General features: G+C 60.6%; 52 protein-coding genes and 1 pseudogene (1 of these 53 cut by a window edge). 25 read left to right on the top strand and 28 right to left on the bottom strand.

Going from position 1 to position 57,671, the window contains the following annotated elements:
* Positions 1 to 140: 140 nt before the first annotated feature.
* Both IE127_RS06240 and IE127_RS06235 read left to right on the top strand, forming a co-directional pair.
* A complete protein-coding gene (locus IE127_RS06240; protein ID WP_189424350.1) occupies positions 141 to 1,190 on the top strand; it encodes a substrate-binding domain-containing protein in 1,050 nt (349 codons plus the stop codon).
* A gap of 136 nt (positions 1,191 to 1,326) precedes the next feature.
* Positions 1,327 to 2,064, top strand: coding sequence for a Crp/Fnr family transcriptional regulator (locus tag IE127_RS06235; protein WP_189424348.1), 738 nt, complete (start codon positions 1,327 to 1,329; stop codon positions 2,062 to 2,064).
* Here IE127_RS06235 and IE127_RS06230 read toward each other — a convergent pair.
* Genes IE127_RS06230 through cydD form a run of 3 tightly spaced genes read right to left on the bottom strand, consistent with a single transcriptional unit; the run spans position 2,021 to position 5,936 of the window.
* On the bottom strand, positions 2,021 to 2,539 hold the full coding sequence (locus tag IE127_RS06230; protein ID WP_189424346.1) for a hemerythrin domain-containing protein: 519 nt from the start codon (positions 2,537 to 2,539) through the stop codon (positions 2,021 to 2,023). The two genes, IE127_RS06235 and IE127_RS06230, sit on opposite strands and share 44 nt — an antisense overlap.
* The gene (cydC, locus tag IE127_RS06225; protein ID WP_189424344.1) at positions 2,539 to 4,197 is read right to left on the bottom strand and encodes a thiol reductant ABC exporter subunit CydC; all 1,659 of its coding nucleotides are present in this window, start codon (positions 4,195 to 4,197) and stop codon (positions 2,539 to 2,541) included. The genes IE127_RS06230 and cydC overlap by 1 nt, the downstream gene beginning before the upstream one ends.
* Positions 4,194 to 5,936 (bottom strand): thiol reductant ABC exporter subunit CydD, encoded by a 1,743-nt coding sequence (gene cydD, locus IE127_RS06220; protein WP_189424342.1) that lies wholly within the window; start codon positions 5,934 to 5,936, stop codon positions 4,194 to 4,196. Before cydD ends, cydC begins: the two co-directional genes overlap by 4 nt.
* A 148-nt stretch (positions 5,937 to 6,084) precedes the next feature.
* Between cydD and IE127_RS06215 the strand changes: the two genes are divergently transcribed.
* Genes IE127_RS06215 through cydX form a run of 3 tightly spaced genes read left to right on the top strand, consistent with a single transcriptional unit; the run spans position 6,085 to position 8,957 of the window.
* The gene (locus IE127_RS06215; RefSeq protein ID WP_189424341.1) at positions 6,085 to 7,677 is read left to right on the top strand and encodes a cytochrome ubiquinol oxidase subunit I; all 1,593 of its coding nucleotides are present in this window, start codon (positions 6,085 to 6,087) and stop codon (positions 7,675 to 7,677) included.
* Positions 7,678 to 7,688: 11 nt separating this feature from the next.
* On the top strand, positions 7,689 to 8,837 hold the full coding sequence (gene cydB / locus IE127_RS06210) for a cytochrome d ubiquinol oxidase subunit II (protein ID WP_189424340.1): 1,149 nt from the start codon (positions 7,689 to 7,691) through the stop codon (positions 8,835 to 8,837).
* Positions 8,838 to 8,849: 12 nt separating this feature from the next.
* Complete coding sequence (cydX, locus tag IE127_RS06205) at positions 8,850 to 8,957, top strand: cytochrome bd-I oxidase subunit CydX (RefSeq protein WP_189424339.1); 108 nt, start codon at positions 8,850 to 8,852, stop codon at positions 8,955 to 8,957.
* A gap of 53 nt (positions 8,958 to 9,010) precedes the next feature.
* Here the strand turns inward: cydX and IE127_RS06200 are convergent, their stop codons facing one another.
* The 6 genes from IE127_RS06200 to IE127_RS06175 are packed head-to-tail and all read right to left on the bottom strand — an operon-like array spanning position 9,011 to position 13,169.
* Positions 9,011 to 10,720 (bottom strand): SulP family inorganic anion transporter, encoded by a 1,710-nt coding sequence (locus IE127_RS06200; protein ID WP_189424338.1) that lies wholly within the window; start codon positions 10,718 to 10,720, stop codon positions 9,011 to 9,013.
* Positions 10,721 to 10,723: 3 nt separating this feature from the next.
* Positions 10,724 to 11,050 (bottom strand): protein tyrosine phosphatase family protein, encoded by a 327-nt coding sequence (locus IE127_RS06195; protein WP_189424337.1) that lies wholly within the window; start codon positions 11,048 to 11,050, stop codon positions 10,724 to 10,726.
* A gap of 26 nt (positions 11,051 to 11,076) precedes the next feature.
* Complete coding sequence (locus IE127_RS06190; RefSeq protein WP_189424336.1) at positions 11,077 to 11,511, bottom strand: DUF6691 family protein; 435 nt, start codon at positions 11,509 to 11,511, stop codon at positions 11,077 to 11,079.
* Positions 11,511 to 11,939, bottom strand: coding sequence for a YeeE/YedE family protein (locus IE127_RS06185; RefSeq protein ID WP_189424335.1), 429 nt, complete (start codon positions 11,937 to 11,939; stop codon positions 11,511 to 11,513). The genes IE127_RS06190 and IE127_RS06185 overlap by 1 nt, the downstream gene beginning before the upstream one ends.
* 25 nt (positions 11,940 to 11,964) lie before the next feature.
* Positions 11,965 to 12,297, bottom strand: a complete 333-nt coding sequence (locus tag IE127_RS06180; RefSeq protein WP_189424333.1) for an ArsR/SmtB family transcription factor — start codon at positions 12,295 to 12,297, stop codon at positions 11,965 to 11,967.
* The gene (locus IE127_RS06175; RefSeq protein ID WP_189424331.1) at positions 12,291 to 13,169 is read right to left on the bottom strand and encodes an MBL fold metallo-hydrolase; all 879 of its coding nucleotides are present in this window, start codon (positions 13,167 to 13,169) and stop codon (positions 12,291 to 12,293) included. The genes IE127_RS06180 and IE127_RS06175 overlap by 7 nt, the downstream gene beginning before the upstream one ends.
* 251 nt (positions 13,170 to 13,420) lie before the next feature.
* Between IE127_RS06175 and IE127_RS06170 the strand changes: the two genes are divergently transcribed.
* The 11 genes from IE127_RS06170 to IE127_RS06120 all read left to right on the top strand — a co-directional run bounded on the left by IE127_RS06170 (position 13,421) and on the right by IE127_RS06120 (position 25,809).
* The gene (locus IE127_RS06170; RefSeq protein WP_189424330.1) at positions 13,421 to 14,134 is read left to right on the top strand and encodes a GntR family transcriptional regulator; all 714 of its coding nucleotides are present in this window, start codon (positions 13,421 to 13,423) and stop codon (positions 14,132 to 14,134) included.
* 89 nt (positions 14,135 to 14,223) lie between these two features.
* Entirely contained in the window at positions 14,224 to 15,300 is a 1,077-nt protein-coding gene (locus IE127_RS06165) for a mannonate dehydratase (RefSeq protein WP_189424328.1), read from the top strand.
* Positions 15,301 to 15,317: 17 nt separating this feature from the next.
* Positions 15,318 to 16,529, top strand: a complete 1,212-nt coding sequence (manD, locus tag IE127_RS06160; protein ID WP_189424326.1) for a D-mannonate dehydratase ManD — start codon at positions 15,318 to 15,320, stop codon at positions 16,527 to 16,529.
* A gap of 10 nt (positions 16,530 to 16,539) precedes the next feature.
* Positions 16,540 to 17,697 carry a mandelate racemase/muconate lactonizing enzyme family protein gene (locus tag IE127_RS06155; RefSeq protein ID WP_189424324.1) on the top strand — a complete coding sequence of 386 codons (1,158 nt, stop codon included), beginning with the start codon at positions 16,540 to 16,542 and terminating at the stop codon, positions 17,695 to 17,697.
* A 74-nt stretch (positions 17,698 to 17,771) separates the two neighbouring features.
* Positions 17,772 to 18,716 (top strand): aldose epimerase family protein, encoded by a 945-nt coding sequence (locus tag IE127_RS06150; protein WP_189424322.1) that lies wholly within the window; start codon positions 17,772 to 17,774, stop codon positions 18,714 to 18,716.
* 345 nt (positions 18,717 to 19,061) lie between these two features.
* Positions 19,062 to 20,843 carry an ABC transporter substrate-binding protein gene (locus IE127_RS06145; protein WP_189424320.1) on the top strand — a complete coding sequence of 594 codons (1,782 nt, stop codon included), beginning with the start codon at positions 19,062 to 19,064 and terminating at the stop codon, positions 20,841 to 20,843.
* Between the two features lie 75 nt (positions 20,844 to 20,918).
* Positions 20,919 to 21,917 carry an ABC transporter permease gene (locus IE127_RS06140; RefSeq protein WP_189424318.1) on the top strand — a complete coding sequence of 333 codons (999 nt, stop codon included), beginning with the start codon at positions 20,919 to 20,921 and terminating at the stop codon, positions 21,915 to 21,917.
* 10 nt (positions 21,918 to 21,927) lie between these two features.
* Positions 21,928 to 22,836 carry an ABC transporter permease gene (locus tag IE127_RS06135; protein WP_189424316.1) on the top strand — a complete coding sequence of 303 codons (909 nt, stop codon included), beginning with the start codon at positions 21,928 to 21,930 and terminating at the stop codon, positions 22,834 to 22,836.
* A gap of 4 nt (positions 22,837 to 22,840) precedes the next feature.
* Entirely contained in the window at positions 22,841 to 23,881 is a 1,041-nt protein-coding gene (locus IE127_RS06130; protein WP_189424314.1) for an ABC transporter ATP-binding protein, read from the top strand.
* Entirely contained in the window at positions 23,878 to 24,885 is a 1,008-nt protein-coding gene (locus IE127_RS06125) for an ABC transporter ATP-binding protein (protein ID WP_189424312.1), read from the top strand. The genes IE127_RS06130 and IE127_RS06125 overlap by 4 nt, the downstream gene beginning before the upstream one ends.
* Positions 24,886 to 24,966: 81 nt before the next feature.
* A complete protein-coding gene (locus IE127_RS06120; protein WP_189424310.1) occupies positions 24,967 to 25,809 on the top strand; it encodes an NAD-dependent epimerase/dehydratase family protein in 843 nt (280 codons plus the stop codon).
* Between the two features lie 9 nt (positions 25,810 to 25,818).
* Here the strand turns inward: IE127_RS06120 and IE127_RS06115 are convergent, their stop codons facing one another.
* Both IE127_RS06115 and IE127_RS06110 read right to left on the bottom strand, forming a co-directional pair.
* Positions 25,819 to 26,646 (bottom strand): amidohydrolase family protein, encoded by an 828-nt coding sequence (locus IE127_RS06115; protein WP_189424309.1) that lies wholly within the window; start codon positions 26,644 to 26,646, stop codon positions 25,819 to 25,821.
* A gap of 13 nt (positions 26,647 to 26,659) precedes the next feature.
* Entirely contained in the window at positions 26,660 to 27,385 is a 726-nt protein-coding gene (locus IE127_RS06110) for an IclR family transcriptional regulator (RefSeq protein ID WP_280516638.1), read from the bottom strand.
* Positions 27,386 to 27,553: 168 nt separating this feature from the next.
* Here IE127_RS06110 and IE127_RS06105 point away from each other — a divergent pair, with 168 nt between their 5' ends.
* Positions 27,554 to 28,285, top strand: coding sequence for an SDR family oxidoreductase (locus IE127_RS06105; protein WP_189424308.1), 732 nt, complete (start codon positions 27,554 to 27,556; stop codon positions 28,283 to 28,285).
* 11 nt (positions 28,286 to 28,296) lie between these two features.
* Here the strand turns inward: IE127_RS06105 and IE127_RS06100 are convergent, their stop codons facing one another.
* On the bottom strand, positions 28,297 to 29,442 hold the full coding sequence (locus tag IE127_RS06100; protein WP_189424307.1) for an alpha-hydroxy acid oxidase: 1,146 nt from the start codon (positions 29,440 to 29,442) through the stop codon (positions 28,297 to 28,299).
* Positions 29,443 to 29,690: 248 nt separating this feature from the next.
* Here IE127_RS06100 and IE127_RS06095 point away from each other — a divergent pair, with 248 nt between their 5' ends.
* Complete coding sequence (locus IE127_RS06095) at positions 29,691 to 30,917, top strand: PRC-barrel domain-containing protein (RefSeq protein WP_189424306.1); 1,227 nt, start codon at positions 29,691 to 29,693, stop codon at positions 30,915 to 30,917.
* Between the two features lie 51 nt (positions 30,918 to 30,968).
* Here the strand turns inward: IE127_RS06095 and IE127_RS06090 are convergent, their stop codons facing one another.
* The 10 genes from IE127_RS06090 to IE127_RS06045 form a co-directional block, all read right to left on the bottom strand.
* On the bottom strand, positions 30,969 to 31,694 hold the full coding sequence (locus IE127_RS06090) for a FadR/GntR family transcriptional regulator (protein WP_189424305.1): 726 nt from the start codon (positions 31,692 to 31,694) through the stop codon (positions 30,969 to 30,971).
* 40 nt (positions 31,695 to 31,734) lie between these two features.
* Positions 31,735 to 32,937, bottom strand: a complete 1,203-nt coding sequence (locus IE127_RS06085; protein WP_189424304.1) for an aminotransferase class V-fold PLP-dependent enzyme — start codon at positions 32,935 to 32,937, stop codon at positions 31,735 to 31,737.
* A 3-nt stretch (positions 32,938 to 32,940) separates the two neighbouring features.
* On the bottom strand, positions 32,941 to 33,828 hold the full coding sequence (locus IE127_RS06080) for an ABC transporter permease (protein ID WP_189424303.1): 888 nt from the start codon (positions 33,826 to 33,828) through the stop codon (positions 32,941 to 32,943).
* Positions 33,825 to 34,754, bottom strand: coding sequence for an ABC transporter permease (locus IE127_RS06075; RefSeq protein WP_189424302.1), 930 nt, complete (start codon positions 34,752 to 34,754; stop codon positions 33,825 to 33,827). Before IE127_RS06075 ends, IE127_RS06080 begins: the two co-directional genes overlap by 4 nt.
* A gap of 10 nt (positions 34,755 to 34,764) precedes the next feature.
* The gene (locus tag IE127_RS06070) at positions 34,765 to 36,519 is read right to left on the bottom strand and encodes an ABC transporter ATP-binding protein (protein WP_189424300.1); all 1,755 of its coding nucleotides are present in this window, start codon (positions 36,517 to 36,519) and stop codon (positions 34,765 to 34,767) included.
* Between the two features lie 68 nt (positions 36,520 to 36,587).
* Positions 36,588 to 38,186, bottom strand: coding sequence for a peptide ABC transporter substrate-binding protein (locus IE127_RS06065; protein WP_189424299.1), 1,599 nt, complete (start codon positions 38,184 to 38,186; stop codon positions 36,588 to 36,590).
* Between the two features lie 220 nt (positions 38,187 to 38,406).
* On the bottom strand, positions 38,407 to 39,471 hold the full coding sequence (locus tag IE127_RS06060) for an NAD-dependent epimerase/dehydratase family protein (RefSeq protein ID WP_189424298.1): 1,065 nt from the start codon (positions 39,469 to 39,471) through the stop codon (positions 38,407 to 38,409).
* Positions 39,472 to 39,526: 55 nt separating this feature from the next.
* Positions 39,527 to 40,126 (bottom strand): exopolysaccharide biosynthesis protein, encoded by a 600-nt coding sequence (locus IE127_RS06055; RefSeq protein ID WP_189424297.1) that lies wholly within the window; start codon positions 40,124 to 40,126, stop codon positions 39,527 to 39,529.
* A complete protein-coding gene (locus tag IE127_RS06050) occupies positions 40,126 to 41,037 on the bottom strand; it encodes a cation diffusion facilitator family transporter (protein WP_189424296.1) in 912 nt (303 codons plus the stop codon). The genes IE127_RS06055 and IE127_RS06050 overlap by 1 nt, the downstream gene beginning before the upstream one ends.
* Complete coding sequence (locus tag IE127_RS06045) at positions 41,037 to 41,357, bottom strand: transporter substrate-binding domain-containing protein (protein WP_189424295.1); 321 nt, start codon at positions 41,355 to 41,357, stop codon at positions 41,037 to 41,039. The genes IE127_RS06050 and IE127_RS06045 overlap by 1 nt, the downstream gene beginning before the upstream one ends.
* Before the next feature lie 266 nt (positions 41,358 to 41,623).
* On the opposite strand from IE127_RS06045, the gene IE127_RS06040 reads away from it, so the two are divergent.
* Entirely contained in the window at positions 41,624 to 42,778 is a 1,155-nt protein-coding gene (locus IE127_RS06040) for a mandelate racemase/muconate lactonizing enzyme family protein (RefSeq protein ID WP_189424294.1), read from the top strand.
* 158 nt (positions 42,779 to 42,936) lie between these two features.
* The gene (locus IE127_RS06035; protein WP_189424293.1) at positions 42,937 to 43,368 is read left to right on the top strand and encodes a helix-turn-helix domain-containing protein; all 432 of its coding nucleotides are present in this window, start codon (positions 42,937 to 42,939) and stop codon (positions 43,366 to 43,368) included.
* 755 nt (positions 43,369 to 44,123) lie between these two features.
* Here the strand turns inward: IE127_RS06035 and IE127_RS06030 are convergent.
* A pseudogene (locus tag IE127_RS06030) lies at positions 44,124 to 44,420 on the bottom strand (helix-turn-helix domain-containing protein); the annotation flags it as partial.
* A gap of 345 nt (positions 44,421 to 44,765) precedes the next feature.
* Here IE127_RS06030 and IE127_RS06025 point away from each other — a divergent pair.
* Positions 44,766 to 46,613, top strand: coding sequence for a DUF4214 domain-containing protein (locus IE127_RS06025; protein ID WP_189424289.1), 1,848 nt, complete (start codon positions 44,766 to 44,768; stop codon positions 46,611 to 46,613).
* A 549-nt stretch (positions 46,614 to 47,162) separates the two neighbouring features.
* On the opposite strand, the gene IE127_RS19560 is transcribed toward IE127_RS06025, so the two are convergent.
* From IE127_RS19560 to IE127_RS06005, 5 genes are all read right to left on the bottom strand, one after another.
* The gene (locus IE127_RS19560; RefSeq protein ID WP_194599189.1) at positions 47,163 to 47,315 is read right to left on the bottom strand and encodes a hypothetical protein; all 153 of its coding nucleotides are present in this window, start codon (positions 47,313 to 47,315) and stop codon (positions 47,163 to 47,165) included.
* A 113-nt stretch (positions 47,316 to 47,428) separates the two neighbouring features.
* Positions 47,429 to 48,382 carry a DUF4214 domain-containing protein gene (locus IE127_RS06020; protein WP_189424287.1) on the bottom strand — a complete coding sequence of 318 codons (954 nt, stop codon included), beginning with the start codon at positions 48,380 to 48,382 and terminating at the stop codon, positions 47,429 to 47,431.
* A gap of 344 nt (positions 48,383 to 48,726) precedes the next feature.
* Positions 48,727 to 50,700: a calcium-binding protein gene (locus IE127_RS06015; protein WP_189424285.1), complete on the bottom strand. Its 1,974-nt coding sequence runs from the start codon at positions 50,698 to 50,700 to the stop codon at positions 48,727 to 48,729.
* Between the two features lie 192 nt (positions 50,701 to 50,892).
* Positions 50,893 to 52,113: a chromate efflux transporter gene (chrA, locus tag IE127_RS06010; RefSeq protein ID WP_189424283.1), complete on the bottom strand. Its 1,221-nt coding sequence runs from the start codon at positions 52,111 to 52,113 to the stop codon at positions 50,893 to 50,895.
* 108 nt (positions 52,114 to 52,221) lie between these two features.
* Positions 52,222 to 53,442, bottom strand: coding sequence for an ROK family transcriptional regulator (locus tag IE127_RS06005; protein WP_189424281.1), 1,221 nt, complete (start codon positions 53,440 to 53,442; stop codon positions 52,222 to 52,224).
* Positions 53,443 to 53,668: 226 nt separating this feature from the next.
* On the opposite strand from IE127_RS06005, the gene IE127_RS06000 reads away from it, so the two are divergent.
* The 4 genes from IE127_RS06000 to IE127_RS05985 form a co-directional block, all read left to right on the top strand.
* Positions 53,669 to 54,712: an HD domain-containing phosphohydrolase gene (locus IE127_RS06000; protein ID WP_189424279.1), complete on the top strand. Its 1,044-nt coding sequence runs from the start codon at positions 53,669 to 53,671 to the stop codon at positions 54,710 to 54,712.
* Between the two features lie 12 nt (positions 54,713 to 54,724).
* Entirely contained in the window at positions 54,725 to 55,225 is a 501-nt protein-coding gene (locus IE127_RS05995) for a putative pterin-binding protein (protein ID WP_189424277.1), read from the top strand.
* Positions 55,226 to 55,228: 3 nt separating this feature from the next.
* Positions 55,229 to 57,406, top strand: a complete 2,178-nt coding sequence (locus IE127_RS05990) for an ATP-binding protein (protein ID WP_189424276.1) — start codon at positions 55,229 to 55,231, stop codon at positions 57,404 to 57,406.
* 65 nt (positions 57,407 to 57,471) lie between these two features.
* Positions 57,472 to 57,671, top strand: the 5' portion of a protein-coding gene (locus IE127_RS05985) for an SMP-30/gluconolactonase/LRE family protein (protein ID WP_189424274.1). The gene runs 676 nt beyond the window's last position; only the first 200 of its 876 coding nucleotides appear in the window; the start codon lies at positions 57,472 to 57,474; its stop codon lies beyond the right edge, outside the window.

The following is a 57,671-nucleotide window of genomic DNA, read 5'->3' as shown; positions in this document are numbered from 1 at the left end:
CTCCCAAAGTCGCGTGTGCAGTGTTTCCGGTCAGTGTGCCGTAAACGTTTACGACGCTATTCTGGCGGGTGTAACTGTGTCAATGAAAAACGCGCACCGGCGCCTCTACGGCAGAAGGACACATAGCTAGCGGGTAAAGAATGCGCGGCATCAAGCACCTCGCCGAACATCTGGGCTTATCGATCGGAACTGTGTCGCGTGCCCTTAACGCCAAGCCGGACGTCAATCCGGAGACGCGAAAGCGGGTTCTCGCTGCCGCTTCGGCGCTCGGCTATGTCCCAAACCAGTCCGGGCGCAGCCTTCGACAGGGAGCGACAAACAGCGTTGGCTTCATGATCGAGGCCGGCGATCCTTCCGGTAACAGCGACACATTCTTCATGCCGGTGTTCGACGGAGTGCAGCAGGTGCTGAGCCGGCATCACCTCGATCTTGTGGTGTTGCCGTGCTCTGCCGGCGAAGATCCCGCGCAGTATCTCGCGCGTACGGTTGCCCGGCGCCAGGTCGATGCGCTGATCCTGTCGGCAACACGCCGGCAAGATGACAGGATCGCTCTTTTGTCGAAAGCTCGGCTGCCATTCATTGCTTTGGGACGATCGGAAACCGCGGGCAATTACCCCTGGATCGACCTCGATTTCGAAGGGGTTGCGACAAGATCGGTCGCGCGTTTGGTTGCAGCCGGGCACCGGCGGATAGCTGTGGCGCTACCGAGCAAGGACCTCAATCTCGGGTTCGTCTATCTCAAAGGCTACAGGGCAGCGCTCGAAAAGCACGACATCGCGTTCGACCCTTCGCTCGTCCTGCGCGCCGCCTCGTCGGAGCAGGGAGGATACCAGATCGGCCACGAGATCCTGTCGATGGCAAATCCGCCCACGGCCATTATCCTGCACTATGAATTGCTGGCGATCGGACTTTACAGCCGTCTGCACGATGCCGGTCTGGTGCCTGGCAATGACCTCTCGATCATCAGTTTCAGGGAATCGCCGATTTCACGGTTCCTGTCGCCGCGCCTCACCTGCTTCAGGCTCTCGCTCCGCGAGCTCGGCGTCGCACTTGGCGAGGCGCTGCTTGCCTCGATGCCGAAATATGCCGAGCATTATCCGCAAGGGGTAGTTCAGCGCGTCTGGCCCATGGAAATGGTCGTCGGTGAGAGCGACGGGCCGGCTGCAGCCGCCAGCGACTATAGGTCCTAGGCACCTGGACTGGAACTCCGGGTCCTCAAGGGTTTACAGTGCGTCCGGATGCATGCCGAACCAAGCCCAGGTATGGGGCCCGATATTGTGCCGATCCAGCCGAAGCGGCACATTGCGCGACCACGTGGTGAAGAACATGAGCAGACAGGACATCCACAATTCCGAGGTGCCGCGGCTATGCGCGAACTGCGAAGTTCGGCATCGCGGCATGTGCGGAGCCCTGAACGCCTCCGAACTTCTGGAGCTGTCCAAGCACACGCGCATGGTGCGGCATGATTCGGGCGAAGAACTGATCGGGGACGACACCGACATCGTCACCTACGGCAACGTGATGCGCGGTGTGGTGAAGCTAACCAAGACGCTGGAGGACGGCCGCCAGCAGGTTGTGGGACTGCAGTTCGCGCCGGACTTTCTCGGGCGGTTGTTCGGCAACCAGAACGCGGTCGGCGCCGAAGCCGCATCGAAGGTCGATGTCTGCAAAATCCCCAAAGCGGCAATCGAGCGCCTGGTTGCGGAGAATCCTGAGGTCGAGCACCGGCTGATGCAGCAGGCCTTGCGCGAACTCGATGAGGCCCGCGAGTGGATGGTGACGCTTGGACGCAAGACCGCATCGGAAAAGGTCGCGAGCTTTCTGTTGCTGATCGCGACCCATATCGATCCAGTCTCGCAGGCCGAACGCGAAGAAACAGGAAGCCGGGATGCGTCGTTCGAACTGCCGCTCGGGCGCGCCGATATCGCCGATTTTCTCGGCCTGACCATTGAGACGGTTTCGCGTCAGTTGACGAAGTTGCGCAAGGCGGGTGTGATTAGCATCGAAAAAGCCCGCTATGTCAGCATCCCCGACCTGACGCGCCTGGAACGGCTTTGCGGCTAACGAGAGGCTCTGGCCGCTGCTCACGCAGCAGCGGGACCAACACATCCTGCTCGAATGCCAGGTGGCGGCGCAAGCCGCTGATGAAGCCACGCAGCATGTAGCCGAGAGCGTCGGGTGTGGGAAACGCATCTCCACGCCCGTATGCGAGCAGGGCTTCGCTGAGTTCTTCGGCGTAGCATGTATCCTCAATGTGCTCGCATTTCAGCCGCTCGATCCAGTCGTCGACCCCGTCGATGACTTTCCAGCGCGTGCTGACATAAGGAAACAGGGCCTCTTCCTCCAGCGCCTGGGCACGATGCAGCAGCGGACCGATGGTGCGCGCCACATGAAGGCATCCCTGGTGCGGCGCATCTGGCAAAGCGTCGGCGAGAACCTCAAGCCTTTCGCACAGGAGTTGCTGATCGGCATGCATTGCGTCGAGCTGGGTGGCGAGGTTCGCCCCGTCGGTGCAGCATTGAACAAGCCGGGCGACCATCACGACACCTCACTCAGTTGTGCATCCCGCAGGACGAGACGGCGATAGCCCGCTGTTTCCGGGATGCTCGCATGCGTGACCATGATCACGCTGCGACCCTCGAGGATCTGCGGGAGTTGATGGAAGAGTTCGAGTTCTGTCGCGCGGTCGAGGCCAGCGGTCGGTTCATCGAGCAGCACGATCGAGGCCTGGCTGAGAAGAACGCGCGCAAGGCACAGTCGTCTCGCCTGACCGGCGGAAAGGCTTGTGGCGTCTTCACCGAGCAGGGTATCCAAGCCTTGCGGCAGCGCCCGGATGGTGGTGCCCAGCCGTGCTGCATCGAGCGCCTGCCAGAGCTCTTCGTCACCGGCTTCCGGCGCCGCAATGCGCAGATTGTTGCGCACCGTATCGAGAAACACCGGGCTTTGCTGGCTGAGCAGGCAAACGCTCTTGTAGAGGGTCTCGGTCGCGATCCACGTCGTCGGTTCGCCGCCGACAGAGACGGTGCCGCCTAGCGGATCGTTGAGGCGCAGAACGAGAGACAGGAGCGTTGATTTTCCGCATCCGCTTGGGCCGGAGATGGCAACGCGTTCTCCTGGAGCGACGGCAAGATCGGCGTGATCGAGCACCAGATTGCCGCCATAGCCGAAACTGACATTGTCGAAGACGAGGCTTGGCGAGGTCTCCGGCTCTCTTGGATTCCGGGGCTCCGTGCCATTTGGCGCAAGCGAAACCAGAGCTTGCAGCCTCTGCGCTGCGGCGACCCCCGTGCCGAGCTTTGCAGTGGCCCGTACAAGAGCATTCGAGGCTTCGAAGCTTGCAAGGATTGCCAGGAGCGCTCCTGCAAGGATCGGCCCCGAAACGTTCTCCTGGGCCAGTGCCTCAAGTCCGCAGAGCAATGTTGCGAACAGGGCAATGCCGGCTAGTGCGTGGACAGCGAACGTCGCCAACGCCACATGCGATCCGAGGAAACCACGGGCAGCGGCGGATTGACTGCAGGTTTCGATAAAGCGACCAAGCACTGGCCCTTGCTGGCCGAACCAGGTGATATCTTCGGCACCTTCCAGGGCTTCGAGCGTCTGGACCCGCATGGTCGACGCCGCCGCCACGGCGGTGCGCCCGAATTTGCGGGTCGCGGCAAAGAGGAGCGTCGGCACAAGGACGATCGCGCCGACGATTGCCCCGGCATAGATTGGTGCCGCCGCAGGCAGGATCATCGCCAAAACGATCGTGGTCGTCGTGCTGATGACGATTGCACCGATGGCCGGCCCGATCGCCGACAAGAGCAGCGTGTCGACCGCATCGACATCGCCTGTCAGCCGACCGAGAAGATCGCCGCTCGGCAATGCCTTTGCACCAAAGGGCAGCTTTGGAAACAGCGACGAGAACAGCCAACGGCGCAGATCGGACAGCAGCCGCAAGGTGGCGTTGTGTCCGACGAGCTTTTCGAAATACCGCGAAACGATGCGCGTAAAGGACAAGCCGCGCACCGCAGCCGATGGCGCGAACAGGTTGAAGGAGAGACCGAGCCCTGTGAGTGCCGTCGCCGTCAGGAACCAGCCGGAAACACCGAGCAGAGCGGCGCCGGCTGCGAGCGTGAGTATCGTCAATGCCAGGGACAGCAAGAACCCGCGCCAGTGCGGGCGCAACAGGGGCAGGAGCAGGCGGAGCGTTTTCATGCAGCACCTTTATGAGGCTTGCGTTGATTGACGGAGCCGACGGCGGCAAACAGACGCCCGGCGGCGAGACGCTCCGTGCGACCGATGCGCTTCGCGATCTCGGCATTGTGGGTCGTCAGGATCAGCGTCCGCTCGGCACAGAATGCCAGGATCTCATCGAGGCAACGCATTTCGGTCCCGGCATCGAGATGCGCGGTTGGCTCGTCCAGAAGCACGAGATCAGGATCGGTCAGGAACAGACGGGCAAGCCCGATGCGTTGCGCTTGACCACCGGACATGCCTGCGCCGCCTTCACCGACCATGGCATCGAGCCCTTCGGGCAGTTCCTTTGCGAACTCCATGATGCCGGCCTTCCACGCGGCTTCCAGTATATCTTCACGCCGGGCGGCGGGACGAGCGAACCGGATGTTGTCGGCGATGCTCGCCTTGAACAGGGAAGGACGCTGTCCGATGACGACTATGCGGCGCGCCCGTTCATTGTCGGGCAGATCCCGCACCGGGCAGCCATCGAGTTCAATATGTCCTGCAGTGGGGAGAAGTCCGGAAATGGCACGCAGCAGCGTGCTCTTGCCGATCCCGCTTTCTCCCATCACAGCGAGGTGCTCGCCGGGCCGCAGACTGAGCTCGAGCTGGTCGAGAATAGCGCTACCGGTCTCGTTGCGAATGGTCAGGTCTCGAACATCAACTGCCCCCGGCTGCCGAGTTGGAGTGGCGGTGGACAGAGCCCGCCGTGTCGTCTCTTCGGGCGCCGCGCCGAGCTGCTTGTCGATCTCCATAAGGGCAGATTTCGCTGCGGCGCGGTCATGGTAATGGGTCGCGAGCTGACGCAATGGCGCGTAGACTTCCGGCGCCATCAGCAGTGCAAAGAGCCCGGCAGAAAGCGTCATGCCGGGATTGACGCCGATGAAACCGAGATAGGTCAGCCCGACATAGAGCGCGACCCCGGCGACGCCAAGCGCTGCGAAAAACTCGAGAATGGCCGAGGACAGAAAGGCGATCGCAAGCACGCGGTTGGTGCGCTGGCGCAGTTCCTCGCTCGCGGCGTAGACCTCGTTCGTCGCGTGATCGGCGCGACCAAAGAGTTTGAGTGTCAGCAGGCCGCGAAGCCGGTCGGCGAAGTGACCGGAGAGGCGCAGAAACGCATCGGCTTGCCGATTTGTCGCCGCCTGGGCGCCCCAGCCTGCAAGTGCCATGAACACGGGAATTAGCGGCGCTGTGAACAGGAACAGCAGGCCGACGACCCAATCGGTCGGCATCACAGCGATGGCGAACGCCAGCGGCAGGATCGTGGCGGCGATCATCGCCGGCAGGTAGTTTGCAAAATAGGCTGTTAGCGCGTCCACCTGGTCGACGAGAGATCCGGTGACGGCGCCGGTTGCGGGTTTGCTGGCAAGGCTGGCCGGCCGATCGAGAAGGCGAGCGAACAGGCGTGTCCTAAAACGGCGCTTTATGCGCTCGGCGCCAATCGTGCCGGCATAGTCGCCCAGCGCTGCAATCGCGCCACGCAACATCCAAAGCCCTGCCGCCACGGCGATTAACGGCATCACGGCCTCGATCGGCTCTCCGCCCTCGATGGTGCGCCCGAGCACCTGAGCCAGACAATAAGCCTGAAAAACAAGTGCAATGCCTGCCCCGATGGGCGCAGCAAGTGCGATCGCCAGCGGCAGCCCGCCATTGCGCTGCAGCGATTTCATCTGGGTGCGCACCGCCTGATCGGGATTGCTGGTGGATTGGCGCATTGAGACTCTCCGGAACAATGGCTCCGGTTTTAGGGCGGTGAGGGCGCCCGGGCTTTGACATGGATCAAGGAATTGCTCGTCGCGTGGGGATAGGCCTCGCACAAGCCGGCATGGGCCTGGCTAGACCAACGACAAGGGGCAACGATACATGGTGGATCCACTCGTCGTAGACCTGTCGCGGCTGCAATTTGCGGCGACAGCGCTCTACCACTTCCTGTTCGTTCCGCTCACGCTGGGACTCTCGTTCATGATGGCAATCATGGAGAGCACCTATGTGATGACGGGGCGTGAAATCTGGCGAAAAATGACCCTGTTCTGGGGTACGCTTTTCGGCATCAACTTCGCCATGGGCGTTGCCACCGGCATCGTCATGGAATTCCAGTTCGGCATGAACTGGAGCTATTACAGCCACTATGTGGGCGATGTGTTCGGCGCACCGCTGGCAATCGAGGGGCTGATGGCCTTCTTCCTCGAAGCGACGTTCATCGGCCTGTTCTTTTTCGGCTGGGATCGCTTGTCGAAGGTCGGGCACCTCGTGGTCACCTGGCTTGTGGCGCTCGGCGCCAATTTCTCGGCGCTGTGGATTCTGATCGCCAATGCCTGGATGCAATATCCGGTGGGCGCCGAATTCAATCCCGACACGATGCGCATGGAAGTCACCGACTTCGCAGCCGTGATCTTTAATCCGGTTGCACAGGCGAAGTTCGTGCATACGGTGAGTGCCGGCTACGTCACGGGCGCCGTATTCGTGTTCGGTATCGGTGCGCTGTTCCTGCTTCAGGGCAAGCATATCGAGCTGGCAAAACGCTCGATGGTTGTCGCGGCAAGCTTCGGCCTTGCATCGGCTCTGTCGGTGGTCGTTCTGGGTGACGAGAGCGGCTACATCGCGACCGAGCACCAGATCATGAAAATCGCTGCCATGGAGGCGATGTACGACACCGAGCCGGCTCCGGCAGGGTTCAATCTCATCGGCTTTCCCGGCGACGAACCTGGCGAGGTGGTGGGTATCCACATCCCGTGGGTGCTCGGGCTGATCACCACGCGCTCGTTTGACACCGAGGTGCCCGGCATCAACGATCTTGTCGAGCACGCGCAAATGCGTATCCGCAACGGGCTGAATGCCTACAATGCTCTCGAGGTGCTCGAGACCGATAGGCAGAATGCAGAAGCGCGTCAGATCATCAGCGAGACCTGGCCGGACATGGGCTACGCGCTGCTGCTGAAGGCCTATCGCGACGATATCGAAAATGCCACGGACGAGGAAATCGCGGCCGCGGCTCAGGATACCGTGCCGGCCGTCTGGCCGTTGTTCTGGACGTTCCGGCTGATGGTCGCTGTCGGCTTCTTCTTTATCGCCTTCTTTGCCTACGGGTTCTGGAAGGCCTCGCGCGGGACGTTGCAGCACCATCGCTGGTTCCTCATTGCCGCGGTGGCAGCAATGCCGCTGCCATGGCTTGCCGCCGAAGCCGGCTGGATCATCGCCGAGTTCGGGCGCCAGCCCTGGGCCATCGAAGGCGTGTTGCCGACCTTCTACGCGGCATCGGGCCTTACGGTGCTCGATCTCAGCCTCAGCCTCGCATTCTATGTCACCGTCTACACGGTCCTCGCCGTCATCATGGTCATTCTCATGATCAAGGTGATCAAGGCGGGTCCGCGTGACTACCTGGCAATTCTCAACGGTGAAGACTCCACAAAGGACGACGAAACCCGAGAGACAAGCAGCCCGGCACCGGCCGAGTAAGGACGTTCACAATGGATTTCATCCCCATAGACTATGAGATGCTGCGCCTCATCTGGTGGGCGCTGCTTGGAACGCTGCTGATCGGTTTCGCGATCATGGGCGGCATGGACCTGGGCGTCGGCGCATTGTTGCCGGCGGTCGCCCGAAACGACGAGGAGCGGCGCGTGCTGCTTAACCTGATCGGGCCGACCTGGGAAGGCAACCAGGTCTGGCTGGTTCTCGGAGGCGGCGCAATCTTTGCTGCTTGGCCGCCGCTCTACGCGGTCTCGTTCTCGGGCTTTTACCTGGCGATGATCGTTATCCTGCTGGCTCTGATCCTGCGCCCGGTGGGCTTCAAGTTCAGGGGCAAGGTGCAAGATCCGCGCTGGCGCAGCGTCTGGGACTGGGCGCTGTTCATCGGCGGCTTCGTTCCCGCGCTGATCTTCGGTGTTGCCGTCGGCAATGTCCTGCTCGGTGCCCCGTTCGATCTCGATACGACCCTTCGGCCGAGCTATCTCGGGAACTTCTTCGGGCTGTTGACGCCTTTTGCCCTGCTCAGCGGCCTTGTCAGCCTGACGATGATCGTGACACTCGGCGCCTCGTACATCGCCATGCGGACCCGTGGGCTGATCGCCGAACGCGCCCGGCTTTACGGGCAATGGTCGGCACTTGCGGCCGTGGCGCTTTTTGCGCTGGCCGGGGTGTGGGTCGCCTTCGGTGGACTGGGCTACGCCATCACCAGCGATTACGCCGGCGCCGCTCCCTCTAATCCGCTGTCGAAGACCGTGGTTCAGCAGGGTGGGGCGTGGCTTGCCAACTACTCGACCTATCCGTTGACGCTGCTTGCTCCGATTGTCGGGTTTGCAGGAATGCTCGGTGCATGGGGACTGCTGCGTGCCGGCAGGAACCTGCCAACCTTCCTGTCGGCTGCTGTTGGCATCGCCGGCATCGTGGCGACGGCGGGTCTGTCGCTGTTCCCGTTCCTGCTGCCAAGCTCGGTCAACCCCGGTGCCAGCCTGACGGTATGGGATGCCTCCTCGAGCCACATGACGCTGTTCATCATGCTGGTCGCGACGGTGATCTTTCTGCCGATCATTCTTGCCTACACCAGCTGGGTGTACCGCGTGATGCGCGGGCCGGTGACGACCCAGAGCCTTTCCAAAAACCCGAACGCCTACTGAAGGAGCACACCAATGTGGTATTTTGCCTGGATCCTCGGCCTTGGGTTGGCGTGCAGCTTCGCCATCCTTAACGCCATGTGGTTCGAGATGCGCGAAGACAAGATCGAAGTGAAGCCATAAGCTTTGCCGGATCGCCAACGACGAAGGGCGGCCCCATGAGGGCCGCCCTTTTGTTATCGGGCTGGCCCGGACAATGTCGTTATCGCTTCATGCTGCGAGAGAAACACCCGACCAGTCAGCGCCTCTAAAAAGTGCGAGCGCTTGAGCCGGTCCATCACCGGTCCCTTGACCTCGGACAGGTGAAGGCTCACGCCCAAGGTCAGCAACCTGTCATTGATGGTCTCGAGGCTTTCGAGTGCCGACATGTCGATGGCGTTGACCGCCGGGCACATCAGCACGACGTGGCGTAGCTCAGGCTGCTGCGCCACAATCTCGTAGATTGCATCTTCAAGAAAGCGGGCATTGGCAAAGTAAAGGCTCTCGTCGACGCGCAGCGATACGATGCCCGGAGTAGTTTCCACCGTGTGTCGCTTGATGTTGCGGAAATGCTCGGTGCCCGAAACCCGTCCGACGATCGCCATATGCGGCTTCGAGGTGCGATAGAGAAAGATCAGGATCGAGGCGGCTACGCCGAGAGAAATGCCGATCTCGACCCCGACCAGGAGGGTGCCGACAAGGGTGAGCGCCACCGCAATGAAGTCGGCTCTCGAATATCGCCAGGTCTTGCCGAGGATGCTGAGATCGACCAGCGCCAGCACTGCAACGACAATGGTCGCGGCGAGCGTTGCCTTCGGCAACAGCGCAAGGAACGGCGTCAGTAGCAAGGTGGCGAGGGCGATGCCGATGGCGGTGAAGGCGCCCGCTGCCGGTGTTGCGGCACCCGCGTCGTGGTTGACGACGGATCGCGCAAAGCCGCCGGTGACCGGATATCCGGAGCCGATTGCTGCGGCGATATTTGCAGCGCCCAGCCCCAGCAATTCCTGATCAGGATCGATGCGCTCGCGCTTTCTTGCGGCCAGAGTCTGCGCCACCGATATGGACTCTACAAAGCCGACAATGGAGATGATGAAGGCCGGTACCAGCAGGTTGGCCATGAGCCCGAGATCGATGCCCGGGACGGCCAGCAGCGGCAGACCCTGCGGCACGTCGCCAACCACCGCAACGCCTCGGCTGGACAAGTCGAACGCGGCCGACGCCGCAATCGAGCCGAGAACGACGAGCACCGGACCGGCGCGCACGATCAGATTAGCGAGCCCTGAACGCAGGCCCAGGCGTGACAGCTGGCCCTTGAGGCTGGTCCTGATCCAGATCAGGGCAGCCAGCGAGGCGGCACCGACCGCGAGGGTGTAGGGATTGATGCTAGCGATGTTCGCTGCGAGGGACAGTACCAGTTCCGGGAGGGCATGCCCTTCGCTGCGAATTCCCAGCAGCCCGCCGAGCTGGCTCGTGGCGATGATCAGCCCGGAGGCCGTGATGAAGCCGGCAATGACGGGGTGCGACAGGAAGTTGGCGATGAAACCGAGCCGGAACAGACCCATCAGCAGCAGAATGCCGCCGGACAACAACGCCAGCATGATGGCCGCTGAGACATAATCCGCGCCCTCGAGCGATAGCCGCCCGAGTGCACTTGCGGTCATCAGCGAAACAACGGCGACAGGACCCACGGCCAGGGAGGTCGACGAGCCGAATATGGCGTAACCGACCAGCGGCAGGATCGACGCATAAAGACCTATTTCGGGCGGCAATCCAGCCAGCAACGCATAAGCCAGCGATTGCGGGATCAGCATGATGGTGACGATTACCGCGGCCATGAGGTCGCGGCCGAACGTCTCGGTGGAATAGTGCCGCCCCCATCTGAGGATGGGAATGTACCGCCCGAGCATGGCTTAGCGGTTTGCCGCAGCGTGGAGACTGCCGGCACGGGCGCCAGACCGGCAATAGCCGAGGATCGGGCCATCGATCTGCTTGCTCGCCTCTTCGAAGCGGATGATCTGGCCCTCGCCCAAAGGCCCCGCAACAGGGATGTGGAACGCATTCAGCCCAGCCGCGCGCGCAGCCTGCTCGATCTTTGAGAACGGAGGCTGATCTGCATCCTCGCCGTCGGGACGCGCGCAGATGATGCCGGCGAAGCCCGCCTGCTTGATCGCGGCGAGGTCCTCGGGCTGAATCTGGCCAGTGGTTGAGAACGAAGAGTCGATCTTTTTGATATTCATGTCTTCAGCTTTCTTTTGATGAGAGTTCACGCGGTGACGCGGGTGGCGGCGGCGCGGCGCAGGGTGCGGGCCAGAAGAATGCCGAGCATCATCGCCGCGACGAAAATCAGGGCGTCCGGCTCACCGAGTCCCAGCGCCGGGATCGACCCGCCGGGACAGAAGCCGGTGATCCCCCAGCCGATCCCGAAAAGTGCGGACCCTCCCAACAGGTTTGCATCGATGCGGTTCGATGCCGGCAGATGAAAGCGATCCTCGAAGAGCGGCGCCTTGCGTCTGAACACCAGGCGGTAGCCAATGGCCGTGACTGCAAGCGCCCCGGCCATGACGAAAGCGAGGGATGGGTCCCATGTGCCGGCAAAGTCGAAAAAGTTCAGGACCTTCGCCGGATTGGCCATGCCCGAGATAGCGATGCCGGTGCCAAAAAGCAGGCCGAACAGCGCGGGAAAAGCGATCTTGCGCATCAAAGGCCTCCGAGGACGTGACGGATGACAAATACCGTTGCGGCGGTGCTTGCCATGAAGGTGAGGGTTGCCACGATCGAGCGAGGGGATAGCCGCGCAATTCCGCAGATACCGTGTCCGGAGGTGCAGCCTGAACCGAACTGCACGCCTATGCCGACAATGATGCCGCCGGCGATCAGCCAGGCAACAGGCGTGGGGCTATCAAACCCGACCGTATCGCCAAAGGCGCCGACAAGGAGCGCTGGTGCCAGGATGGCTCCGGCAAGGAAAGCGGCGCGCCACATCCATCCTGTTTCGAGCGGCGGTATGATGCCGGCGACTATGCCTGTCATCCCGGCAATGCGCCCGTTGAAGGCCATTAGCAGAACGGCCGACAGGCCGATAAGCGCGCCGCCAAAAAGCGACGCGAAAGGGGTAAATTCAGTCAATTGAACCTCTTTGGGTGAAGTGCAGTCAGACGGCGTCCGGGCCGCAGAAAAGTTCGTACATCGTACCAATCAGCGCTTTCGCCCTGGGGTCGGAAAGGCTGTAATAGACGGCCTTGCCCTGCTTTCTGCCTTCAATCATGCCGGCAGCACGAAGCTCCGCAAGTTGCTGGGAAAGGCCGGGCTGACGGATCTGCAGCAAATCTTCAAGTTCGCGCACGCTGCGCTCGCCTTCGACAAGCGCGCAGACAACCATCAGCCGGTCGCGATTTGCGAGCTTTTTAAGGAAACTCGTTGCCTCGTCGAGCCGCGACTGGATGATGCGGCTTTCGTCCGAGAGTGCCGTGTCTTCGGCTACCATGCCGCGTTCTCCAGCGCGTCGAGCGGTATTTTGAGATAGCGCGTGCCGTTGGATTCCGGCTCGGGGAGGCGGCCGGCATTGGTGTTGATCTGCAATGCATGCAGGATCAGTTTCGGCATCGGCAGCGTCTTGTCGCGCTCCTCACGCACCTCAACGTATTCGCACTGCGTCTTGTAACGCGACATATGAATGTTGCTGGCCTTCTGCTCGGCCACCGTTGATTCCCAGCGCGGCTCGCGACCATCGGGCTGGTAGTCGTGCCCGGTGAACAGGCGGGTTTCGTCGGGCAATGCAAGAATATCCTGGATCGACCTATAGAGCACCTTGGCGCTGCCGCCGGGAAAGTCGGCGCGTGCCGTGCCGCTATCGGGCATAAACAGCGTATCGTGCACAAACGCCGCATCACCGATGATATAGGTGACCGATGCCAGGGTGTGGCCGGGCGAATGCATGACGCGGGCATCGATATTGCCGAGCCGGAACCGTTCACCGTCGGCGAACAAATGATCCCACTGGCTGCCATTGGCCGGAAAATCCGGCCAGTTGTAAATGCCCTTCCATAGCTCTTGCACCTCGGTGACCTTCTCCCCGATCGCTGTGGGGGCGCCCGTCTTCTGCTTGAGATAGTGTGCGGCAGAGAAATGATCGGCGTGCGGGTGGGTGTCGAGAATCCACTCAACCGTCAGACCCTTGTCAGCGATGTAGGCGAGCAGTCGATCAGCGTCGGCGGTGCCGGTGGCACCAGACTTCTCGTCATAATTCAGCACAGGATCGATGATGGCGCATTTCTTGGTTTCGGGATCAGCCACGACGTACTGAATCGACCAGGTACGCGGATCAAAAAAGCCTTCAACGTCGGGTTTGCCAGTCACCGTGCGTATTCCTTCTGTCTTCACTGCTTCAGTGATTGCTAGCTAACAACGATTGCATATTTTTGCAATAGTATTTTCGTAATTTTTGGCGCAGATGTCGATGGTGACGCGGGTGACGCAGGAAAATGGGTTAAGAGGCGCGGGGCTATGCGCGTCTCGGCACATAGCGCAACCCAAATTGTACATTATTTTTGAAATATCGACGTACAGAACGCTTTCTTTCTCCCTCCGGATGTCGTACCGCATGGGACATGACGACTGAATCACCGATTACAGCAGGCATGGACACCACCGGAAACGAGCAGGAGCAGCCGCCCTCCGTATACGAACTGTTGCGCGAAGACATCGTGTCTGGCGCGCTTGAGCCGAACGCCAGGCTGAAGGTTGCCGACCTTTCCAAGTTTTATGGCACCTCGACGAACCCGGTGCGCGAGGCGCTGCAACAGCTGCGGGGCGAGGGGTTCGTTGTGATGGAAGCGAACCGCGGGGCGCGCGTCCGTCCGATCGATGAGGACTTCGTGCGCGACATCATCGAGATCGAGGTCTTGCTCGAGCCCGCGTTGACACGCTGGTTTGTTGGCGTTGCGACCCATGTCGATATCGAAGCGCTGGAAGCGATGCAGGAGCGGATCGAGGAACTCGACTTCGCAGATGCACGCCAGCACGCGCGGCTCGATACCGCGTTTCACCAGCTCATCTATGATCGTCACTACAACCGGCACGCGGCTGAACTTTGGTGGAAGCACCGCGAGATTTTGCGTGCGATCAGCCGGCGTTACCCGACCTCGTTGAGCCGTCGGCAGGCCGTCTTGTCCGAACATCGCCAATTGATCGAGGCGATCAGAAATCAGGATGCGGAGGAGGCCGCAGCGATCGTTGCGCGGCACGTGCAGGGGTCGGGACACCACATCATCGAGCAGATGGGAATGGCAAACAGAGACGGTGCGCGGCGTCGCGCTAGCTGAGACGCCAAGGGGAGGGGAGTAGTCGTGGCGAACAGGGGATTATGGGAGCAGCCGCCGATAGCCGCGGCGCAATACTGGAAGGCTGCCGCATGGCTATCCGAATAGCCGTCGGGCAGTTTCGTGACCTGACGGAAGAGCGCCTGCGCTTTGCTGCGCAAATCGGCGCCACCGGTATTCAGATGAACAACCCAAATCTTCCGGGCGAAGCGCGCTGGGAAGAGGCCGACATCCGGTCTCTCGTCGAGACGGTCGAGGCGGCCGGATTGCGCTTCGAAGCCATCGAGAACGTGCCGACCCATTTCTACCACAAGGCGATGCTCGGCCTTCAGGGGCGCGACGAGCAGATCGAGAACTACCGGGCGACGATCCGCGCGGTGGCGCGCGCCGGGGTGCCGGTTCTTGGCTACCACTTCATGCCGAACTCTGTCTGGACCACCAGCCGCGATGCCGAAACGCGCGGCGGTGCGACGGCGCGCCGGTTCGAGATGGCAGAGGTCGAGGCCAATGCCGATGATCTCGACGTCTTGCGCGCTTTCATGCCGACAACGCTTGGACATGCCAGTTCCATGCCGCTGTTCGGCAAGGACGGGCCGCATGTCAGTGAAGATCAGATGTGGGCGAACTATCGCTACTTCATAGAAGCGGTCCTGCCGGTTGCGGAGGAGGAGGGGCTGCGCCTTGCACTACACCCGGACGATCCGCCGGTGCCGATGCTGGGCGGGGTGGCGCGGCTGTTCTACAAGCCCGAGAATTTCCGCAAGGCCTATGAAATGGCGGGGCGGTCAAAGGCCTGGGCGCTAGACCTTTGCCTTGGGTGTTGCTCGGAAATGCCCGGTGGCAAGGCGAATGTGCGCGAGATGATCGAGCATTTCGGCCCGCTCGGCGCCATCGCCTACATCCATTTTCGCGATGTGAAAGGCACTGTGCCAGACTTCACCGAGTGCTTCATCGGCGACGGCAATTTCGACCCGGCGGAAGTCATTGCGCTGCTCGCAAGCACCGGATTTGACGGGTTTCTGCTCGACGACCACGTGCCGAAAATGGACGGAGACAGCGACTGGAACCATCGCGGCCGCTCGCACGCCATCGGCTACATGCAAGGGCTGGTGCGGATGGCCGAACACACCGGGCTGCTGCGGGCCAGCGGCGCCGAACCGACCTCGTGAACATGACAAGCGTTTCAATGAAGATCACAGATATCAAGATCATCGTCGCCTCACCGGGGCGCAACTTCGTGACTGTCAAGGTCTACACTGACCAGGGCCTCTATGGCATTGGCGATGCCACCGTGAACGGACGCGAGAAGGCGGTGGTGGCCTATCTCGAAGAGCATGTGGTGCCGTGCCTGATCGGGCGCGATCCGTTTCAGAGCGAGGATATCTGGCACTATCTCTATCGCGGCGCGTACTGGCGCCGCGGGCCGATCACCATGGCGGCGATTTCCGGCATCGACATGGCGTTGTGGGATATCAAAGCCAAGGCGGCAGGCCTGCCACTCTACCAGTTGCTCGGCGGGAAATCGCGTGATCGGGTGATGGTCTACAAGCATGTCGGCGGTAGCGATATTGCGGAAGTCGTCGAGGGGGTCGCGGCGATGCAGGAGCAGGGGCTGCGCGCGGTGCGCGCGCAGGTCGCGATACCCGGCCTGCCGCCGATCTACGGTACCGGCGACTCTACCGACCAAGCTGCCGGTGGGATGATCCGCCCATTGCCCAACGAGGAAGTCTGGGCGACGCACAAATACCTGCCGCTGGTCCCGAAATTGTTTGAAAAGCTCAGGGATACGGTCGGCTGGGATCTGCATCTGCTGCACGACGTGCACCATCGCCTAACGCCAATCGAGGCTGCGCGGCTCGGACGAGATCTCGAGCCCTATCGGCTGTTCTGGCTCGAGGATGCGATACCGGCGGAGCTGCAGGAAGGCTTTCGGCTATTCCGCCAGCATACGACGCAGCCGATCGCGGTCGGTGAAATCTTCAACTCCGTCTACGATGCGACGACGCTCATTTCAGAGCAGTTGATCGACTATTTGCGGGTCACCTCGGTTCATGCAGGCGGCGTTACCGGCCTCAAGAAAATGTTCGATTTCGCCGCGATCTACCATGTGCGTTCGGCCTGTCACGGGCCGATGGATGTGTCGCCCGTCGCGATGGGGTGCAACATCCATGTCGACACGGCGATCAACAATTTCGGCATCCAGGAATTCTCCGGATACACCGAAGAGACGCTCGAGATGTTCCCACGCGCCTGGAGCTACGAGGCGGGGTTCCTCGAGGCAGGCGAAGCCCCAGGGCATGGCGTCGATATCGACGAGGACGTTGCGGCCAAGCATCCCTATTCACCGGCATATCTGCCCGTAGCCCGTCTCGAAGACGGCACACTGACGAGCTGGTAGGGGGCGCGCCGTGAAGATTTCCGCCATCAAGCCGTTTCCAGTGTGGATCGGGCACCGCAACCAGTTGATCGTCAAGATCGAGACCGACGAAGGCATCTATGGTTGGGGCGAAAGCGGGCTGTCCGGTCGGGAAAAGGCTGTTGCCGGTGCGATTGAACATTTCCGCGAATTTCTGGTCGGACAGGACCCACGCCGGATCGGCGCGATCTGGCAGGAGTTGTATCGCAGCCAGTATTTCGAGGGCGGCCGGGTGCTGCTTGCGGCGCAGTCGGCGATCGATATCGCGCTGCATGATATCAAGGCGAAGGCGCTGGGTGTGCCGGTCTATGATCTGCTCGGTGGCAAGCATCGCGAGGTCATACCGACCTTTGCTTCCACCACGAGCCTGACGGGGCAGGATACGCTCGACGCGGCTGCGGCGCTTGTCGAACGCGGCTGGAGTGCGATCCGCTTTTTTCCTGCGGCGTGGAGCGGCGAAAACAACATCTTCGAGCCGAGGCAATCAATTGGCGATACGGCCAAGTGGCTGACCAAGGCGCGTGAGCAGCTTGGTGAAGACGTTGTGCTCGGCATTGATTATCACCACCGCCTTTCGGTGGCAGAGGCGGCGAGCTTTTGCCAGAAGATGCCCTCGGGCACGCTCGATTTTCTCGAAGAGCCCATTCGTGACGAAGCTCCGGAAGCCTACGAGGCGCTTCGCCGGATGACCGACGTGCCCTTTGCGATCGGCGAGGAGTTCGCCTCGAAATGGCAGTTCCTGCCTTACATCGAACGCGATATCCATCAGTTCAACCGGCTCGATCTGTGCAATGTCGGCGGCTTTTCCGAGGCGATGAAAGTCGCTGGCTGGAGCGAGGCGCACTATGTCGACATGATGCCGCATAACCCTTTGGGGCCGATCTGCACGGCAGCAACGATCCACTTCTCGGCAGCCGTATCGAACTTTGCCTGGCTCGAAGTGCGTGCAAACCAGGTGGATCTTTATGGCGGGAATGGCGACGACGCGCTGTTCCCAGTGCAGCCCAAGCTCGACGGTACCGTTTTCCGTGTGCCAGACGGGCCGGGGCTTGGCATCGAAGTCGATGAAGACCGTCTGACCTCAGAAAGCTTCAGGTTTTGGGAGGCGCCGCATCTGCGCCGAACGGACGGATCGGTGACCAATTGGTGAGGCAAGCCCAACAGCAATCGGTGGCAGCACCTCCAAGCGCGTATCGCCTAGCCTGGAGCCATGGTGTAGCGACAGTGCTGAGCACTGCCGCTGTGCTTGCTGATTGTGCGTTTTACGTCGGGGAACGGACTTTCAGGCCCTACGCGCGCGCACCGTGGATGGGAACGATCGATGATCCCGAGATCATCGGGCATTTGCGCGAACTCGGCGGCGACTTCGTATGCGTGCCATTCGGTGCCGGTTCAGAGACGCCATTCGGACCAGAGGCGTGGGCGGCGTTGATGACGGATGCTCCGGAACGCCCCATACACGGCCCGGCAGGTGACGAGGACTGGGAGGTCATCTCCCACACCGAGGACAGCATAACGCTTGGCCTCGATTACCCGGAGGATTCGATCGTTCGGCGACTGGAGCGGACAGTCTCCGGCACCGCTGGCGCTCCGATACTCGAGAGCACGCTCACGATCTATCCGCGCAAAGCGGGCGCCATATCGGCTGGGCTGCATCCGATCCTTCAGCTGCCCGAGGGGCGCGGCCGGCTCAGTCTCGAGGCAGAATTCGCATTCGGTCTTGTTCACCCCCGCCAATGCAGCAACGAGGATGCGCAGGAGTTTTCCTCGTTGGCGTCAGTACCCGCCGCCGGCGGACCGATCGACATGAGCAATGTGCCGGTCGGCGTCCCGAATTTCAGCGTCCAGCTTTGCGGCATGAAAGGCCCGGTGCGGGCGCTGTTTCTCGATGAAGGTATGGGAGTCGAGCTCGACTGGGACCGCGAGTTATTGCCCTCGGTTCAGCTGTGGTGCACCGACAGGGGCATCGACGGAGCGCCATGGAACGGCGAGTTCCGCGGCATTGGCGTCGAACCAATTGCGTCGGCATTCGACCTGAACACCCGCCTTTCGGCGAGACCAAATCCGATCAACCGGCGGGGTGTCGCGACGGCGCTTGTCCTTGATGGGGAAGCGCCGGTGAGACTTCGTCACGTCATGACGGCGTTCGCCGAGAATAAAGGAGAATAGTGATCGCTAAACTGCCGTCTAATGCGCAGTTTTTATTGACTTATGTTACCTATAAGCGAAAATGTAATTTCTACAGTACCGAGCACAGTAAGGTAATATTGCTCGGCATGCAGATTAGTTCGGCGCAATTGCTTGGAGGAGTGAGTGCTGAACTTTCACGGCATCCGGGGTTACGGGGATGGTGTGAAAATTCTCGATCTGGCTGCGGCCGCACGGAGGTGGAGTTCGTGCCCTGAAGCTGGGTTGAAACCGGCGAAAGCCGGAAGAGGAGGGGCGAGACGGATGTGTGCATCACGGTGATGCGGCACGTGCCGGTTCGCATGTAACAAGGGAGGACCATTGTCGATGAAAGACTTGAGGAAGATTGTCTCTGCCGTCGTGGTAGGGCTGGCGCTTGTGCCATTTGGCGCAGGCGCTCAGGAGGGGCCGGCGCCCTCAGAAATCGTGCCGGAATCGCCTTTGCCGGAAGTTCCGCGCAATGAAAGCCTGATCCTTGCCTGGGGCGTGTCCGCCTCGTCATCGATCGGCACCACCAACCCGTGGACACTGCCCGGCTACACCCACCAGGAAGGCAACAACCTGATGTGGGAACCGCTGATGTATTTCGGCATCTACGAGAATGACTACATTCCGTGGCTGGCCGATAGCGTCGAGTATACGAACGACGATTTCACTGCGCTCGAGATCAAGCTGAACCCGAACGCAACGTGGAGTGACGGCACGCAGGTGACTTCCGCTGATGTGGTCTACACATTCGAGGGACAGCAGACTTACGAAACGCTTCCCTACCACACGCAGTTCTCGAACCTCGTCGACACCATCAGCGCGCCGGACGATCTGACGGTCGAGGTGACCTTCACCCAGCCGTCTCCGCGCTTCAAGTTCGAGGTGCTGACGGCAAAGTTCGACACCGGTATCGTGATTGTTCCGGAGTCCTGGATGTCGGAACAGGAGGATCCGACGCAGGCACCGGGCCGAGACGAGATTCCGCATTCCGGTCCCTATGATATCGTTGCCTGGAACGCCAACCAGAAGATCTTTGATCTCCGCGATGACTGGTGGGCGGTCGAGGCCGGGCGCATGGATGAGCCTGCTGTCGAACGCGTGGTTGTCGTCAACATCCTCAACCAGCCGATCGACACGGTTGCCCAGCGTCTCGTCAACAACGAGTTCGACTCCTCGGTCGATATGCGCGCGCAGATCATCGGCAACATTCTCGACCAGAACCCGGACATCCAGTCATGGACGGGCACGGAATCCCCCTATGGGTATCTGGACTGGTGGCCGAACTCGCTGTGGATGAACCTGAAGATCGAGCCTTTCGACGATGCACGCGTCCGCAAGGCGATCAGCCTCGCCGTCAATCGCGACCTGATCAACGAAGTGCTCTATGAGGGCGCCGAGATCGCAACCATCTATCCGTTCCCGCTCTACCCGAACCTTGAGGAGTTCGCCAATTCACCCGAAGTGAAGGCGCTCGAGGAGGAATACAATCCGGGTGAATACAATCCGGAACGGAGCGCCGAGCTGATGGAGGAAGCGGGCTTTACCCGCGGCGGCGATGGGCTTTGGGAAAAGGACGGGCAGACGCTCGACGCCACGATCCAGGCCTTCGAGAATATCCATGGTGACCTCGCACCAGTGCTCGCCGAGATGCTCCGGCAGGCCGGGTTCGACTCGAACGTGAACTTTGGCACCGATGCCTACCAGAACATGGTGGACGGCAAGGCAGGGCTCTACCTGTTCGGCCACGGTGCCAGCCTTTACGACCCGTTCGAGGCGCTCAACCTGTTCCACAGCAAGTATGCTGCGGAGGCTGGCGTGCCGGCGATCAACAACCACTTCGCCCGCTACAGCAACGAAGAGTACGACGCGCTTCTCGACCAGATCGAGCCGCTCGACTCGAGTGATCCCGAGTTCATCTCGGGCGCTGCAGAGGCCCTCGGTGTCTATTGGCGCGACGTTATCGACGTGCCGGTGATCCAGTGGCTGCACCGCATCCCCTATAACCACCACTACTGGACGAACTGGCCAAGTGCCGAGAACGTCGGAATGGGGACAAACGGCGCCTTCTGGGCACATACCGGCATGCTGGTGATCACGGGTCTCGAGCCCTCCGGCAACTAGCCTTCTTCTGAAACATCGGATGCGCGCCTTGGTGCGCATCCGGCGTCGTCAGACCGAGCCACCGGGGATAGTCCATTGAATACCAAGATCATCGTGCAGCGATTGGCGTTTTTCGCACTCGTCGTATGGGCTGCATCGACCATCGTTTTTTTTGTGCCGCGGCTCTCGCCGCGCAATGCCATCCGCGAGCGCTTCGGCGAGCTGGCGCGAACCGGCGGGTTTTCTCCCGGTGACATCGAAAAGCTCATCGCCTCGATGCAGCAGCAATTCGGCCTCGATAAGCCGATCTGGGAGCAATACTGGCAGTATCTCGGCAATATCCTGCGCATGGATTTCGGCTATTCGCTCAGCCGCTATCCGATGACGGTGACGGAAGTCATCATGCAATCGGTCCCCTGGACCATCGGTCTGCTGCTGGTGACGACCGTCCTGAGCTTCGTCATCGGCACGCTGCTGGGCGCCGTGGCTGCATGGCCCAAAGCGCCGGCCTGGCTGCGTTCGATCGCGACACCGTTCATTCTGCTCACTGGCGTCCCTCCGATCATCATGGGCATCCTTTTGCTCTTCTTCGTCGGGTTCCGGATGAAGCTGCTGCCGCTTGGTGGCGCCTACTCCGTCGGTCTGGTCCCCAATTGGTCATGGGCGTTCTTCGCTGACCTGATGGTTCACCAGATCCTTCCGGCGCTCTCCCTGATCCTTGGATCTGTCGGCACCTGGGTGCTGTCGATGCGCGGCATGGGCATCACCATTCAGGGTGAAGATTATGTGAACTTCGCTGAACACAAGGGACTCAGCCCGGGCCGGATCTTTCGAGACTACTATGTCCGCAATGCCTTGCTGCCACAGGTCACAGGCCTGGCATTGGCGATCGGAACGGTGGTCACGTCAGCCGTCGTCGTCGAGCAACTCTTCGGCCTGCCGGGGATCGGCACCGCGCTCAACCTGGCCATCAGGGCAAACGACTTTCCGGTGATCTACGGCATCGTGCTGTTCATCACCATCGCCATCGCACTGCTGATGCTGCTGCTGGAATTCATCTATCCCGTGCTCGATCCTCGAATTCGCACCAACTAGGGAGCGCGTCATGACACTCGCATCCATCCAGACGCCGATGGCGCAAGAGATCAAGCAGCCGACGGCTCCCGTTCTCGTCCTGCGTTATCTGCGCCGTAACAAGGGACTTGCCTTCGGGCTCGCGATTCTGCTCGCCCTGACGCTGTTCACGGTGATCGGACTGATCACCATCGACCCCAAGAAGGCCTATCCGCTGTCGGCGGCATTCAAGCAGCCGCCGAGCCTCAAATACCCGTTCGGGACCGATTTCTTCGGTCGCGACCTCCTGGCTGCAATGGTTCTGGGAACCTGGCAGACCGCCTTTATCGGGCTTCTGGCAGGAGGGATTGGTACCCTTGTCGGCATCATTCTCGGGTTCACATCCGCCTATTTCGGTGGATGGGTGGATTCGGCGATCCGCACCATCTGTCAGATCCTGACCCCGGTTCCGGTGCTGCTGATCCAGGTGGTCGTCGCCGGCTCACTCGACAAACGCGACGTCACCATCGTCACCATGGCGATGATCGTCGCCATGCTCGCCTGGATGGGGCCGACGCTCGTCATCCGCTCGCAGGTCTTGACGATGAAGGAGCGCCAGTTCGTCGCCGTCGCCAAACTTTCCGGCGTCAGCGACATGGGCATCATCATGAAAGAGATCCTGCCCAATCTGTTGCCGTTCATTGCTGCGGCGTTCGTCGCGCAGGTGTTCATGGCGGTGTTCGCATCGCTTTATCTGGCGGTACTCGGGCTCGGCCCGCTGCGCGAGCCTCTGCTCGGCAACATCATCTGGTCGGCGCAAAGCCAGGGCGCATTCTTCAATGGCTGGTGGTGGTGGCCGCTCGAGCCGGCCTTCGCGATGATCCTGATCCTTGGAGCGCTGGCGCTCGTCAACATGGGTCTCGATGAACTGGCCAATCCACGCGTGAGAAGAACGGAGTAGGGCGATGGTAACCCTTGCAACCAGCAGGTCACAGGCGAACGCCGTTCCGCAAAGTACGGTCGCAGCGCTCGAGCCAAGCCCGGTCCTCAGTGTCGAGAACCTCGAGGTCACCTATTACACTGATCTTGGCCGCGCCCGTGCGCTCGACCAGGTAAGTTTCACGCTCAGAGCTGGACAGAAGCTCGGAATGGTGGGCGAATCCGGGTCCGGCAAGAGCACTCTTGCTCTCGCCATGATGCGGATGATCAAGCCGCCGGGGCGCATCGAGGGCGGGCGCGTCGTTATCGGCGGTACCGATCTGATCGGGCTTGACGAGCAGGGCATGCGGCATGCGCGCCTCAACAAGATCGCCTATATTCCGCAAGGTGCGATGAACTCGCTCAATCCGGTGATGCGGATCGGCAGCCAGATGGTCGATGCGGTCAAGGCGCATCTGCCGGACGAGCCGCGTTCGGCCGTTCAGGAGCGGTGCTACCACGCCTTGCGCTCCGTCGATCTCGATCCGGGCGTGTTTCGCATGTATGCGCATGAGCTCTCGGGCGGGATGAAGCAGCGCGTCTGCATCGCCATCGGCATCCTTTTGCGCCCCAGCGTGATCATCGCCGATGAACCCACAAGTGCGCTCGACGTGGTGACCCAGCGCCAGGTCATGGAAACGATCGACAGGGTACAGGACGAGATCAATGCCGCTGTGATCCTGATCGGTCACGACATGGGGCTGATGGCGCAATTCGTCGATGCCGTGGCGGTCATGTATGCCGGGCGACTCGTCGAAATCTCATCGGTTCGCGAGATGTTCACCGATCCAAAGCATCCCTACGCGCAGGCGCTGATATCGAGCCTTCCGAACCTCGACAACAAGGGAGTGTTCAAGGGCATTCCGGGGCTCGCGCCCTCACTGCTTCGGCTGCCGAGCGGCTGCGCGTTTCACCCGCGTTGCCCGAATGCCATGGAGACGTGCACTGCGGTGTCGCCTGACCTTCTGACGCTCGCGAACAATCGCCGCGTCGCCTGCCACCTTTACGATGCGGAGACCGTCTCATGAGCAGCCTGCTCGAACTGCGCAATGTCTCGAAGGTCTACACCAAGGGCCTGATCAACGCCCAGCCGACGGTCGCCTTGCGCCAGATGTCGCTTACGCTCAACGAAGACGAGCCGACAATCCTGACGGTCGCGGGGGAGAGCGGCAGCGGCAAGACTACACTTGCCATGCTGCTGCTCGGTTTCATCGACCCGACTGTTGGCGAAATTCTCTACAAGGGCAAGAACATCAAGTCGCTGACCGGCGAAGATCGCCTGGCCTATCGTCGCGAGGTGCAGGCGGTGTTCCAGGACCCGTTTGCGGTGTTCAATCCGTTCTATAAGGTCGATCACCTGCTCACCGTGCCGATCAGGCAGTTCAAGCTGTCGAAATCGAAGGCGGAGACACAGGACCGGATTCACGAGGCGCTGACTGCCGTCGGCCTGCGTCCGGAGGATGTTCTTGGGCGGTTTCCGCACCAATTGTCCGGTGGCCAGCGCCAGCGCATCAACGTTGCTCGTGCGCTGCTACTTCGGCCACGGCTGCTGATCGCCGATGAGCCGGTGTCGATGGTCGATGCTTCATTGCGGGCGAACATTCTCGAAACGCTGCGCAAGCTACAGCGCGATTATGGGGTTTCGATCATCTACATCACGCACGATCTGACAACGGCGTTTCATATCGCGCGGTCGATCGTCGTGCTCTATCGCGGCGGGGTGATGGAAGCGGGTGATGTCGACCGGGTGATCAAAACGCCTCAGCATCCCTATACGCAATTGCTGGTCGACTCGATCCCATGGCCGAACCTTGACCAGCAATGGGGTGAGCATCCTATCATCGCGCGGGAGGCTGGAGGCAGCGATCCGGGAGCGTGTCCGTTCATGTCGCGTTGCCCCAAGGCCATGGATATCTGCAAGGTTCGGCCTCCGCTCTACCAGTTGGACAGGCATCAAGCTGCAGCTTGCTACCTTCACGACAAGCAGGCCGAAGTTGGAGATGAGCGGCTATCCGACCTGCTGCCGGTATGAATAGTGGAGCCGACCGGGTGCCGGCTCCGACAACCCATCATAGCGGCGCTCGGGGCCGCTCAGACCATCAGGGATGATTTCATGAAGATCGCGATTACCGGAGCGAGCGGCGGCATAGGCCGCGCCCTCGTCAAGGAAGCCGAAACACGCGGGCATACTGTGGTGGGCATAGACCGTGTGGAGCATCCCGATGCAGCAGAGACTGACAGGCGGCGCTTCGTTCTCGCCGAGACCGATGACTTCGAGGCGTTGAAGAACGCGTTCGCTGGATGTGATGCGGTCATCCACATGGCGGCCATCCCCTCACCGGGGCGGTTGCCGGATCACGTGGTGCACAACAACAATGTCGTCGGCAGCTACAATGTCCTGCAGGCGGCAGCCGAGAACGGCATTCTGCGGGTCTGTCAGGCGTCGAGCGTCAATGCAATTGGCCATGCTTTCAGCCGTCAGCCGCGATACGACTATCTGCCGATCGATGAGCAGCATCCGAACTACAGCGAAGATCCATATAGCCTATCGAAATGGATATGCGAGCAGCAGGCCGATGCCTTCGTACGCCGCTATCCGGATATGAAGATTGCCAGCATGCGGTTTCACCTCGTCTGCGACAATCGCGAGCAGGCGATCTCCTACTACACTTCATATGCGGAGCCTTTGAAGCATCTGTGGGCATATACGCGGCGCGATGCGGCGGCCGATGCGTGCCTGCTGAGCCTTGAGGCCAATTTCGAAGGGCATGAAGCCTTTTACGTCGTTTCGCCAGAAACATGGTCGGACACTCCGAGCCGCGAGCTGGCTGCGGAGTATCTGCCCGGTGTTTCCTTGCGCGACGACTGGACGGGCTATCAGAGCTTTTTTGACTCCTCCAAAGCTGAGCGCATGCTGGGCTGGAGCCACGGCCACGTACCAGAGGGCCGGCCGTAGCCCGTCTTATCAGGCGAGGCGATAGACACGCTCGGCGTTGCGATGAAACAGTTTGGCCTGTTCGTCGATACTTGCGCCTGAGACGATGGTACGCGTGGCCTCGACCCAGCGGGTGAGGTTGGCGTTGAGGGTACACACAGGATGATCGGATCCCCAGACGATCCGGTCCCACCCGAACCGTTCGATGAGGTATTCGACGTACGGCCTGAGCGTTTCAGTGTTCCAATCGCTTTGCGCGTTGACGACGATACCCGAGACCTTTGCCGTAACATTGGCGCGCCCCGCGATTTCATCGAGTCCGGCGGCCCAGGCATCGAAGCCGTTATTGGCGATATCCGGGTTGCCACAGTGGTCGAGCACGAACTGAACATCGGGCGCATGGTCGACTATGGCAGTCGCCAGCGGCAACTGGTCGGCCCTCACGCACAGGTCGAAGTTGAGGTCGTGCCGAGCAAGGCGCCGGATATTGTCCCGAAACTGCTGCGATTGCGACAGCTCGTCGGGTGCCTGGTGCAGGACGCGGCGCACTCCGCGCACGCCTTTGATCGCGGCCAATGCTTCGAGCTGTTCAGCAAAGCCCGGGCTCTCCGGTCGGCACCCTGCGATCGCGCCGATAACGGCGGGATGAACTGTCGTCATGAAGCGGGACTCGGCAACTATGTCGGTCTCTGCCACATCGACTTCCATGTGGAGCGCTGCCTCGATTCCGAGCGGTCGCGCCTCCTCCAGATAGTTCTCGACCGACCAGTTTCTGTTGATCGCCGGCGCCCCATCGAGCCATGGATAATTGAAATGGTCCTGATAAACGAGGTGCAGGTGGGTATCGATGATGCGCATGAATGGCTCCTCCTCATGAATCGCCGCTGCCGGAGCGCTGCGAAAGATCTCTGCCGACGTCCACCAGAAGCTTGAGCGCGGCAGATGGCGACGCCGCGTCGTCGCGGTCGAGCCGCTCGGTGAAAGGGCAGGTGATGACGGCAATGACCGACCCGAGCGGGCCATAGATCGGGACCGAGAGATTGGTGACGCCGCGTACTTGCTGGCTCGGCATTTCCTCGAAGCCACTGGTTCGAACCCGCTGCAGCCGCGCCTCTAACTCTTCGCTCAGTGGCTGGGCGTTGTCTTCGGCCAGCATTTGCTGACGCTCATCTTCTGAGGCATAGGCGAGAAAGACATGACCCGAACCGGTGCCGACCACTGCAAGGCGGGCGCCAACACGCAGGGATACGCTCCAATAGCCGGGACCATCGACCTGCGCGACGACGACGAGCATGTTCCGGTCGCGCATCACCAGGTGGCAGGACTGCTGCGCCATCGTGGCAAATCCGCGCATTGCCGGCATCGCCGCGCTGACCAGGCGCGACAGGGGCGGGCGACGATGCGCCAACTCGAACATTTTCAGGCTGAGCATATAGCGGTCCTGCTCGGTGCGGCGCACGTAATGGCGCCGCACAAGCCGGTCGAGCATGCGATAAATCTCGTTCGGCGTCCGCTCCAGCGCCTTGGCGATTTCAGCCTGACTGAGAGCATCGTCTGTCGACGACAGCAGCTCGAGTATGTCGAGCCCCTTGTCCAGCGCAGGCGCGCGATAGCGGTCAGCGGTGTCGATTATCTGCGCTCCTGTTTGCGAGGGCTTAATTGACCGGACCTCCTGCTGTGCTTACAGAAGAATAGAACTTTTAAATATGAGCAGGCAAGCGGGCCGCGAGCCCTTCGGCGGGCCAACTGATGGAGGATGAAGAGAATGACGAAGCTTGACGGCAAGGTCTGCCTGATTACCGCGGCGGCACAGGGGATCGGCCAAGCCTCCGCTTTGGCGTTCGCTGCCGCCGGTGCAAAGGTGATCGCCACCGATATCAACGTCAACAAGCTCAACGAGCTGGAGGGCCAGAACGGGATCGAAACGCGTGCTCTCGACGTGTTGTCGGCGGATGCAGTGGCACAGCTTGTCGCTGACCTCGGGCGGGTGGACATTCTGTTCAACTGCGCTGGCGTTGTGCACAACGGAACGATCCTCGAGTGCAGCGATGAGGAGCTGGAGTTCGCACTCAATCTCAACCTCAAGGCGCAAGTGCGCACCATAAAGGCGGTGCTGCCCGGTATGCTGGAGCGGCAGGACGGAGCCATCATCAATATGGCGTCCGTTGCCTCATCGGTAACCGGGGTTCCGAACCGCTTCGCCTATTCCGCCTCGAAAGCCGGTGTCGTCGGGCTTACCAAATCAGTCGCGTCTGATTTCGTTGCCCACAATATCCGGTGCAACGCGATCTGCCCCGGAACCGTCGACAGCCCGTCGCTGCAGGATCGGCTGAAAGCGACAGGGGACTATGAGAAAGCTCGGGCAGCGTTCATCGCGCGCCAGCCGATCGGGCGCATCGGGACACCCGAGGAAGTTGCCGATCTTGCGGTCTACCTGGCGGGGGCAACCTATACGACGGGCCAGATCCACGTGATCGATGGCGGCTGGACCACCTGATAGTTCAGGCGTCAGCGAAAGCGCAGATTGTCGCGTGATAGTTGCGAAACGTTGCTGACGCCCATCAGCCGCATGTCCCGCTCGAGTTCGGTGCGCATATTCCCCAAAGCCCGTTCGACACCCTTTTGTCCGGCTGCGGCGAGTGGAAACAGGTAGTATCGTCCGAGGCCCACTGCTTTGGCGCCGAGCGAAAGCGCCTTCAGCACATGCGTTCCACGCTGCACGCCGCCATCCATGATGACATCGACCCGGTCGCCGACCGCGTCGACGATTTCGGCGAGTTGCTCAAAGCCGGTGCGTGAGCCGTCGAGTTGCCTGCCGCCATGATTGGACAAGACGATGGCCGTGCACCCGATATCGGCGGCCTTGCGCGCGTCATCGGCTGACATCACGCCCTTGAGGCAGAACTGCCCGCCCCAATCGGCAACCATCTCCTCGACATCCGCCCACGACAAGGTTGGGTCGAGCATTTCGGTGAAGTACTTCGAGATCGACATGGTGCCTTTGCCCATGTCGACGTGGCTGTCGAGCTGCGGCAGCTTGAAGGATTCATGCGTGAAATAGTCGAGCGCCCACATCGGCCGCATCGCGAACTGCGCGATTCCCTTGGCATTGAGACGGAAGGGTATCGAGAAGCCGGTGCGCTTGTCGCGCTCGCGGTTGCCGCCGGTGATCGAGTCGACCGTCAGCATCATCGCTTCGATACCTGCCTGCTTGGCGCGGCTCATCATTTCACGGTTAAGGCCGCGGTCCTTGTGAAAATAGAACTGGTAGACCTGAGGCCCTGAAGAGATGGCGCGTGCTTCTTCGAGACTGACTGTGCCAAGCGAGGACACACCGAACATGGTGCCGAACTTGGCGGCAGCGGCTGCCACCGCGCGCTCTCCCTCATGGTGGAACAGGCGCTGCAGCGCTGTGGGCGAGCAATAGACGGGCATAGCCAGCTTCTGGCCCATGATGGTCACCGACATGTCGATGTCGGTCACGCCGCGCAGGATGTTCGGTACCAGGTCCACACGCTCGAACGCTTCAGTGTTGCGGCGATAGGTGGTTTCGTCGTCTGCAGCACCGTCGATGTAGTTGAAGATCGGCCCCGGTAGCCGCTGCTTCGCCATGCGCCGGAAGTCTCGAAAATTGTGGCAATCGGAAAGGCGCACGGTTCTCCTCCGCTATTACTTCCCCTTTCAACAGGGCGTCCGCGGCTAGCTCGTAGGGCTCCCGAGGGCAGGGCGCAAGGCCCAAACGGCCGTCGTGACTGTTCCTTGTTCGGTCGCAAGTTGATCTCAGTTAAGTCCAGAAACTAACACAATTTTGCCCCGTTGTGAGGTCAGTCGCAAGGCCAGATCAATAGTATTAAATCTGTCTTGTACCTCAAAATTTTTCATAAAATCTATCTGGAGGCGAAATGAAAACGCAGATCTCTACAATGTTGATCGCGTCGTTGCTTGGCACATCTGCTGTTACCGTGCCGGCGCTAGCGCAAGATCAGATGATGCAGGCCCCCGAGGGTCAGGAATGCGAAGCTCTTGAGCAATTTGCGGCAGACAATGCCAACGATTTGCGGTCTGACTGGGTCACTGAGGCGGACCAGATTGTTGTGGCCGGAGACGCTGAGCAGTGCGCTCTTGTCTACGAAGAAGCCGCCATGGCACTCGACCGGAGCCAGAGCGGCGAAGAACTTGAAGGTGCTGACGCAGAAGCCGCTGCACGCGTACTTGTAACCCAGCCGGATCCGGAAGTGACCGTTCAGCAGAGCGCGCCGGAAGTGTCGGTGACGCAGCCGGAGGCACAGGTACGCGTCGACCAGGGCCGTCCGCAGGTCATCGTTCGTCAGCAGCAGCCGACCGTGCGCGTACAGATTCCGCAGCCGGTGATCACGATTGATCAGCCGCAGCCGGAAATCATCGTGCGCATGCCAGATCCGGATGTAGCCGTATCTACGCCTGATCCTGAAATCGAGGTCCAGCAGTCCGAGCCGACAGTCAGTGTCGAGCAGGCTGAGCCCCAGATCCAGGTCGATGCCACCGAGTCTGTCGATGAAGGCGGCGACATTCAGATCGAGCAGGAGAATGCTCAGGTCGTTCAGCAGCAGGACGAAGGTGAGCCGCAGATTCAGGTCGAGACCGGACAGCCGCAGGTGCAGTACGAATCTGCCGAACCCAATATCGAGGTCGAGACTGAAGGCGAGCCACAAGTTCAGTTCAACCAGACCGGCGAACCAGAGATTCGCTATGAGAGCATGAGCGACGATAGCGATGCCGCCGAGGGGCAGCAGACCGTCGTGCAGCTTCTGCAGGCCGGTGACCCGAACATGGATACCGGTGAGATGACTGTCTACGTCGTGAGCGACGTGATCGGGCAGGATCTCTACAACGCTGAGGACACAATGCTTGGCACCGTCGAGCGCATGGTCAGCGCAGGCGACACCGACTATGTGGTTCTCGGCCCGGATAGCCGTATCGGCGATGGCCAGGGCGGCGTGGTCCTGCCAGTCGACAACATCATCGTCATGGATGATCGTCTCGTGCTGGTTTCGATGACCGATCAGGACATTTCGGATCTTGCCAACTATGATCCGTCGATGGCTCAGGAACTGACCACCGAAGACGAGGTCGAGATGGGCACGCGCTAAAAGCCCACTCTTCTCCAGCTAATCTGGCCCCGGCGAAAGCCGGGGCTTTTTTTAGGTCGGCGTCAGGGCGATAAGCGCGCGGATTTCGTCTTCGACGGTGTCCAGAAGTTCATGCATCGCCGCTACTGCGCCGTCCGCATCGTCGACGGCGATGCGGTCAGCCAGCACACGGTGCAAGGGGAACGAACTCAGCCCGAAATCGTCGGCACCAAACGGAGAAGGGCCCCCGCGCTCGATCGCTTGGTCGAGATTGACCAAAAGATGCCCGTACATTGGATTGCCAGTAGCGTCATAGATGGCGCCGTGAAAGGCATGATCGGCAGCGCGCCATTCTCCACCATCCTCGACGACCTGCAGTAGCTGGGTGCATAGATGCTGGATCTCGAGACGTTGCGCGTCAGTGGCGTTTTTCGTCGCCTTGCGCACCACGTCTACTTCCAGCGTCCGCCGGATCTCCAGCAGACGCAGCAGCGCCTCGCCCTCGAGCCTGACGATTGTGGAGACCAGACCACGCGAAGCCTGCACCCGCGCCGTCAAGTACGTACCGTCTCCCCGGCGGCGCTTTATGATGCCCAAACCCTCCCAGCGGTTGAGAGCTTCGCGAATCGTCGACCGGCCAACGCCTAGAGAACGGGCGAGTGACAGCTCCGGCGGAAGGCGGTCCCCAATGGTGAGGCCAGCCTGTTCGATCATGTTCGCAAGCGCTTCCTGAACCTCCACATTGCGTGAGCGGTTCTCAAGAGGCGTCAGGTATTTCAATACCTTGGTGTCGTTCACTGCACCGATTTCCGTTATGTCCGGCGCGTGGCGCTGCTTCCTATGCTGTCGCTGCGCTGGCTGCCTGATCAGACAGCCCGACGAGTTCATCAAGAGCAGCGATCAGGCTGTCCATTTGGCCTCTGACATTATAGCCCTGAACCGACAGGCGCGCGATATGTCTGTCCTGCCATTTGAACACCGGGATTTCGATCCGGTGTTTTTCAAACAGTGTCTTGTGAATTGCTGGCGCATCGCATGGCGGGATTGGAATTGCCACCATTTGCGGCGCTCGGAACGCCGAGCTGCCGAGAGGGGCAAGCCCGGTGCGTTCCACCACCCGCTCGAGCGTTTCCTCAGCCAGTTCCGAGCAGCGCCGTGCTACGCTCCGCCAGTCATTCTCCCGCCGAAAGGCGAGGGCAGACGGTATGGTCAGCCAGGCCGCAGGGTCACGGGTGCCTTGCACCTCGATCTCGTCGATAAACGGCGAATTGCCGAAAGCGCCTTTGGCGCCGGGCTGCTTTGATTGTTCGGTCCAGCCGTGGCTGATCACCAGCGGGGTGAGCAGCCCCTGAACCTCCGGGCGAGCATGAAGGAATGCAGACCCCTTCGGCGCCATCATCCATTTATGGCAGTTGCCTGCATAAAAATCAGCACCGAGCGCGTCGAGATCGAGATCGATATGACCGGGCGTGTGCGCGCCGTCGATGACAGTCCAGATGTTCCTGCGCCGCGCTTCGGCAATGACCGCCTCGAGCGGAAAGAGCAGGGCGGTAGGCGAGGTGATGTGGCTTAGAAAAAGTACGCGGGTGCGCTCGGTCATGCCCGCGAGGATGGTATCTACGAACTGGCTTTCCTCCTCGAGCGGCAGAGGAACTTTGACCACTTTTACCTCGGCCCCAGTGCGCCGGCACACTTGCGCCCAGGTCTTTTCGAGAGCGGAATACTCATGGTCGGTGGTGAGAATCTCATCGCCCGCCTGAAGCGGCAGCGAGTGCGCAACGATGTTGAGCCCGGTGGTGGCGTTGATGACGCCGACCAAGTCCTCCGGGCCAGAACCGACTTCGGCGGCCAGAACGTGGCGCGGTTCGCGCATGGTGTCGGTCAGCCTGCGGCCGAGGAAGTCCACGGGCTCGCGCTCAAGCTCAAGTTGGAACGCCTGATAGGTTTCGAAGACCGGGCGCGGACAGGCGCCGAACGAGCCGTGGTTCAGAAAGGTCACGTCTTCCCTCAGGAGAAACTGACTGGCGAGATTGTCGGACACGGATCAGCGGCCTTTCAAGGTGGGGTCTAGCGCATCGCGCAAGCCGTCGCCGAACAGCGAGGTCGACAGAACGGTGATGGCGAGGGCAAGGGTGGGGAACAGGGCGAGATGCCAGTAGTAGAACATATAGTTGATGCCTTCACTGATCATCTGGCCCCAGGTCGGTGTGGGCGGCGGCACACCGACACCAAGAAAGCTCAGGCTGGCCTCGAGCATCATCGCCAGCGGGATCGCGAGAACGAAGCCGACAATGATCGGGCTGACAGAATTAGGAATGAGATGCCGGCGGATGATGTACCAGGGCGAAGCGCCAAGCGCCTGCGCCGCGCGCACGAATTCCTTTTCCCGGAACGACTTCACCTGAGCCCGGACCAGCAGGCATACCTGCACCCAGCCGAACAGCGCGGCAATGAGGACGATTGTGAAATAGCCGCCTCGGGTCAGAGCGCCGAGCAGCATCGCGGCAAGAAGGGGCGGCACCACCGAGAACAGCTCGATGACGCGCATGATGAACCAGTCGATCCGTCCACCGAAATATCCTGCGAGCGCCCCGAGCGGGATGCCGATCAGGACGCTGAACGCGGCGGCGATGAAGCCGATGGTCAGGGAAACACGCGCGCCATAAACGATGCGGGTGTAAAAATCGCGCCCGAGGCCGTCGACCCCGAACCAGTGCTCGGCAGAGGGGAAGGCTAGCGATTCCGTCAGGAACATCTGAGCCGTGGGTGGCACCGGGGTGATCAGCGGAGCAAACAGCGCCATCAGGATCAATATGCCGAGAATGATGCCGCCGGCCAAAGCTGCCTTGTTGGAAAGAAATCGGCGCCAAGCGAACCATAGCGGGCTGCGTTGGCGCACAATGGGTGCGATCGATCCTGCGGTATCGCTCATTCCGATCCTCCAACACGAATGCGCGGATTGATCAGCGCGTAGACAATATCCGAGAGCAGGTACGCGATGCAGTACATGAAGGTGATCATCAGCATCAGCGCCATCTCGAGCGGGTAGTCGCGCAGCTCGATCGACGAGACGAAGTAGGCGCCTAGTCCCGGAATCCGGAACATTGCTTCAACGAAGATCGAACCTGTCGCAGTGCCGATGAACATCGGCAGAAAGACGGTAACGAGCGGGATCGCGGAATTGCGCAGGACGTGCTGGAAGACGATGCGCCGCTCAGACAAGCCCTTCGCCCGCAGAACAGTCACGAAGGGACGACTGAGGGTGTCGAGCATCGCCGAGCGCGTATAGCGCGCATAGGTGGCGACGGGAATTGCGGCATAGGCGATGATCGGCAGGATCCATCGGTCAGGCGTCGGCCAACCGCTCGCCGGGAGCCAGTCGAGCCAGACCGCAAACACCAGGATCAAGACCATCGAAATGACGAAGACCGGTACGGTCAGCCCAATCGTCGAGAAGGCAGAGGCAAGGTAGTCGATCCAGGTATTGCGATTGAGCGCGGCAGCGATTCCCAGCAGTATCCCCAGCGGCGCGCCCAGCGCAACGCCGGCGCCGCCGAGAATAAGGCTCGGCACCCATGCACGCGAGAGCAACTGCAGCACGGTTTCGCCGGGGCTCTGGTAAGGCACGCCGAAATCGAAGTGCAGTACCCCCCACATGTATTTGAAGTACTGAACGTAAAGCGGCTGGTCGAGTCCGAGCTGCGCCATCAGTTGCTGGCGTACCGCTTCGGAGACCGGGATTTCGTTGGCATCGAATGGCCCACCGGGGACGGAGTGCATCATCAAAAAGATGATCACCGAGACGATGAAGAACGTGACGGCGACAGACAGCAATCGGCGAAAGATGTAGAGCAGCATCCGTTTCTCCTCAGGCTGTCACGACGGCTTCGACGCGATGGTTCGGCGCGATGCCGACAAGCGTCGGGTCGGCGTGTGGCCCGGTGCCGGTGTCCTTGGTGGTGTAGCGCGGTGTCGCCGCGGCAATCTGCTCGGCCGACAGGAAGCTGCGCAGACGCCTGTCCCGCGGATTGGTGACCGGAATGGCGTCCAGCAGGGCCTTGGTATAGGGGTGTTGCGGGGCGGCAAATATGCGCTCTGTCGGCGCTTCCTCGACGACGCGCCCCTGATACATCACCACCACCGTATCGGTGAGCGATTTGACGGTCGACAGGTCGTGGCTGATAAACAGGATCGACAACCCCATTTCAGCCTGAAGACGCTTCAGCAGCCTGATGATCTGCGCCTTGACCGTAACATCGAGCGCCGAAGTCGGCTCATCTGCAACGAGTACGCTCGGGCCCAGAATTAGCGACCGCGCTATTGCAACGCGCTGGCGCTGGCCACCCGAAAGTTCGTGCGGGTAACGCGAGGCAAAGCTGCGGTCGAGCCCCACCCTGTCGAGCCAGTCGAGCGCCAGTTCGCTCTGCTCGCGCGCTGTGCCGATCTCGTGGATATGCAAAGGCTCGGCTATGATCTGGACCAGCGTCATCATCGGGTCGAGCGCGGAGTAGCTGTCCTGAAAGACAATCTGCATGCGCCGGCGAAACGGCCGCAAAGCTTCTGCTGACAGGCCTGATATGTCGGTGCCTTCCAAGAGGATCTGGCCACTCGTCGGCTCGGTAAGCCGCATGGCCATGAGCCCCGTGGTGGTTTTCCCGGAGCCGGATTCGCCGACAATGCCGACAATGCGATTGCGCGGCAGGACAATGTTGGTTTCCTGCACGGCCTGAAAGTCCGCATACTTATGGAAAAGGCCGGACCGTCTCCGAATGCGGTAGGTTTTCGCAAGGCCGCGCAGCTCAAGCGCGGGAACATCTCGCTCTTCACCGCGCGAAGCCTCGAAACCGGCGTGCAGGCTCGCAAGCAACTGCTTTGTGTAGTCGTGCTGTGGCGCGTCAAAGATCTGGGAAACTGGGCCCTGTTCCATCACCTCGCCCTGGTACATCACAAGGACGCGGTCGACGGTTTCTGCGATGACGCCGAGATCATGAGTGATCATGATCAGCGCCATGCCGAACTCGGCTTGAATGTCCTTGATCAGTTGCAGAATTTGCGCCTGGATCGTCACGTCGAGCGCGGTGGTAGGCTCGTCGGCAATCAGCAGCTTTGGCCTGCAGGAAAGAGCCATGGCAATCATGGCGCGCTGCAGCATGCCGCCGGAAAGCTGGTGCGGGTAATATCCCAGAACGTCGCCGGCATTCTTGATTTCGACGCGTTCGAGCAGTTGGCGGGCCTCATCCAGCGCCTGCTTTTTGCTGGTGCCGCGATGCGCGATGATCGTCTCGCAAATCTGGTGCCCAATGGTGAAGACCGGGTCAAATGCCGTCATCGGGTCCTGGAAGATCATCGCGGCGGAGCGTCCGCGCAGGCGCACCAGGTCCTCGCGATCCGCTTTCGTGACATCCACCCCATCGAGGCGCAGTCTGGCCGCCGATACTTCAGCTGTTGCAGGAAGCAGCCGCATAAGAGCGCTGCAACTCACCGACTTTCCAGAGCCTGACTCGCCCACGATGCCAAGGCTTTCGCCCTGCTCGAGGGTAAAGCCGATGCCGCGTACGGCATCTACAGCGCCGCCATACTGGCGGAAACTCACGCGCAGATCTTCGATTTCGACAAGCGACATTGTTCGGTCCCGATAGAGTGAGGTCTGGGTGCCTCGGTAATTGCCCGAGGCACCCACCGAACGCGTTATTACTTGGTCACGTGCGTGTAAAAGTAGTGCGCTAACCGATCGAGCGGCGTGAAGCCGAGTTCGTTCGGTTCCGTCGCCTCGCCACTGAGCTCACCCGAGAGCACTGCCAGCGTGATCGGATGGACAAGAGGCACAATCAGGCCCTCGTCGATCATGATCTGCTCGGCTTCGGCGTAAAGCTCGAGGCGGGTATCCCAATCAGACTCGGAATCGGCCTGAGCCACCAGCTCATCATAGTCTGAGACGAAGTAACCGTGACGGCCGCCATCATAGAAGATGCCGTAAAAGTTCGAGGGATCGAGATAGTCGTACTCGTAGGGGGCGATGAAGATATTGTTGGTCTTGTTGCGAAGCCCGTCCATCCATTCGGGTCCCGGGAGCGAACGGATGTTCATGGTGATGCCGAGAACTTCTTCGAACTCAGCCTGGAGGTACTGCGCCATCGCTGGAATGATCGCACCGTTATAACCGCCTTCATCGCGGTACCAGATCTCGATGTCCGGGAAGCCTTCACCGTCCGGGTAGCCGGCATCGGCCAGATACTGCCGAGCCTGTTCAGGATCAAAGATGGCTTGTGCCGCAATATCCTGGTTGTATCCAGGATAGCCCGGCGGCAGGATCGATCCGGCGGGAATGGCAATGTCCTTGAGAACAGTCGAGGTCAACTCGTCGCGGTCGACAGCATAGTAGAACGCCCGGCGAACATCCGGATCGTTGAATGGTTCACTGTCGAGATCGTACGAGATGTATGATGTCGCAAAGACCGCGTTCTCGCGGATGCCGTCCGGGAACTGTGCCTGAGCGACAGGAACCTGTCCGGTGTTGAGAAACGAGAAATCGGCGTCGCCGGCAAGAAAGGCAGGGAAGCCGACTTCAGGGGCGGCGAGAGTTGGATCCAGTTCCAGACGCTCGACTTGCGGCTCCCACGGCCCGGTATAGGTGTCGGACTTGGTGAAGACGACAGAGTTGTTGGATTTTTCCCAGCTCTCGATCTCGAAGGGTCCTGACGACACGATGGTGTCGACATTAAGCGCCCAGTCGTCGCCGTATTCGTCGACCATGTGCTTCGGAACTGGGTACCAGAGGCTGGTGACGGCGGGGAAGTAGGGCTTCGGCGCGGTGGTGGTTACCTCGATCGTATGATCATCGACAGCGTTGAGCCCGAGCGCAGATGCATCAGCCTCGCCTTCGGTGACTTCCTGCCAGCCATCGATACCGCCCGCGAAGTCCCAATACCAGGCAAAGTCATAGCCCGTGGTCGCTGCGCGTTCGAGTGCGAAGACATAGTCTTCAGCCGTCAACGGTTCGCCATCGGACCAGACCAATCCGTCGCGAAGGTGGAACGTCCAGGTCAATCCGTCTTCAGACTGCTCCCAGCTTTCCGCCGCCATCGGAGTCAGTTCGAATTCCTTGTCGAACGTTGCCAGCGGTATCTGAAGCAGTTCCGAGCCAGTGCCTCGGTCATAGACGGTCTTCATGTAGTCCATGTAGGTGCCTGCGGTCGAACCGCTTGGCGCAATGACCGTCTGCGCCATCGCGGGCACCGTCAGAGCGGTACCCAGCACCAGGACGCCAGACAATTTCTGGATGTAATTCATGTGCTCCCTCCTTGCGAAGCATACGGCCGCCCGCCCGCAATCCCCACGCGGTGAATGGCCCTTGTTCTTGCCGGCTCTCCTAAGGGCCGGATCAGGCCATCGATCCCCTCGGAAGGCCCAATGACATATGTCTGACAAATTTGAAGGAGCATGACAAGCGCGCAGCACCTAAACTGCACAACCAATGAGCGCTTTCTGGCGTCGGCTAAGAAACAGACATTTAGCGATCGGGCAGGAGACCTGCTTCGATCATTTGCTCGAACATGTCTTCGCTTGATTGCTGAAGCGGCCTGTAGTTCACCCCGAGGGCGTGGATGCTCTTTGTGTTATCGGCGTGCCACTCTACGTCGATATTGCGCTCCACATAGGCGCGCGGAAAGCCGGCAAGCGGCGCCAGAAGCCAAAGCAGTCTTTTCGGTAAGGCACGTTTTGGGAGCTTGTAGCGGTCGCCAAACCGCGGCTGCAAGCTTTGGGCAATTTCCAGAAAGCTCGTATTGTGCCCAGATAGGATGTGGCGGCCCTGTGCATCGGGATTGAATGCAGCGGCGATATGCGCTCTTGCGACATCACGAACATCCACCACGCCGATCCCGGCATTTGGCGCCCCAAAACGCATAGTGCCATCGCCCATCTGTCGAATGAGCGAGAAACTCTCTGAAGTTGGCTTTCCGCCGATCGCCGGGCCGAGCACCAGCGACGGGTTTATAGCCACAAGCCTCCACTGATGCTGTGCCTCGGCGATATCCCAAGCTGCTTTTTCTGCGACCGTCTTGGAATAGGAATAGGGCTGGTACTCTAGCGACGCAGTGGTGTTCCAGATGACTTCGGTCAACCGACCGCCGGGCGCATTCTGGCATTCGATTGCGTCTGTGTAGATGGCTGCACACGAACTGGTCAGCACCACGCGTTCAACTGTTTCCGTTGCGCTGGCCTGTTTCAGGACGTTCCTGGTTCCCTCGAGGGCAGGTGTGACGAGATCCCGCTGCGGATCTTCGACAGTGATCTTGAATGGTGAGGCCGTGTGAAAAACGATCCGGCACCCTTGCATGGCGGCACCATATGAGCCCGGCTTGAGAAGGTCCGCCTCGAAATACTTAATGGTACCCGGAGATGAGGCTGCAAGGTCGTCGAGGTGGCGTAGCTTGTCTTTGTTGTGCGCGTCCCGAACCGCTGCATGGACGGTGACGCCTGCCTCCAGCAGATATTTGACGATCCAGCCGGCGACGTAACCTGTCGCACCAGTCACCAATACCGGGTCTTTGGTTGCGATCGACCAATCGTTCATCGTGCACCCGCATTGAATTCAGTCCTGTGTTCGGACCGAGCATTGGCTATGCTTGTTACCACAGCCATGTGTACGCCAGATAGCTTGCACCGAAAATGCCTGCTATCCCCCCGAGTGCCGCAATGCCGTCGCGTGTGACGAGCGCTATTCCGAACAAGGAGATAATGGCGGCGACGATGCTGGAACTGGTGGGTATGAGTTCCAGTGCCGGCATGACCAGAGCCAGCAGGAAGCACGCCAGTTGCAAGATGGATGATAGCGGTCGACGCGTCAGCATTTGCAAGCGTGGCCGGAAGACGTAGTCCAGCACCTTTGCCGCCTTTGCGACCTTGTCCATCGCCGACTGGTACCGCTTGCGCGATACCTCTCTGTCGCGCAGAAAGCCAGGGATCCAGATGGATTTGCGTCCCAGCAGAAGCTGGCCCGCCACAAGCGCTATCAAAAGCCCGGCGCTCGTTGAAAACAATGGTATTCCGCTAAGCGGTGATACCGTCAACAATGCTGGAAGTAGCATCAAGGCGGTAGTCGAGCGTTGTCCCAACTCCTCCAGAATCTGCTGAACCTTTACGGTATCTCCGCTGCCGGCGCGTGAAGCACGTTCCACCAGTTCCTTGAGAGTTAAAGGTTGCCGGACTTCTGCCTTGGCGTCTGTCACTATGGGGCCGCCTCTTCAAAAGTAACTTCTGCAAGCCGCCACGGGCGTTTGACATGAGGCGGCCAGAACGATTCGGAATTATTGTCGGCAGTTGGACGACGCCGCAGGCGAAGAACGACGTTGATGTAACGCCCGGACTCGCGCATGCGGATGACCGCGCTTGGATAAAGACGTTCGAGGTGTGCGTGCAGTTCCTTTGCGTCTTGGGCGATATCATTGCTATCAAGTGCGCGTGGCGTGCCATCGAGCAGTTCGGCCGTCGCGATGCGCAGGGCGCGGTAACCGTCATGGGTGATGTCCAGCGCAATAATGAGCGCGGCGAGGGCGTCTGCCCACCATAAGCCGAAACCAACACCTATGACGCCGAAGACGCCGGCAACCCCTGTCATCCAGTCCGCTTTCTGCATCAGCGCATCGGTGTGGAGCACCTTGTCCTGAAGTGCGCGCGCCACGGGTTGCTTTAGCCTGCCCAGAATAACCGGCGGGATGACCGAATAGACCAGCGCCGCAACCATCAGCCAGCCCATCCAGACATCAAAGCCGAATAGCTGTGTGGGTCCGATGGTGGGATGTTCCATTGCCAACAGCTTTATGGCGGAATCGAAGATCAAATACCCACCCATGCCGACCAGAGCTGTGGCGGAGACCAGAAATGCGAGGCTGTTGACGCGGTTGAACCCAAAGGGAAACCGACTGGTGGGGCGCTTGCCCTCGAAGTGCAGAGACAGCAGGAAGACAGCTGCCGGGACCAACCCCAGAATGTCTTCGATCCACGCTGACTTCATTGCCGCACTCGAGCCGAGTACAGCCGCCATCACAGCGACGATCGAGCTTTGCCAGGCGAGAGTCCACCACTCCAACCTTACGGCCTTTTTCAGCAGCGGGCGGATATCCTCGGGGATTTCGTTCATCAGGAATGCTCCCTTGCCACAGCCTCGACGCGCGCCAGCCAGCGGTTTTCTCCTTTGCGCACGGCTGCCCGGAGCGTGGGGAAATCGCTTGTTACGTTGTTAGGGTCGGGGCCAACAAAAACGACGCGCTCGGACCACGGCGAGTTCGCCGCGAACTCGCCGATGACCATGTCGAAGCGACCGCGTTCGAGTCCGCGAAGCAGGTCTTCGGCCGTTCCCGATGTGACCTCAAGCTCGACACCAATATCCTTCGCCACATCGTCGGCGAGTTCACGCGCATCCGATAGGCCTTCAGCGCTTGCGACGAGTCCAGTGATCACGGTCCCGCGGTTTATCACGGCCTGTGTGGTTCCGCGCGGGTCCCTTGGAAAAGTGCAGGCAGCAAGGAGCAACACGCAACCCAGCACCAAGCCAATGTGCGCCACTCTCAATATAGGCATGATGTGTTCCGCTGAACTGAGATAATACTCGGCAAACGAGCCGTCGGTGCAGCCGTTCCCGCGGAACGCCGGCCGCAAGTGTGGTACAGGCGAGAAAGCAACAATCGAAGCTCGGCCTAACCTGGGCTCACTGGAGGATACGCGTCATGAAAATTGCGGCGATACGTGCCTATGCGGTCCGAGTGGGGGTCCGCAACCAGCTTCTGGTTAAAGTGGAGACTGACGAGGGCATTCACGGGTGGGGGGAGAGCGGTCTCTCCGGCCGCGAACGCGCGGTGGTCGGTGTGCTCGAGCATTATGAGGAGTTTCTGCGCGGCCGCGACCCGTTCGCCATCGGTGCGCTCTGGCAGGAAATGTATCGCAGCCAGTATTTCGAGGGCGGTCGCGTGTTGCAGGCGGCGATCTCTGCGCTCGATATTGCGTTTCACGATATCAAGGGGAAGGCGCTGAACGTACCGGTCTACGAATTGCTGGGCGGTCGCCAGCGCAATGTAATCCCAACATTCGCAACCACCCACGCCGCTCCCGGGGACGCGATGGTGGATCAGGCGAAACAGCTGGTCGAGGCCGGCTGGACGGCGATGCGCCTGTCACCGGACGGGCATGAGAACAAGGACATCTACGAGCCGCGTGAGCACATCGCCACCACCGCGAAATGGTGCGTCAAGACGCGTGAGGCGCTGGGCGAGGACGTGGTGCTCGGGATCGATTACCATCACCGGCTGAGCGTCGCAGAGGCTGCGAGCTTCTGCCAGAAAATGCCCTCCGGCACTCTCGATTTCCTGGAAGAACCGATCCGCGACGAAAGCCCGAGCTCCTACGAAGCCCTGCGGCGCATGACCGATATCCCGTTCGCGATCGGCGAGGAATTTGCGTCAAAGTGGCAGTTTCTGCCGTTCATCGAGCGCGATATCCATCAGTTCAACCGTATTGACGTGTGCAATGTCGGTGGATTGACCGAGTCGATGAAAGTCGCCGGATGGAGCGAGGCGCACTATGTCGACATGATGCCGCACAACCCGCTGGGCCCAATCTGCACCGCTGCGACGGTGCATTTCGCTGCCGCCGTGCCGAACTTTTCGTGGCTTGAAACCCGCGCAAGTCCTGCAGAAACGCATCTCGGGTTCGACAATTCCGAGTTCTTCCCGGTGCAGCCGAAACTCGAGGGATCGCACTATCCGGTGAGCGATGCGCCCGGGCTCGGGATCGAGGTTAACGAGGCACTGATCGCGAATCAGAGCTTTGCGTTCTGGGAAGCACCGCACCTCAAGCGCCGTGACGGATCTGTCACCAATTGGTAGCCAGACGCTAACACCACGTTAACGCGCGACGGGAGGCGGGGGAGACCGGCCAAAGCGTCGCGCCTACGGGTTTCCCGCTAGGTAATCGGCCCAAGTCAAGTGACACCAAGCCTTGCGCTAAAGTTGCTTCACCCGATGCTCATTCAGGTGGACCGGCAATGTACGCGCATCCGCAACACGGTGTTGATCCCAACGAGGTTCAGGCCCTGCGCCGGCTGGCAGGGCGCTGGCTGCGCGACAAGCGCGAGGCGGCGCGCTTCAGCCAGCGCGAACTGGCCGAGCGGCTCGGCTTCGAGCGCTATGCGTTCATCAGCCAGATCGAGGCGGGACGGGGGCGGGTGCCGCCGGATCGCTATGAGGATTACGCCCGCGCGCTCGGCGTCAATGCGCGAGAACTTGCCCGCACCATGCTGCGCTACTACGACCCGGTGACCCACCGGCTGCTGTTCGAGACGGAACGTGACAGCGCGCCGGCGCCGGCATCGACCGGGTTTGATGCAAAGGCGGCTGGTCCAGCGGTGGATCGGCAGATCGAGGCGCTCGAGGAGCGGCTGAAGCGGCTGGAAAGCCGGCTGCAGGCGGCAGGCTGACGCGCCCGAGCGACTTCCGGACGGTGCGCACGATTGTCGTCGGACGAAGGGCGTCGGACGTTTTCAGGCATGCGAAAGCGCCGGCGGATGCGGGAGGGCTCTGATCAATGCGGCGGCCAGCGGCCAGCGGGGTGCGGGGGGTGGGCACTGCACCCGCTTCGTCATCACTGGGTTTATCCCGGTGATCCACGCGTGCCGGGAGATATAACAACACGAGGAGGGCGTTGAGGCGGCGGACCCCGTGACCTAGCGGTCGCTGGGCCACCGGGACAGGGCCGGTGGTGACGACGTGGGTTGGGGCGGGCGTTGGCAGCTGGGGTGCGAGGGTTGGGGCGGGCGCTGGCGGCGGGAGGCGCGAGCGCGGCAGGCGTCGGACGAAGGGCGCTGGGCAGTGTGGGCCACCGGGATAAGCCCGGTGGTGGCGACGGATAAATGAGGAAAAGCGCTGGGCGTGGGAGGTGACGACGGGAGGGCCGGATGCGGCCTATGTACGTTGTGGCGCCGCGCGCAGGGCTGCGGTCTCGCCGCTGCGCTAACGGTTTGGACCGCCGCTACATGCCCGCCGGTGACGACGGATAATGGGGAACGCGTTCGCCCCCGGAGGGGGCAACGGGAGAGCAGGGGCAGGCCGCTAGGGTGCCGTTGTGCGCGCCGGGTCAGCGGGCGGCGAGTTTGGCGACCATGGATTCGAGTTTGGCCAGGCGCTCCTGCAGGGCGTTGGGGGATTCGTCCTCGGCGCGGGGCTTGCGGTCTTCCTCGGCAAAGAGAATGCCGTAGGTCACGGGATCATAATAGCGCATCAGCGTCTTGGCGAAGACGCGCACATCGATCTTGAGCGCGCGGGCATAGGCTTCATAGCGATCGGGCGGAATGCGGCCCCGCCCGGATTCGATCTGGCTGATGAAGGTATAGTACTCAAGGCCAACGGCCGCTGCGAGTTCGCGCTGGCTCAGCCGCGCCGCCTCGCGTCGCTCGCGCACCCAGCGCCCGGCTTCACGCCGCAACTCCTGCACCGTCTCGTTGTCCTTACCCTGCTGTGGATGGGCGTACATGGCGAACCCGTCAATCCTTTCGTGGATCGGCTGTGGCTCGACCCTGTTGCGCAACCATATAGCGACATCTGTACTAGCTGTCCAGTAACTCACACCATTATGACAGTGGTGAGATATGGCAACTCACAGTGTGGCGTATCATGGTCACCAGACGGTAAATGTGATTTTCTCGTGCAAAATCGGGCTTGACCGGCCCATTGAGTTGGGTAATTGTCCGCATCGACCGCGATATCCGACCAGGGTGTGTGCGAGTTGCTATACGAATCGGCTTGACACGTTTGGTTGATGAGTCTAGCGAAACGGTAACCCCTGCGGCGCGGGGGTCACGAGGAAAAGGGAACAACCATGGCTACCATTCAGGAAGTCTATATCGCGCTCTTCGGGCGCCCGGCCGATCCGGCTGGCTTGGCTTATTACATCGAGGCCACCAATGACGGTGCCAACCTCGACGCAGTCGGTGATCTGTCCGCTTCGGAAGAGTACACCGACCGCTTCGAAGGCTTTAACAACAACCAGAAGGTTACACAGATCTATCAGGATCTGTTCAACCGTTCGCCTGACGCAGCTGGCCTGGCATTCTATGTCAACCTGCTGAACACTGGCGCTGCCACCGAGCAGGATATCGCTATCCGCATTCTCGACGGCGCAACCGGCGACGACGCTGAAATCATCGCGAACAAGGTTGAGGCTGCCAACGCCTTCACTGCGTCGATCGACACCGCGACCGAAATCGGTGCTTATGTTGGTGAAGACGCTGCCGAAGCTGGCCGCCAGTTCCTCGACGGCATCACTTCCGATGACGACACCATTCCTGATCAGGCTGCAATCGATGCTGCGATCGCAGATATTGAGGCTGGTGTGGGTACTGGTGACACTTTCACTCTCGGCGGCGGTGTCGACGACATCACAGGCACAGCCGGTGGCGATACCTTCAATGCCACCACGCTGAACACGCTTCAGAGCACTGACACCATTAATGGTGGTCAGTCGGTTGACGTACTGAACGCGACCATTACTGGAACTGTTGCTCCGACGCTCAATAGCGTCGAGAACGTGTTTCTCACTGATGGCGGCGCTGGTTTCGGCATTGATCTCGAAGATGCCACTGGTGTGCAGCAGGTCTGGTCGGTAGCTCAGGACAATACCTTCACCGTTGTCAATGCCAAGGCCGGCACAACTTTCGGCGTTCAGAACGCTGCTGATGCCGAGACCTATTCGATTGGCTTCGATGACGATGAGTTGGATGATGATGCAACGCTTCGTCTTGCGTTGAACGACACCAACAACTTCACCATCAGCTTCACCTCGGGTGACAACGGCGACATCGACGCGATCGAAATTTCGGTCATGAGCGATGACAACAACGCCGATCTCACTGCCCTCACCAATGCTGAAGACGTTACCGTCACAGGCGAAGGCGAACTGACGCTCGCTATTGGTTCGGGCACCGAAGATTTCGACTCCACTGGCTTTGATGGCGACGTTGCGCTGACTGTTGGCGGTGCGGAAGTCGACATCATGTTTGGCGCTGGTGATGACGTCATCGCTGCAGCTGGTACTGCTGATGTGACCGCAGATGGCGGCGCCGGTAACGACGTGCTGCGCGCAAGCGGTGGCAACGGTATCACCAGCGATCTCGACGGTGGTGACGGCGACGACATCCTCGGCGGTAGCGTCGGTGGTTCCTCCGAGTTGACCGGCGGTGCTGGCAATGACGAATTCCACTTCAGCAATACCATGACCGGTGTTGCTGCAACTGACATCAACACTGTGACTGATTTTACGTCGGGTGAAGACGTTATCTCACTGCTCAAGATCGCCGGCTTCTTCGGGAGTTCATTTGAGGACGGCATAGTTGGCAACAGTGATCTTGCTGCTGACGACTATGTGGAGCTGGGCGGCTTCGGTGACTTTGACGGCACCGTGCATGCAGATGGCTTGGTTGTCTTCAATACTGGTTTCGCGAACCAGACAGCCATCACGAATCAGTCCAACGCTCTTGCCGGGGCCGATGCAGGCGAAGCATTCTACTTCATGGCGTTCAATGAAGAAGAAGAGATGGCGCAGTTGTACTATGACGGCCTTACGGGTGCCGGCGGTGCTCCGGTGCTTCTCGCTAACTTCGAGAACATCACCACAGAAGCACAGCTTCAGGGTCTTAGCCGCGCCGACTTCGACATCTACACTGCCTAGTCAAACCTATCGGTTCGATCAGATTGAGGGAGGGGCTTCGGCCCCTCCTTTTTTGTTTCTCCCGATGGAAGAGTGAAGCTAGCTGCGTCCATCCGTCAGTTGCGCGCTCGCCGCGACGTCAACTTAGGCGTGCCTATGGCGCCCTTAGCCGGGCGGCATGCCAAGTGGTAACTAGAAGCGGAGCACCATATTCGCTCCCAAAAGGGCCGGAAGTTTCCGAGATTCTTTGGCACTGAAGCGCGGGGGTTCGCGGAGGCAATTCCCTCTGTCTCAAGACAGAGACTTTAGCTAAGTCCGCCATTTAGAGATAGTTAATGCTGCGGGGAAGATTCGGCTGTGGGCAGCGGTTGCTGTTCTAACTCGCCGATGGAAGCGCTCCATGGTGCTAAACAGCATTGGGGGGGGCGGGGAAATGCCCGAAGGGCAGGGCGGCCTAATTAGCTCTGCGGCAAAGCTGCCCTTGGAGGGCAAAGAATGCCGCAGTTATTTTCAGAATGATGACAAAAAAAGGGCGGCATGGCATGCCGCCCGATCAGTACTTACTAACTTCTAAACGAAGTCAAAGTCGGACTTGCTGATGTCAGCGACGCCTACGTTCTCTATCACAACGTAGAGGTCCATATAGTTGCCGTCATCGCTGTCGTCGAAACCGACCAAGACGTTTGTTCCGCCATTTCCATTGTCATATTGTACAGCGATCACGTCCAAGTAATCGTAGTTGTATGACAAGTTATCGAGCCAGCTCCGCGCTTGGCTTGCGTCGTCCGCCTCGTAATAATACTCGAAGTATGAGAAATTACCTGCGTCCGATCTGTCTACCTCGATGGTTGAGCCCGCCGCCCAGTCGGTAATCGTCTGGTCGGCGTCATAGACGCTGAACTCATGGTCTTCGGTTCCGGAACGTCAGTGATACTAATCGTCACCTCCTGAGTGTCGGAGTTGCCAGCGAGATCGAAAACAGTAACGTCGAATGTGTAGCTGTCCTTCGTCTCAAAATCGGGCGATGAATTGATCGTCACTGCGCCGGTGTCCTCGTCGATGGCGAAGTCAGCAGCATCAGTGCCGCTGATTTCGAACCGATCAATGGCGCGATTATCGGTAGCGGTTGCCGTGTAGACCAGTGTGTCGGCAGCCGAGTTTTCGGCGATCGATGCAGTCGTGCCGGAAGTCAGAACCGGATCCTGGGTATCGGGGCCGGCGCCGCTGTCTGGTGCGCCACCGCCACCACCGCCGCCTGCGCCGCCGCCGGGGCCCTGGCCTTGATCGGGGAAAAGCCGCAGGATCGCAGCGTCAGCTTCGTCGCTCGTACCTTCGTCATCAGCATCGACCTCATTGATGAAGTCGCGGCCAACCTGTGCAGCAAAGTCGCCCTGGTAGGCATCGACTTCAGCCTGCAGATCGAGGTTTGCCGTGAAGATTTCCGCAGCGGCGATCTTGGCGTTGATGGTGGCCAGATCTTCGTTCTGCGCGCCATCGAGAATCTGGATGGCGATGGTATTGATGTTGGCCGAGCTCTCTTCGAGGAGAGCGGTGTAGAATGCGAGGCCTTCTGGCTCGGCATCACGCTCGAACAGGCTCTGGTAGATCGAGTTGACGATCTCTTCCGAAGTCATGCCGGTGAAGCGATCCTGATACTCGGCGGACGACGACAGATCGCCGATTGCCGACAGGTCGGCACCGTTATTGGTTACGCCGTTATAATACGCGAGGCCCGTCGGGTCTGCCGGGCGCCCAAACAGCGCGATGTAGATTCCCTGAATACTTGCCATTTCAACTACTCCCTAGTTACGGGTTTTCCCGTATCCGGGAGTTAAATCCCTAAACGCAGTGTTAAGCAATGGTTAAGGTGTATGAGTAGTTAACCGGTGGCGGTTTTGCCGGCGGGTTGACGAGCTAAACCGCTGATTCGTCGAGTACTTGCGAATCGAAAATGTGATCAGCGTGAGTCGAAAGACTCTCGTCGTTGCGCGCTCGACACATACGCAAACCCCCTTATGGGGCGCTCACGAAGGGTTGAGGCTTTCAACAGCTTATCCACAGGGCGGGGTGGCGCGCACGAGAAAGGGCGGCCCGGTGGGCCGCCCCTCGGAAAGGTCTCGCAATGGCTTGCAGATCAGTAGACGTCGAAATTGTTCAGCGTCAGGTTGTTCGCATCGACGCCGACAAGGGTTGCGATCTGTTCGCGGCCGGCGGCATCGGACCAATCGGCATCGTAGTAGATCTCGGCATTGCCGGTCTCTGAGTTCTGGGCGACGAGGTAGAACTCCGCCTCGGCGCCAAGACCGCCGGTGAGCTGGCTGGTGGTGTACGACCCATCGAGCAGCACGACCTTCTGGTCATCCGCCGTGGTGGTGGCCGAAAGGCTGGTCAGCTCGGAGAAATCGGCGGCATCGAGATCGGCATCGCCGCGCACCATGTCCTCGCTGGAATTGGCGAAGCTGATGGCGCCATTATCGAGGAAGGAGATGACGTCGATGTCAGAGCCGCTCACATCGAAATCATTGATGGTATCGGTGCCGGTGCCGGCATCGAAGTGCACCTCGTCATTGCCGCCGCCATCAAGGTTGATGGTGTCGTTGCCGGCAACGCCGCCATAGATGTCGTCGCCAGCACCGCCGGTGAGCGTATCATTGCCGGCGCCGCCGACGAGCAAGTCATCGCCCACGCCGGTGGTGATGGTGTCATTGCCGCTGCCGGAGCGCACGGTGACGTCGCCCTCGGCATTGGCGAGGCCGAGAATGGTGAGATCACCGGTGAAGGAGGAGGCGTTAACGGTTTCGACGGCGGTGAAGCCATCGAAGGCGAATTCGGGATCGCTGTCATCGGAGCCATCGGCATCGATGCCGTCAGTGGGCATGGCGCCATCGGCCACGGTGCCGGCGGCGAGGGTGAGCGTCTGGTCACCGGTGATGGTGATATCGGTGAGGTTGTTGGTGCCGCTCATGCCGATGACGTTGAGGCCGGTGGTGCCGGTGGAATTGATCGACACCTGTTCGATGGTGTCTTCACCCTGGACACCGCCCGAAATGTTGGCGACGCCGAGCGCGGCGGCGCTGTCGCGGACATTGACGTTGAGGGTGCCGGCGACGATGTCGTCGAAATCGATGGTGGCGAGCTCGAGATTGTTCTGAACATCGAGATCGGGATCGGCGACATTGGTGAGGGTGAGGTTCAGCGTTGCGGCGGTGGCGCCCTCAAAGCCGACGGAGCCCTGATCCGAGACACGGAAATTGCTCACATTGCCGATTTCGGTGAACTGGCCGAATGCGGTGCTTTCGGAAGCCGAGACGGTCTGGACGCCTGTAGCATTGGCGAGGCTGACAACGGCACCGGCTTCAACGAAGCGGGCGTTGATTGTCTCGACATTGCGGATCTGCGGGTCGACCGGATCGGCGACGGTGTCGTCCGAAGCGCTGACGACGAGGTTCAGTGTATCGTTGCCGGCGCCGCCGTTGATGGTGTCGAAGGTGTTGACGGTGGCATTGTCGCCGCCGATGACGCCGTTGATCTGATCAGCGCCAGCGGTGCCCATGATGGCTTCGCCGGTCTCTGCGGTCAGCGTGATGGCGTTGGGGTTGGCGGTGGCGATGTTGTTGACCACCATATCGACGCGGCCCTGATCGACCATGTCGTCATCAGCGCCGATACTGGAAATGAAATCACGCGCTAGGTCTACGGTGTCGGGATTGTAGGCATCGCGCTCGGCCTCGGTATCGAGCGAGGCGGTGAAGGCATTGGCGTATGCGGTCTTATTGGCGATGATCTCGGCATCGGCATTCTGCGCGCCATCGAGGATGGCGACGGCGATGTTGCCAATGTTCATTTCGCCGCTCTCGAGGCGATCGAGATAAAAGGCGAGACCTTCATCATCGGCGGGGCGATTGAACAGATCCATATAGATCTGATTGATCATCTCTTCCTGCGACTGGCCCGCGAAGCGGTCGAGATATTCCGGCGAATTCGCCAACTGACCAAGGATTGGTTCGAGGTTGGCACCATTGTTCGTACGATCCTGATAAAATTCCAGGCCACCCGGATCGGCCGGACGGCCGAACAAGGCGATATAAATCTGCTGAATGCTAGCCATTAATCTCTTCCCGTAATTTGCGTTTTCGGTGCGACGCTGCCGGAGTTACGCAAGGGAAGCGCTTTAAGTTTCAGAGAAATTTCAAATCGTTACTGCGCGGGCGCATTTTATTGGCTGAGATTAGCGCAGGGGCGATCGGTGAAGGCGCTAGTCAGACGCGCTGAGCCGACCACTTTTCAGCGGCCGCTTTTCTTAGAGGCCGAGGACGACGCCACCGGCCGCAGCAACGCAGACGACGAGCCAGGGCGGGGCTTTCCAAGCGGTCAGCAATCCAAAGCAGACGAGCGCCAGCGCGAATGCCGCGGGAGACACGATCGCCGCTATAAAGACCGGATCGTAGAGAGCGGCCCCTAGGATGCCCACCACAGCGGCATTGGTGCCGCGCATGACCGATTGCGCCCAGTGCTGACGCCGGAATGTGTCCCAGAAAGGCAGGATGCCGACCAAGACCAGAAATCCTGGCAGGAAGATGCCGAGCAGCGCAATCAGCGCACCCGGCACTCCGTTGGGTTCCGGCGCGAGCACGGTGCCGAGATAGGCCGCGAAGGTAAAGAGCGGACCGGGGACTGCCTGCGCCGCGCCGTAGCCGGCGAGAAAGGCGTCGGGCGTAACCCAGCCATTGCCAACAACCGTGCCCTCGAGAAGCGGCAAGACGACGTGGCCACCGCCGAAGACCAGCGCACCAGCGCGGTAGAAAGCCTCGAAGACGGAGAGGGGCCCGTGCCCGCCAAGCGCGGCAAGAAACGGTAGCACTACGAGCAGGACAGTGAACACGATCAGCGCGGCAATGCCGAAGGGTCTCGGGACGCGGAAGCCAGTGGCGCCAGCGCCGAAGGATTTCGGATCTCCACGGCACAGCCAGAACCCCAGAGTGCCGCCAAGCACAATCGCTCCCACCTGACCGAGTGCGCCGCCGACAAAGACGACGAGCAGCACAGCGCCGATGGCGAGACTGGCGCGCTCCCTGTCGGGGCATAAGGCCCTGGCCATGCCCCAGACGGCCTGAGCAACGATTGCCACCGCGACGACCTTCAGCCCTGCCAAAAGACCAGAACCGATCGGGCCGGAGAACAGGCCGGCGCCGAAACCGAAGGCGATCAGCAAGAACGCCGAGGGCAGGGTAAAGGCGGTGAAGGCGGCCAGCGCGCCAAGCGGCCCGGCGCGTCGCAGGCCCAGCGCGAACCCGACCTGGCTAGAGGCCGGCCCCGGCAGAAACTGGCATAAGGCAACGAGATCGGCGTAGTCATCTTCACGCAGCCACTGTCTGCGGGTGACGAACTCGTCGCGAAAATAGCCGAGATGGGCGATCGGCCCGCCAAAGGCGGTCAAACCAAGTTTGAGAAAGGCGCTAAACACTTCGGCGGCCGAGCCCGACGCAGTATTCTCGACCTCACTAGCCGGCTCATCATTCATACGCGCAGCCCCGCCAGAGTTGGGTGCGCGCAAGGGCGGGTGTTTCTTTCATGCGTTGTGTCTAGCCACGCCTGATGACATCTCAATGTCATCAGGCGTCCGGCCGGTTCAGGCACGCGCGGCGGCTTTTTCGTTGGCAATGTCCTCGAACTCGCGCGAGAAGAACTTGTGGAACATTGGGCGCAACGCCGCCCCCAATGCGGGCGCCGATCGGCCAAGCCGGCCGATCTCGATTGCCGGATGATCGTGTGCCAAAATCGGCAACGCCTCGATGTTGGATCTCACGCTGTCTACCAGGCGTTCGACGATGGGCCGTGGCATAATTCCATCTACAACGGCTCGCTCAAAGTCCGCGACCGCATTGGCATTGATGATAGTTTTCGCCAGCGCCAGCCCGGCATCCTTTATCCACGTACTCGCAACAGGCTCCAGCCGCTCCCAATCCCATTCGTAGGGATGGCCTTCGGGCCGTTTCATGCCAGCCTCCTTAAGGCGCTGTTGAAGCGCGAAGATCGACGCGATCAAATGTACAAATGTCTGGTTGCCTTTTCCGTCCGAGACCAGCATCGCTCCGAGGTCAGCCGAGTTGCCTGTCGGGCCATCCCAGAGACGCCCCCCGGCCACCAGGCCGGCGCCGACAAACTCCCCGACCAGCAGATAGGCGAAGTCAGGTGGGCGCGGCGGCGGCGTCACCACGAGTTCCGCCCAGCACGCCGCGTTGCCGTCGTTTATCAGCAGCACATCCAGCCCGGAAGCCTCAGATAGTCTTTCCTGCATGTCGATATCCCGCCATTGGACGGCGGTCTCAGCCTTGCCCCCAACCAAGTCGACATTGCGGTGAAAGCTCCCGGGCATTGCCACGCCAAGGCCCGATACACGCTTTTGGTGCTTTTTCGGCAGGCGCTCCACCATGCGCCTCGCGGACGCGGATATGAGCTGAATCAAGGTGTCCGGGTCCGGATAGGGATAATCGCCCTCTTCTTCGAAGAGTACCTCCCCGGCAATGTTTCGCATCAGCACATGGTATCTGCGCCAGCCGATTTCGCACCCGACGCAAAAAGCGCCATCGGGATTGATGAAAATCGGGACTGCTGGCTGTCCTCGTTTGCCACGCTGTGCCTGTCCGCGACGCACGAGATCAGCGGCTTCGAGTTCGACCAGAATACGTGAGACAGACTGCGGACCGAGCCCAGTCACTCGCGAAATCTTTGCGGCCGAATACCCCGGGTGCAGGATGACCGTGGTGAGTACGGCCCTTTCATTGTTGAGCCGCAGACCCGATGCGGCCATGCGCCTTTCGGCGAGTGAAAAAACGTCCTTTTCCGACATTGAAAGTAGCCCCCGATTTTGCCCAGGCCGGTAACTAGCTCATATAAAACCGATTTCGTATCGATCTGCAGAGGTTTTGTATAGTTCCACAGTCATATTTTATGCGGGCATGAAACCGGGTTTGTCCGGCCCACCGTTAAAGCTTCGATAGCCAATCGGACAGAAGCCACTTTGGTTCCAGACCAGAACTTATTAAATCTCTCGTGCGGTCACGGGGGTCGGCAGAATGCGCATAGTGGTGGTGGAAGACAATCCGACGAATCTGGCGGTGTTTTGCGGAATCGTTGGCCGCATGCCCGGTGTTTCCGTCGAAGGGTTCACCACTGGGGCAGCCGCCCTTGCAGATGCTGAGCGCAATGCCTGCGATATCGTTGTGGTCGACAACGTCATGCCTGGAATGACCGGTATCGAATTGCTGGCGCTGCTGCGTGCGATGCCGAGCCATGCTCATGTTCCGGTCGTGGTCATTACCAGCGATGCCGACCGGGAGGTCCGGCTTGCCGCGATCAAGGCCGGCGCCACCGATTTTCTGGCGAAACCAGTCGACCCGATAGAATTGCGCTTGCGCATTACCAATCTGCTGGCGCTAAGACAGGCGCAACAGGCCTCTATGCGTCGTTCGGTTGAACTGGCGTGCGAAGTGGAAGAGGCAACGGCAAGCATTCGCCAGCGCGAAGAAGAAATTATTCGCCGATTGGCGCGAGCCTTCGAGTTTCACGACAATGAAACCAGCGGCCATGTCGACCGGGTCGCCTGTGTCGCAGAGATTATCGCTGAAGGACTGAAACTGCCAGTCGACTATGTGCGCACCTTGCGCTTGGCTGTGCCGCTGCATGATATCGGCAAGATTGGTGTGCCTGACGCCATCTTGAGGAAGTCCGGCCCGCTGGATGAAGAGGAGCAGCACGTCATGCGCCGGCATGTCGATATCGGCCAGCAGATTCTGGCTGACGGCGACTCCGACCTCGTGCGCATGGCGGCAGATATTGCAAGCTTTCACCACGAGAAGTGGGATGGCACCGGCTATCCTGGCCGCCTTGCGGGAGAGAACATTCCGCTTTCCGCAAGGATTACCGCCGTGGCCGATGTGTTCGACGCCCTATGCAGTGTCAGAAGCTACAAGTCCGGCTGGTCCCTGCAGGAGGCACGAGCTGAAATCGTGCGGCAAAGCGGCCGGCATTTCGATCCCGCGTGTGTTGCGAGCTTCGAGGCCGGCTGGCAGCGCATCAGCGAGACCGTGAGCCCTAGTTTTTGTGAGTCCGCCGCCTGAGGAGGCACCGCAATGCGCGTTTTGATCCCTGCTTTGCTGCTCTGTCTGTCCGGCATCGGGTCTGCCTTGGCTGACGACCTGCCGCAACCGATGGGGCCGGTACTGCTCACGGTCACCGGCACAATCGCAAACACCAATGCGGACGGCGAAGCCCGGTTCGACCTCGAAATGCTCGATGCGTTGCCGCAGCGGGTCACTGAGAGCGAAACGCCCTGGTATAACGGGGTTCAAAGCTTCAGCGGCGTCAAAATCGAAGCCTTGCTCGATGCGGTCGGGGCTGATGGAGATACCGTCACGGTCACCGCGCTCAATGATTATTCGGCGCAGATACCTGTCGCGGATTTTCGTGATTACGAGGTGATTTTCGCGACGCGCATTAATGGCGAGACGCTTTCCGTTCGGGACAAAGGGCCGCTCTTCGTCATCTATCCGTTTGACGAGAATCCCGACCTCTATAACGAAGTGTATTTCGGCCGGTCGGTATGGCAGGTCACCGCGATGTCGGTCGAGTAGGGCATGGCGAAGGTGCTGGCGAAGCTCGGACGCAAGGCTTCGCCACGTCTTGGACTGGCGATTGTTTTGCTGACTCTGATCAGCGTGATCCTTCTTTCCAGCACGGTATGGATGTTCGCGGGCTTGCGCGATCGCCAGCAAAGTGTCGAAAGAAGTATTCGCGAGGACGCGGTGTGGGCGGCCTTTCAAACCGATCGTGAAGCTGCGCGGTTGGTGGAAGCGACGCTGATTGCCCAGACCGGTGGCGACATCGATGCGCTCATTCTGCGTTACGATCTGCTTTATAGCCGCGTGACACTGCTGGGAGATGGCTCTTACGCGGTGCCATTCGGTGCGCAATCCGAATTGGGAGAAAGGGCCGAGGCGGTCAGCGACATCGTTCAGGACCTTGAACCAACGATCGATGCTCTATTGGACGAGCCGGCACGGCGTGATGCGCTGCTCACTGAGATTCTGGCCTCGGCGGAGCAGGTGATTGAAGCCAGCAATGCGCTGATTGTTTCAGCAAATGCGGAGACCAATGCCTTGCGCGTCGAGGAGCGGCGCAAGGACCTCGATGCGTATTGGCGCATTGGGATCGCGACCCTGGCCCTGACCTTGACGCTGGTGATGTTGATCGTGCTGCTCGGCGTGCAGATCGCACACATTTCGCGCAGCGGCAGGGCGATCGAACTGCTCGGCCGGCGCAACGCCAAGAAGGCGCTCGAGGCGCGCGAGGCGATGCGGGCGAAATCGGCTTTCCTCGCCACGATGAGCCACGAGATACGCACGCCGCTCAACGGCATTCTCGGGATGACCAGCCTGTTGCAGCAATCGCGGCTTTCACCGGAACAGGCCCGGCATGTGGTGAGCATTCGACAATCGGGCGATGTGCTGCTGGATGTGATCACCGATATTCTGGATTACTCGAAGCTTGAGGCTGGCGCAGCGAGCCTCGCCATTGCCAGCTTCGAGCTGGCCGAGGTGATGAGAAGCGTCGAAACGATCATGCGTCCGCGTGCGGAGGTGGCGGGGCTGAAATTCGACATGGAGTGGCCGGACTGGGAGGTCACCAGCGACCCGGCGCGCGTCCGGCAGGTGCTGCTGAACCTCGTCGGCAATGCCGTCAAGTTCACCGCCGAAGGCAGCGTGCGGGTAATGGCGGAGGTTGACGAGGCGGAGCTTAAGATCAGCGTGACCGATACCGGCAAGGGTATTGCTGCGGCGGACATGCCTCTCCTTTTCAAGGATTTCAGCCAGATCGACAGTTCCAGCACGCGCTCGTTCGGTGGCACCGGGCTGGGGCTTGCGATCAGCAAGCGCCTGGTCGAGGCGCTCAACGGAACAATCAATGTCGAGAGTCGCCCGGGGCAGGGCAGCACGTTCTGGTTTAGCCTGCCGGTGGCCCCGGCGCGCCCGCTTGCGGAAGCGGAACGTGCTGTTTCGCATTGCATGGCGCCAGTTGAGCCGAGCCGGTTCGTCGGCACTGTTCTGGTGGTGGATGACAATGCGATCAATCGCGAGGTTTCTGCGGGCCTTCTGGAGGCCATGGGGCTCGATGTGGTAACGGCCAGCAATGGCCGCGAGGCGGTGGACCTGGCGGGAACGCTGGCCTTCTCGATGATCTTCATGGACATGCAGATGCCGGAGATGGACGGGCTGGCGGCGACAAGAGCCTTGCGGCAGCAGGGAATCGACGTGCCGATCGCCGGGCTAACTGCCAATGCGTTCGCCTCCGATCGCGATGCGTGCCTTGCCGCAGGAATGAACGACTATGTGTCGAAGCCGGCGACACCCGAAAAGCTGGCTCAGGTGCTGCGCCGGCAGGGGGTGGCGACAGCCGATGAGGAGGCGGTCGAGGCCGGCGCGCCGTCTGACGATGAGGCCGGTGCGGCCGAATGGACGGTGGACACGGCGTATCAGGAGGTTCTGCGCGAGCAGCTGGGCGAGGAGACCTTCGCCGGGCTTCTGGTGCAGTTCGAAGCAGATGTCGAGCGGCTGGCGGAAGAGGCGATTTCGGCGTGGCGCGAAGATGAGCTGGCGGCCTATGACGCGGCGCTGCACACGCTGAAAGGCGCGGCGCTGGCGCTTGGATATGGCGGCGTGGCAGAGACCGCGAATGCGCTGCGCAAGCAGACGGCGAATCCGGTGGCGGCGCTCGAGGCCGTGCGCGGAACGGTGCGCGAGAGGCTTTGCGCCTGAGGCGGGCTTTCGACCGGTCATCAGATCGTGCAATGCTGTGCGAGACCGGTTTTTGAGGAGACGCCATGACTTTGCGGGCCGAGCGTGTGTGCGCGAGCCACTGTGCGGTGGGCGAATCGCCGATCTGGTGCCCGCATACGTCAGAACTGATGTGGGTGGATATCGCCGGGCGTGCAGTGCACCGGCTTGGGGCCGATGGCGCGCATAGTATTCACACTACGCCGGAGACGATCGGCGCCATTGCGCTTGCGGCTGATGGCGGGCT

This window comes from Devosia pacifica (genome assembly GCF_014652635.1).
In the GTDB taxonomy this organism is placed as follows: domain Bacteria; phylum Pseudomonadota; class Alphaproteobacteria; order Rhizobiales; family Devosiaceae; genus Devosia; species Devosia pacifica.
Note: the sequence above shows the minus strand (reverse complement) of the source record. Positions and strands in the feature narration are given on the sequence as shown.

Bases quoted from the DNA above. Each gene is read 5' to 3' on its own strand.
- IE127_RS06240 (WP_189424350.1), top strand. From the start codon at position 141: ATGCGCGGCATCAAGCACCTCGCCGAACATCTGGGCTTATCGATCGGA.
- IE127_RS06235 (WP_189424348.1), top strand. From the start codon at position 1,327: ATGAGCAGACAGGACATCCACAATTCCGAGGTGCCGCGGCTATGCGCG.
- IE127_RS06230 (WP_189424346.1), bottom strand. From the start codon at position 2,539: ATGGTCGCCCGGCTTGTTCAATGCTGCACCGACGGGGCGAACCTCGCC.
- cydC (WP_189424344.1), bottom strand. From the start codon at position 4,197: ATGAAAACGCTCCGCCTGCTCCTGCCCCTGTTGCGCCCGCACTGGCGC.
- cydD (WP_189424342.1), bottom strand. From the start codon at position 5,936: ATGCGCCAATCCACCAGCAATCCCGATCAGGCGGTGCGCACCCAGATG.
- IE127_RS06215 (WP_189424341.1), top strand. From the start codon at position 6,085: ATGGTGGATCCACTCGTCGTAGACCTGTCGCGGCTGCAATTTGCGGCG.
- cydB (WP_189424340.1), top strand. From the start codon at position 7,689: ATGGATTTCATCCCCATAGACTATGAGATGCTGCGCCTCATCTGGTGG.
- cydX (WP_189424339.1), top strand. From the start codon at position 8,850: ATGTGGTATTTTGCCTGGATCCTCGGCCTTGGGTTGGCGTGCAGCTTC.
- IE127_RS06200 (WP_189424338.1), bottom strand. From the start codon at position 10,720: ATGCTCGGGCGGTACATTCCCATCCTCAGATGGGGGCGGCACTATTCC.
- IE127_RS06195 (WP_189424337.1), bottom strand. From the start codon at position 11,050: ATGAATATCAAAAAGATCGACTCTTCGTTCTCAACCACTGGCCAGATT.
- IE127_RS06190 (WP_189424336.1), bottom strand. From the start codon at position 11,511: ATGCGCAAGATCGCTTTTCCCGCGCTGTTCGGCCTGCTTTTTGGCACC.
- IE127_RS06180 (WP_189424333.1), bottom strand. From the start codon at position 12,297: ATGGTAGCCGAAGACACGGCACTCTCGGACGAAAGCCGCATCATCCAG.
- IE127_RS06170 (WP_189424330.1), top strand. From the start codon at position 13,421: ATGACGACTGAATCACCGATTACAGCAGGCATGGACACCACCGGAAAC.
- IE127_RS06165 (WP_189424328.1), top strand. From the start codon at position 14,224: ATGGCTATCCGAATAGCCGTCGGGCAGTTTCGTGACCTGACGGAAGAG.
- manD (WP_189424326.1), top strand. From the start codon at position 15,318: ATGAAGATCACAGATATCAAGATCATCGTCGCCTCACCGGGGCGCAAC.
- IE127_RS06145 (WP_189424320.1), top strand. From the start codon at position 19,062: ATGAAAGACTTGAGGAAGATTGTCTCTGCCGTCGTGGTAGGGCTGGCG.
- IE127_RS06135 (WP_189424316.1), top strand. From the start codon at position 21,928: ATGACACTCGCATCCATCCAGACGCCGATGGCGCAAGAGATCAAGCAG.
- IE127_RS06130 (WP_189424314.1), top strand. From the start codon at position 22,841: ATGGTAACCCTTGCAACCAGCAGGTCACAGGCGAACGCCGTTCCGCAA.
- IE127_RS06125 (WP_189424312.1), top strand. From the start codon at position 23,878: ATGAGCAGCCTGCTCGAACTGCGCAATGTCTCGAAGGTCTACACCAAG.
- IE127_RS06120 (WP_189424310.1), top strand. From the start codon at position 24,967: ATGAAGATCGCGATTACCGGAGCGAGCGGCGGCATAGGCCGCGCCCTC.
- IE127_RS06115 (WP_189424309.1), bottom strand. From the start codon at position 26,646: ATGCGCATCATCGATACCCACCTGCACCTCGTTTATCAGGACCATTTC.
- IE127_RS06105 (WP_189424308.1), top strand. From the start codon at position 27,554: ATGACGAAGCTTGACGGCAAGGTCTGCCTGATTACCGCGGCGGCACAG.
- IE127_RS06095 (WP_189424306.1), top strand. From the start codon at position 29,691: ATGAAAACGCAGATCTCTACAATGTTGATCGCGTCGTTGCTTGGCACA.
- IE127_RS06080 (WP_189424303.1), bottom strand. From the start codon at position 33,828: ATGAGCGATACCGCAGGATCGATCGCACCCATTGTGCGCCAACGCAGC.
- IE127_RS06075 (WP_189424302.1), bottom strand. From the start codon at position 34,754: ATGCTGCTCTACATCTTTCGCCGATTGCTGTCTGTCGCCGTCACGTTC.
- IE127_RS06070 (WP_189424300.1), bottom strand. From the start codon at position 36,519: ATGTCGCTTGTCGAAATCGAAGATCTGCGCGTGAGTTTCCGCCAGTAT.
- IE127_RS06065 (WP_189424299.1), bottom strand. From the start codon at position 38,186: ATGAATTACATCCAGAAATTGTCTGGCGTCCTGGTGCTGGGTACCGCT.
- IE127_RS06060 (WP_189424298.1), bottom strand. From the start codon at position 39,471: ATGAACGATTGGTCGATCGCAACCAAAGACCCGGTATTGGTGACTGGT.
- IE127_RS06050 (WP_189424296.1), bottom strand. From the start codon at position 41,037: ATGAACGAAATCCCCGAGGATATCCGCCCGCTGCTGAAAAAGGCCGTA.
- IE127_RS06040 (WP_189424294.1), top strand. From the start codon at position 41,624: ATGAAAATTGCGGCGATACGTGCCTATGCGGTCCGAGTGGGGGTCCGC.
- IE127_RS06035 (WP_189424293.1), top strand. From the start codon at position 42,937: ATGTACGCGCATCCGCAACACGGTGTTGATCCCAACGAGGTTCAGGCC.
- IE127_RS06025 (WP_189424289.1), top strand. From the start codon at position 44,766: ATGGCTACCATTCAGGAAGTCTATATCGCGCTCTTCGGGCGCCCGGCC.
- IE127_RS06020 (WP_189424287.1), bottom strand. From the start codon at position 48,382: ATGGCAAGTATTCAGGGAATCTACATCGCGCTGTTTGGGCGCCCGGCA.
- IE127_RS06015 (WP_189424285.1), bottom strand. From the start codon at position 50,700: ATGGCTAGCATTCAGCAGATTTATATCGCCTTGTTCGGCCGTCCGGCC.
- chrA (WP_189424283.1), bottom strand. From the start codon at position 52,113: ATGAATGATGAGCCGGCTAGTGAGGTCGAGAATACTGCGTCGGGCTCG.
- IE127_RS06005 (WP_189424281.1), bottom strand. From the start codon at position 53,442: ATGTCGGAAAAGGACGTTTTTTCACTCGCCGAAAGGCGCATGGCCGCA.
- IE127_RS06000 (WP_189424279.1), top strand. From the start codon at position 53,669: ATGCGCATAGTGGTGGTGGAAGACAATCCGACGAATCTGGCGGTGTTT.
- IE127_RS05995 (WP_189424277.1), top strand. From the start codon at position 54,725: ATGCGCGTTTTGATCCCTGCTTTGCTGCTCTGTCTGTCCGGCATCGGG.
- IE127_RS05990 (WP_189424276.1), top strand. From the start codon at position 55,229: ATGGCGAAGGTGCTGGCGAAGCTCGGACGCAAGGCTTCGCCACGTCTT.